The following is a 56,803-nucleotide window of genomic DNA, read 5'->3' as shown; positions in this document are numbered from 1 at the left end:
ATGTCCGGTTGGTTCCAGGCAGGGCTTGATGGGCGCGGACGGTGAGCGGAGGTCATATGCTCTCCGAGCGTGGCGGTGATTTGGGATTCTTTGCCGCCAGTGATGATGGAAAGGGAGACGTTTTCGCCTTTTTTGCGACTGCGTACGAGTGTGAGGAGCTGCTCTGCATTGACGAGTTGCTGATCAGCGAGCTTGAGCAGCACATCATGGGGCTTTAGGCCAGCGGTGGCAGCAGGGGAGCCAGGCATGACGTCTTCAACAAGAAGGCCAAAACCCTCTGCGAGTGAAAACTGGGTGCGAAGCTCCTCAGGCACGTCCCGAGTGAGTACTCCGAGATAGGCGACGGCTTTTTGCTCTGCTTGAGGCGCTGCCTGATGCTCTGGGGCATTCGGTTTGGAGTCGGGTATTGTTAGCTCGGCCTGGGAGGGAGTGAGTCCGAGGCCTGCGATGGCGAGTAGGAGGGTGAGTTTGGTTTTCATGGTGGAGAAATGGGCATGGGGTGGGCCTGAGCGCGGCTTTGGAGGCGCTTGGAATGTGGTGAACAGGTGAGACTCCAGTTCTGGCCTTTACTGGAAGTTCACGGGGACGGTGAAGGACTGCTCCTTGGGCGTTTCGATGATGATTTGAGCTCCATCACGCGGGTCGATGAAGATGCGGCGCTCTGTGCCGATGAGGCGCACTCGCTGCTGCGGTGGCTGGCCTTTGGCGAACTGGATGCCCTCATTCTCGAAGTCTGCCCATTCGCTGATCGTGGAGACGGGGACGGCGCTGTTTTGCGCGGTCGTTTCGCGCGGCGCGGTGTTTTGCTGCCCAGAAAGCGTGATCCAACTCATGACGGCGATGGCGGCGGCAGCTCCGAGGGCGGTGAAAATGGTGCGGGTGATCCAGCGCGGCGTTGTTTTCACAAAGGGCGATTTACCGAGCCAACTGGTATCCAGGCTGAGTTCCTCATCGATGCCTTGGAAGAGCTGGGCGGAGGGCGCGGCGGGCTTGATGCCACGCAGGATGGATTCGAGGTCGTTAGGGGTCATGACAGGGCCTCCTGGGGTGCAAAGGGTAGGATATTAAAGCCGGGAGAGTCCTCATGAGTGACGAGTTCATCACGCAGCGGGGAGAGCTTCTTGTGCAGGTTGTTCAAAGCGTAACGGTAGCGGCCTGCGACGGTGTTGATGGAGTCGCCAGTGAGTGCAGCGATGTCTTTGAAGGTGAGCCCGCCCCAAAGATGCAGGGTGATGACCTCACGCTGCTCTTTGGGGAGCCTGAAGGATGGCTTTTTCGACGAGGGCCGCAGTTTCTTTCTTTTCGGGCGGTGTGTCGAAGGAGGGCACATGCTCGCCCTCGATGGCGATCTCGGATTTCCCCTCCCGCACGACACGGCGATGATCACTGCGGAGCTGATCGAGAGCGATGGTGCGCACCGCTGCGTAGAGCAGGGGGATGTGCTGGGCGTCCCCCTCCGGGAAGCGTCGCCACCAGCGCACAAAGGCCTGCTGCACCACGTCCTCGGCATCTGCGATGGAGTGCACGAGCTGACGCGCATAGAGCACCAGTTGCGGTGCGAGGCGGTCAAAAGTCTGCTTCCAGTCGAAGGCGGGTTTCATAGTCAGTTCGACCTCCCTAACGGCCTGCCTGCTGCTTTTTGTATGCGAGCTCGATGATTAATTTTCGCCCGGCAGGTCATGCGCAGTGCAGGGGAGGGGCAGGCTGGAAAAAAGCGGTGCTTTTTTGAGCGGCCACATGGATCACACGAGCACCTCTTTCACCACACGGGCAGGATCGACGCCTGTGAGGCGGAAATCGAGGCCCTGAGACCGTACGGTGAGCTTTTGATGATCGAGTCCGAGCTGATGGAGGATGGTGGCATGGATGTCGTGGACATGGACAGGGTCAGCGATGGCTCCAAATCCGAATTCGTCCGTCTCGCCGTAGGTGGTGCCCGGTTTGAATCCCCCGCCTGCGAACCACATGGTGAAGGCATCAATGTGGTGATTGCGACCCGTGGATTCGCGGACCTCACCCATCGGGGTGCGGCCGAATTCACCTCCCCAGACGACGATCGTGTCATCGAGTAGGCCGCGCTGCTTCAGATCCTTGACCAGGGCGGCGCTGGCGCGGTCGATGTCGGCACATTTCATGGGCATGTGCTTCTCTAGGTTCTCAGTGGGGCCGCCGTGGTGGTCCCAATTCGTGTCATAGAGCTGCACAAAGCGGACTCCACGCTCCACCAGTCGGCGGGCCAGCAGGCAGTTCCGCGCAAAGGTGGTCTCCTTGGTATCTTTGATGCCATAGAGATCCAGCGTGGCCTTTGACTCGCCCTGGATGTCCATGAGCTCGGGGGCACTGGTTTGCATGCGGTAGGCCATTTCGTAGGCGTTGATGCGGGTGGAGATCTCTTGGTCACCCGTTTCGACGAGGCGTTTGAGATTGAGCTCGCGCACGGCATCCACCACCTGGCGCTGCTGCGCGGAGCTGATCTGCTTTGGTGTGGAGAGATTCACAATGGGATCACCCGTATTGCGCAGCGGCACTCCTTGATACGTCGTGGGCAGGACACCACTGCCCCAGAGCACAGCGCCGCCGCGTGGTCCCCGTGGGCCACTTTGCAGCACCACAAAGCCAGGTAGATCATCGCACTCGCTACCGAGGCCGTAGGTGATCCATGCGCCCATGCTGGGGCGGCCAAAGAGCCCGCTGCCGGTGTTCATGTAGAACTTTGCCGGCGCATGATTGAAGAGGTCGGTTTTGCAGGTGCGGATGAAAGCCAGCTCATCGACGATGGAGGCGGTGTGGGTCAGCAGATCATTCACCCAAACGCCGGAGTGGCCGTGCTGGCGCAGTGTGTACTTTGTGGCTAGCAATTCACTGCGGTGGCTGCTGTCCATGAACGCGAAGCGCTTGCCCTTGGTGAAGCTTTCTGGGATGGGCTGCCCATTCCGCTTTTGCAGCTCTGGCTTGTGCTCAAACATATCGAGCTGCGATGGGCCGCCTGCCATGAAGAGGTAGATTACGCTTTTCGCTTTTGCGGGAAAGTGCGTTTTTTTCGGTCCCTGAGCATTGTCTCGTGCAAGGAGCGATCCCAGCGCCATCGAGCCGACACCGACGCCGCAACGGCTAAAAAGTGCCTGCGTGTCGTGTCGCGTAAAAGGTTGGCTTGCATGGTCTTTGTTGGGGCGGGGGGGCTCACTCTTGATACGTGAGGAATAGAGCAGTTTTAAGCCGAGATTCGCATCTGGCAACGGATGCCGCCGTGTCTGTATCGAGAGACTTTCCCCTCAAAGATGAACAATGTGGGCACCGCCCGCAGTATTCATTTCTGTATGAAACCGATCTGCCTCGCCCTCACTCTCCTGTTTGCTACGATTGCCCCTGCGGCTGATCCCATCGCAATCGGTTCACGCCGAGAGCTCTTTGTCGATGGACTGCTCATCGCAAAACTCACCGGCAGCGCCGAGCAGCGCCTGCACCAGCCGCAGCCGAAGGAGGTCGCCATCACGCACGATATGCCGTGGGAGGGGAGTGGAAGCGGCTACCACAGCCTATTTAAAGACGGTGACAAATACCGCATGTACTACAAGTCCTGGCAGCTCACCGTCACCGCGCCTGGCAAGGTCAATACCGGCGAACACCCGCTCTTCACCTGCTATGCCGAAAGCGCGGACGGCATCCATTGGCGCAAGCCAGAACTCGGCCTACACGATTTCAAAGGCTCCAAAGCGAACAACATCGTCATCCCAAATGGCAAAATGGGCAAAGTAGATCCTGATGGTGGCCATCCAGCGATCTTCAAAGACGAAAACCCTCAAGCGGCACCTGATGCAAAATACAAAGCCATCCTGCGCTCAAACTCACCGAAAGGCCTCCTCGCACTCAAATCGCCCGACGGCTTGCGCTGGTCCCCGATGGCCGATGTGCCCGTGATCACGGATGGCGCCTTTGACTCGCAGAACCTCGCCTTTTGGGATGCGCAAAGTGGCCAATACCGTGCCTACTGGCGCTACTTCACGGAAGGTAGCACCGATGAAAAAAACTGGAAGCCCAGCGGCCTCCGCGCCATCCGCACGGCCACCTCGCGGAACTTCATCCATTGGGAGAATCAGCAAGATCTCCGTTACACCGACTCCCCTGGCGAAGCTCTCTACACCAATCAGGTGAAGCCCTATCACCGTGCCCCACATCTGCTTCTCGGCTTTCCCACCCGCTACATCGAGCGTGGTTGGTCAGAGAGCATGCGTGCTCTGCCAGAGCACGAGCACCGCCAATGGCGCTCCAAAGCCACCGATCGCTACGGCATGGCCATCACCGAGGGCCTCTTCATGGCGAGCCGCGACGGCGTCACCTTCAAGCGCTGGAACGAGGCCTTCCTCCCACCCGGCATCGAGCGCCCTGGCACCTGGAACTACGGTCATCAATACATAGCCTGGCATCTGGTAGAGACAAAGTCGGAAATGGAGGGCGCTCCGAACGAACTCAGCCTCTACGCCACCGAGAGCTACTGGACCGGCCAAAGCAGCCAACTCCGCCGCTACACACTGCGCCTCGACGGATTCGTCTCCATCCATACTCCGATGAGCGGTGGCGAGCTCCTCACCAAACCGCTCACTTTCACGGGGAAAGCACTCACGATGAATTTTGCCAGCTCCGCTGCCGGTGGTGTGAAAGTGGAAATCCAGGACTTGAATGGCAAACCCATCCCCGGTTTTGCATTGAGTGACTCCGAAGAGCACTTTGGCGACTCCATCGAGCGCCCCGTCATCTGGAAAACCGGCTCCGACGTCACTTCCCTCACCGGCAAGCCCATCAAACTGCGATTCGTCCTCAAGGACGCGGATCTGTACTCGATCAAGTTTCAGTAACCGAGTGCCCCTTTTCGATCAAAGTGGCTGCTCTTGGGGGATCCATGGCTAGATAACTTTTCCGGTTACGCCGCTGAGGCGGAAGCCGCGGCCCTGGAAGCTCTGGGTGAGGCGTAGGTGATCAAAGCTGAACATTAAACCTGGCTACTATTTCAGTTCCGTGTCGGGATGGCCGAGCTTACGCAATAGTTTATCGACGCTGTGAAAGGTATTGGGGATCTCGCCATAGTTCCTGACTTCTCCGTAGCGACCCGCCTCGGCAATGGCGACGGCAATGGCGACGGCAATGGCGACGGCAATGGCGACGGCAATGGCGACGGCAATGTTTTCGGCATGGACATCGAGGCCCAAATAGAGTACTTCTTTTGTCATATGATGTGGTGTGTAGGTTTAGCTATTACTACTGATTCGTCCGGCAGCGGCTCAACGCCGCTCCCCGAACATGCGGATAGGCTTCGCCAGAAGCAGCCCGCGATTTTGATGAACGCCCCCGCGTTCACCCTTTGGGCAATCCTGTCGGACAGTCTGTCTCACTCCGTTCGGCTCATGCGGCCAGCACACCACCCCTTTTCCAATCAAACGTGCTGCGCTACCGACCTGCTCACGCAAGTCGGGCCGCAGCCATAAAGTCTAACCCAATTAACAGCGCCCCATGCGATTCAGCTTAGTTTTTGCACTGTCGTGCTGCATCGTCAGTTGCCAGCCAACGGCTCCTCGATTTACGGGCCTGCCGGGCTTGTCCGATTTGCATCGTGCGGCTCCAGAGTTTGCGGCGCATTGCGCACCTGGTCCAACCTCATTTCAGCTTTTCGACTGTTCACGGAACGAGTTGTATGCCTTGCATACAGCACAAGCTCGGATTTCGAGGATCGGAGAAGGGGCCACTGATGTTACGAGCACTCCCAGAGTCATCCCTGAGTCAGAGGATGGAGCGTTGTTAGGTCGGCTGCTCGACTACCAGAGCTACTCAGAGCCCACGGCATGTTGGTTCGAGCCTGCACTTCTCATCACTTGCAAGACCACGAAGGGTATCTATCGCTTTTCAATTTGTTTTGCGTGCTCTGACATTTCCATCACACTTCCCAGCGGCAAGCGCCGCATGGTTCACATGCGTCCAGAGTTACGGAGGGCGTTGTTGAGACTCGCCCGAGGCATTTACCCGGACGACCCAGTTCTAGCGCCACTATACAGAAAGAGCCGAGTATAGCCATGAACCTTCCAAAGCAGACCACCCACCAACATAGGGCGAACAAAACGGATCTAGACCCAATGCCGCTAAGCAAAAGGGTCGATGATGAGATCGTCGCTGGCTTGGAGAGAAGAGGTCGAGAGCAGGCGTGGCCATTTGCTCACGGGCTGTCGCACCTTGCGCTGGCAACTACGTCTTCGTCGCGCTGGCAACGCGGCTTGGGCGATTTGCTCTCGCACTCGGCGCACCAGCACTCCTTGTGCCGCCTCGTCCATGAGGCCCTGCGCTGCCTCCAGCACCAGTAGCAGCGCTACGGTGTGCTCCAAACAGTGGCTCATGCTGATGCGCAGCGCTCCTGCCTGCCGGACTTCTTCATCCTCACTGCTCTGTGCGCAGGCTAGTCGCTCCTCAGCCACCAGTGAGCCTGGCGATGAGGAGCGCGGCGAGTTCTTGCTGTGCTGTCTCGGTGCGTTGTGCGCTGAGCAAATGCCCTCCGTGAAGCACGAGCTTGAGTTCTTTGTAAAAGACTTCCTGTTCCCAGCGCTTCGCATACAACGCCAACAACTCACGCGCACTGCCCTGCTGCACGCTCAGGCTCGTCCACAGCCGCACCTTCACCCACTCTCCAGCGGCGTTGCGCACTCGCCCCACGATCTCGCGCACTGGCAACTCGCTCTGGCGCATCGGCGGATGTTTGCGCGGGCGGCCCCGCGCTTTGTTCGCCTCGGGTGTCTGCTTCTCGTCAGCTTTGGACGGAGCTGTTGTTGACGAGTCTGCGCATGGGCTCTCACGCTCGCGCAGACTCACCACCACCTCCGCACTGCCATCGGCATGCACGCTTTGCACTCGCACGGAGAGCTTTTGCCGCACTCGGACCAAAAAGTGACTCTGCGTGCGCTGCGAATGTTTTTGCAGTTCTTTGAGCATCGGAGCCTGCCCGTAATAGCGGTCGGCGATGAGCAGGCTGCGAGCTTGGTAGCGCGGCGAGCAGCGGATCGGCCAGCGATTTCTCATTGAGCGCACCCAGTGACATCGATACGGCCAGCGGTGCATGGGTGCCGAGCTCGACCAGCGTGCTCATGGAGAGCTTGGCAAAGGCTGCCTGCGCACGACGACTGCGGCTTTTGGGCACTTGGGCGTTGATCTGCACGGTGTTAAGCAGGTTCCACTGCCCACCGTCGATGCCGACCAAGCGCAGCCCGGCGAAAAAACACGCTGGATGCCGCTGCTCACAGGCTAGCGGCACCAGGGAGTGGCGCATGCAGGCATCGAAAGCTTGGGTGGATATCTTCAAACGACGCTGGCTTAGCGCCGCGGAGCCTGATGCGCACAGCAAAATAACGACCGATGATCTGCTGTAGGCTGCCGCAAGCGTGCAGACTTTGGGCGACCATGCCGGCGATGAGTTGCCAACCGAGAAGTTTGCGTCGCGGCCCTTGGTGCGTTGGCTCTGCCCGCAGTTCCTCGGGCAACTGCTCGACGCCGAGTTTTTTGCGGATGCGTGCAGAGAGATGATGTTCGTATCGCGGTGGGCTGGATGGCTTTACCATCTACCGCTAGTTGACTCAGCTACTCAGTTGTACAGCACTCTTTTCGCCCCTCTTCGCTTTTTTGCTTAGCGGCATTGGGCCTAGGTGCTCGGCGCTAGCTCAGAGGCGATTTCTGCGGCGATCTGCATCAGGCGGGCTTTTTCGGTCTCAGTGAAGTCGTAGGCGATCATTTTGCCGATACCCAGTGTGCCGCAGAGTCGGCCGGTGAGGGGCTCTAGGCATGGCACGGCCAGTGAGCCTTGAACCTGGGTTTTTTTCGCGTCCGGCTTCGCTACTCCACTGGTATCGGTCTGTAGATTGCAGATTTCCACTGGCTCACGGCGCTGTGCGGCGGCTCCAGCCACTCCTTTACCCACAGGGATGGTCTGGATGACGCCCATGAGCATCTCTGGGATACCACGGTGGCTAACGAGCTTCAGCATGCCATCCACAGGGTCGATCCGGTGGAGTATACCGGTGACACAGTCGAAGCTGGAGAGGGTTTCGGTGAGGAATGTGTTCCAGTCGCGGTTGGTGACAGTGCTTGAGTTCATAGCGAAGTAAATAGGATCAAATATAGAACGATTCTGATCCTCCAGACTATCGTGCTTACTCCACCTCGGGCACGGGACGGTCCACGGAGTTTTTCCCCCAGCGATCCTCTAGTGTGTAGGCGAGATGAGGGGTGTAGAGCTGGGGCTCCAGGAGGAAGCTGTCGTGGCCCTTATCACTATGCACGGTGATGTGCATGTTCGAGACGCCGGCTTTTTCCAGATGCGATACCAGCTCTGCCTGCTCCTCTGGGTAGAAGCAGAAGTCGCTGTCGATGCTGAAGATGAGGTAGTGCTGGCCTGCGGCACGCGACCGCGCAAAGAGCGCATCGTAGCTCTCCACGCCGGCATCACGCAGTGGATCAAAGCGCAGCCACATATCCGCGATGCGTAGATAGGTGTTCGCGTCGAATCGCTTCACGAATTTTTTTCCCTGATGCAGCATGTAGCTCTCCACATTGTGCTGCACGCGATACCAGCTCAGGGTGTCTCCTCCCTGCTTGAGGTCCTGCCGCGCACGCCGCTCGATCGCGTCTAGGTGCACAAAGGTCTTGTGACTGATCATGCGGGCCAAAGCTAGGCCATACTCGGGCTCGGCCCCATTTTGATAAGCTCCGCCATGAAAATGCGGATCGTTCTCGATAGCCAGCACCTGCTCAAAGAGTGTCAGACGTGTGAGCACCGTCGTGCGACAGCCAGTGGCCACGGGAATGACGAGTTTCACCCGCTCAGGATGCAGCGTAGCCAGATTGATCGCCAATAAGCCGCCCACGCTCGCTCCGATCACCGCATGCAGCTTTTTGATCCCCAGAGAGTCCAGCAGCGCGAGCTGTGATGCCACCACATCGCTCGTGCGCACGGCTGGGAAGTCCCGACCGTAGGGCTTGCCCGTCACTGGATGGATCGAGGTGGGGCCACTGCTGCCGTAGCAGCCACCCAGGTAGTTCGCACAGATGATGAAGTAGCGCTTCGTATCCAGCGCCTTGTCAGGACCGATAAAAAGATCCCACCAGCCGTGGTGGCAGTCCTCGGTCCAGCGCTCGCCCACTCCCTCGACGCTGGTATTCACTCCAGCCGCGTGCTGGCTGCCGGAGAGGGCGTGAAAGAGCAGGATGGCGTTCGATTTGGAGGCGTTCAGCTTCCCGTAGGTCTCGTAGGCCACGGTCACACCTGGCAGCGCATCACCCGATGCGAGCATGAAGGGCTCCTCCGCGCTCCCGGTGTGAAAAAACTTGGTGCTGACATCATTGATCGCCGCTTTGGACATGAGGCGCGGAAGAAACAATCTCACAGCCAAAGCGCAAGCGGCGCTTCCTCAGGCATTTTCATTGCAGTTTTCGCAAATTTGCTGCTTTCCCATTTTCCTTACTGCCTCTAAGTTCCGCCCTTGTGACCCCCTCACGCATGTATCTTAGCCTTTGGTTCGGCCTACTTCTGAGCGCCCAGACGGGATGCTCCACTTCGGATAAAAAAGACACCTCGCTCGCTGCGGCGGATGTCTCTACTCCCATGTCCGTCGATCAAGTGCGCCGCGCAGTCCCTTTTGAAGACGTCACCGCACAAAAGCCCAAGGACGTGCCCAATCCCATCACGCGGCAGTTCAATACGCCCTCCGCGCTGCCCACCACCCCGCCCGCAGGCGTCCGCGTCTCCTACAACTCGGTCAAAACCGACCAAAAGATCCTCGCGATGACCTTTGATGATGGTCCGCACCCCTCCCTCACCCCAAAGCTGCTCGACATCCTCAAGGAGCGGAACATCAAGTGTACCTTCTTCCTCATCGGTCGGCAGGTAAAGATGTATCCAGACATCGTACGGCGCATCGTTGAAGAGGGGCATGAGCTCGGGAACCACACCTGGACGCATTGCAGCCTCACCAGCCGCTCCGATGCCCAGATACGCAGTGAGATGCAGCAGTCCGCCGACGCCGTCTATGAAGTCGCAGGCGTCCGCCCCCAGCTCATGCGCCCGCCCTACGGAGCCATCAATTCCCGCATCAAAGACATGATCTTCAGCGAATTCGGCTACGCCACCATCATGTGGTCGGTCGATCCCATGGACTGGCGCCGCCCCGGTGTCAGCGTCGTCACCAGCCGCCTCGTCAATGGCGCACATCCTGGTGCCATCATGCTCGCGCATGACATCCATCCGCCCACCATCCAGGCCATGCCAGCGATGTTTGATCAGCTCATCGCCAAAGGCTATCAGTTCGTCACCGTGAGCCAGCTCATGAATCTGGAAAAGGCATCCATGCCCGTCGGTGTCGTCGTGAAGCCAGAGGAGGCCACCAGCACCAAGTCCTCCAAAAAAGCTCGCATTCAGTAGCTCCCCGCTACTCAGAAAAGCGAAAGCTGCGCAGCATCCGAGTCTCCCACGAGCTGAAAGCTCGCCCTTGGACGCCGCCGGGCCACCTCGATCGTTGCAGTCGGTTTACGACGCTCCGCACAGACCACCCGCGCTTCTTTGGCACCCGCTGAGTCCAACACCGCACGGATGCGGCGAATCACCAGCGCTGGATCATTGCAATCATCGCTCAGATGCCCCAGCACCACGTTACTCAGCTCGGGATGCGCCACTTCTGTAAGTAGCTCCGCCGCTTGATCATTGCTCAGGTGCCCATGGCGACTGGAAATGCGCTGCTTCGTGGACCACGGGCGCTTCGTATCCGCATCGAGCAGTTGCGTATCGTAATTCGCCTCGATGAAAAGCGTGTCAGAGCCGCGCAGCCGATCCTTCACCAGATTCGTCACAAAACCCGCATCACTCAGCACCCCTAGCCGTGCATCCGCATCCGCCAGGATAAAGCCCACCGGGTCCACCGCATCATGCGGCACGGGGAAGCTCTCGATACGCACATCACGGTAATCGAAGGCACTACCAGTCTGCATCACACGCCACGCAGGCGTGGTGCGGAACTTGATACTGCCCAGCAGATGCTCCTGCGTCAGCGCCGTGCAGAAAAGCGGCAATGCACGGCCCCGACTCAGCACCTCCAGCCCACCCGTGTGATCCTGGTGCTCATGCGTCAGCAGGATGCCATCCAGATCATCCAGTGAGTAACCGCATGCCTCCAGCCGCAGCACGATCTGCTTCGCACTCAGCCCCGCATCCAGTAGCAGCGTGGTGCTGCCCGTGGAGATCACGGCGCAGTTACCCGAGCTGCCACTGCCTAAGACGGTGAGATGAAGCATGATGATGTTAAAAGAAACGAAGAAGTATGAGGCAGCTCGGCATCAGCAGCAGGTGCTTTTCAAAGAAGAAATGTCGCAAAGCATGGCAACCGCATGAAACAAGGCTTTAAATGTCGGAGGCCGACTTTTTGACAGGATTATTCAGGATTTAGGGCTTGGCTACTTATTGGCTACTTATTACCTTTGGCCCAATCGCGAGTGGCATAGCCGGTGAGCTCTTCGAGCAGCAGGCGGAATCTCTCCCAAGGGATGACGTCTCGCAGCTTGAGAATGCCAATGGTTTTGGCGGCAACATCCTGTTCGTGCTCAGTGGCGGAGAACAATCAGCCGCCTCGTTCTGTTTTGCCGTAACGCTTCATGGCCACCTCTTATGCCCCATGTTTGCGTTCGAAGTAAGCATGGCCCGGTGTAATGAGGTATCTAGAGGTACCCTTAATATAATTGGCGCTACTTCACGATCAGCGCCGCATTCACTTCGCTGTTTTCGCCGACGGTGAAGGTTTGGCGTTTGGTGCCGACTTGATGGACGATGATGAGGGCTTTGTTCCAGCCGGGGGTGGGATCGGCACCGAGCCAGTTGGGGTTGGCGTAGAAGCGTGCGCCAGGCTCTGCGAGCAGGGCTTTCACTCGGTCGGTGACATCGGCAAAGGCGGTGCCGGAGCCATAGACGGCGGAGATGAGGTTCACTGGAATGCGCTGGGGGGCTGGCGCTGGTTTGCCGTTGGGGAGGAGCTTGGTGAAGCTGGCGTCAGCGATGCCGAGGGAGAGCGATGGGGTGTTCCAGAGGTTTTCATACTTCGCTAGGTCGCAATAGCCTGTCATCTCGATGAGGTCGCCTTCGCGTAGCGTGGCGAGTTTTGGGAGAAAGTTCTCAGCCTTCCACTGGCTGACGAAAAGGCGGATGTAGTAGCCTTCATCGGCGGGGAGATTGCCCCAAACGACGAAGCGGCCCCAGAAGTCCACGCCACGCACCTTGAAGCGCATCTGTGCGGGTCGGCGGGTATCGACGAGCTTGGTTTTCAGGATGCCGTTGGCGACTTCTTTTGTGCATCGGCCCAGTTGCGTGCGTTTTCGGGGTCGAGATCTTTCGGGATGGCAGCGAGGAAGTCGCGGTAAGTGCGCAGGGGCTTCTGGGTATTGGCTGGGGCTGCCACAGGATCGGCAGCATGTAGAGGCCACACTGGGGCAAAGAGGAGAAAAAGGAGGGTGGTGGCGGTTTTCATGGGTTGTATCGCTGGGTGCACTTGTATGGCTCGGACTGTGGCCCGTGTTTGTAAAGGGTGTGTCAGTTGGTCAATGACTTCATTTTTCATGAGTTGTTTCTCATCACGCAGCCAAAGCGCAGTCGGTGCACTTCTCTGTGTCGAAAAAGGTGAAAGGAACTGTTTGTCTTGGCACTCTTCATGCCAAAGGAGAGGAGATGACACTCCTCCAGCAACTGCATACTGACAATCCCGTGGCCCACGACCTGCTGATCTTCAGCATCATCGTACTCGCTGGGATTGGGTTGGGGAATGTCCGAGTGGCAGGGGTCAAATTAGGTGTGGCGGGGGTGCTCTTCACCGGGCTGGCGGCTTCTCACTTTGGCATGCGGCCAGAGACGGAGGTGGCGCACTTTTTAAAAGACTTCGGTCTGGTGCTCTTCGTCTTTGCTCTGGGGATGCAGATGGGGCCGGGTTTCTTTGCCTCCTTGCGCCGCCAGGGCCGCATGCTCAACGGTTATGCCTTTTTGCTGGTAGGGCTGGGGGCTCTGGTGGCGCTGGTGGGTGGCTGGATATTCAAGATGCCGCTGCCTGCGGTGGCCGGCATATTCGCTGGTGCTACTACCAATACTCCCGCACTCGGGGCGGTGCAGCAGACGCTCGTCTCTACCCATGCGGATGTAGAGCTCGTGACTCTGCCTGCGCTCTCCTATGCTGCTACCTATCCGTTGGCCATCGTGGGCATCATCCTTTCACTCATTCTGCTGCGCATTTTCTTCAAGATCAACGTGGCTGCTGAGGCTGAGCAGTTCCGGCAGGAGCAGGGGCTCGGAGTGGAGCCTCTCCAGCGCATGAATCTCCTCGTCGAGAATCCGAATCTCGATGGTGTCTCCATCAGCAGTGTGCCCGGCCTCCATGAGACCAATGTCGTCATTTCACGCTATCGCGCCGCTGCTAGTGCCGAAGTGATCGCGGCCACACCAGAGACAAAACTCCACGTCGGTGATGCGATTATGGCCGTCGGCACAGAGCATAATCTGGAGCAGTTTTGTCGCGTCATCGGCCGAGTGAGCTCCGAGAATCTCATGAAAGCTCCTGGCAGTGTTACCTACCGCCGTGTTGTCCTCACGAATAAACGCATGCTCGGCAAAACCGTGCATGAACTCGGTCTTGAGCATTTACATAACGTCACCGTCACGCGGGTGAGTCGTGGAGACCTCATTTTCACTGCTCTGCCAGACCTACGACTCCAGTTTGGAGATATGCTCCAGCTCGTCGGTGATGAGGAGTCGCTCAACACGGCGACCAAGGCGGTAGGGAATGCCGTACAAATGCTCCAGGAAACTAAATTTGCCGCCATCTTCGCCGGTATCCTGTTGGGGGTGCTGCTGGGACTCTATCCCTTCCGCATTGAGGGGCTGCCGGCTCCGGTGCGATTGGGACTGGCTGGTGGGCCACTGGTCATGGCGATCCTGCTCAGTCATTTGGGACGACTTGGTCCCATGGTCATGCACATGCCGCTGAATGCGAACCGCGCCTTGCGTGAACTGGGGATCATTCTGTTTTTGGCGAATGTCGGACTGCTCTCTGGCGAAAAATTTGTCAGCACCGTTTTTTCTGCCCAGGGACTCCAGTGGGTGCTCCTCGGTATCTGCGTGACGGTGCTGCCGCTGCTCATCGTCGGCTTCATCGCTCGTAAGTGGCATGGCCTGAATTTCATGACTCTCTGCGGTCTTCTCTCTGGAGGCATGACCGATCCGCCCGCACTGGCCTTTGCCACCAGCATGGCACGTAGTGACTCGCCCGCTATCGCCTATGCTGCCGTCTATCCGCTCACGATGCTGCTGCGAATCATCGCGGCACAGATTATCGCACAATTTGGTAGTTGAGGAGCTGCGCAGTATCATCGTGCGTTGCTTTGGCATCCTCACACTCGACCCTTTTCTCCCATGACTCTTCTTTCGGGCATCATTCCGCCGCTCGTCACACCATTGCGTGACCGCGATACACTGGACATCGCTGGATTGGAGCGGCTCATCGAGCATCTCATCAGCGGCGGCGTCAGCGGCCTCTTCATCCTCGGCACCACGGGCGAGGGGCCGAGTCTGAGCTATCGCCTCCGCCGCGAATTGATCGAAAAAACCTGCCAGTTGGCGAAAAGCCGCGTCCCCGTGCTCGTGGGCATCACGGACACCGCTTTCACCGAGAGTGTGCACCTCGCCCGCTTCTCCGCTGAGGCTGGGGCCACCCATGTCGTGCTGGCGCCGCCGTATTATTTCCCCGCAGCTCCGCCAGAGATGCTGGAATATGTGCAGTCGCTCGTAACGGAGATGCCGTTGCCGCTGTTTCTCTACAACATGCCTGGTTTGACGAAGGTCAGCTTCGAGCTCGATCTCGTGCGTCGTGCTCTGGACATGCCTGGGATCTGTGGGGTCAAAGACAGCTCCTGCGACATGATTTACTTCCACCGTCTGCTCGAAATCGCCAAGCAGCGCCCTGATTGGAGTGTGCTCGTCGGTCCAGAGGAGCTCACCGCAGAGGCCGTGCTGCTCGGTGGCCATGGCGGCATCAATGGCGGGGCCAATTTGCACCCGAAACTCTACGTCCAGATGTATCAAGCTGCCGCTGCGCAGGATCTCCAGCGCACCCGCGAGCTGCATGCTCAGGTGATGCAGCTCGCTGGAGCCATCTACACCGTCGGCAAGCATAAAAGCGCGATCATCAAAGGCATTAAATGTGCCCTCAGTCTGCTCGGTATCTGTGATGACCACATGGCAGAGCCCTTTCAGCGATTTCGCCCCGCCGAGCGTGAGCTCATCCGTGAGCGCCTGACTGCCCTCGGACTACTGAGCTGAGGGTGTGTGCGTCTGTTGGTGAAAAACAAAAACGACCCGCCTGCATGAGCGATGCGAGGCGGGCCGTGTGGAGAGGGCAGGGGGCGCTTACTTGATTTCTGCGGTCCAGAAGGTGTTCCAGTCGTCGAGATTGTTCAGATCGACCGCGCCGGGGATGACGCTGCCGTCGTCGTTCACGCCGCAGGCATCGAGGATGCCTTTGCGTACATCGTCACCATGGATGTAACCACGGATCGCGGCGTTGTGCTTGTAGATGTCTGCTTTGGTGAGTTTCACACCGGGATAGGAGCGCACCCAGGACTCGAGCTGTGTGTAGCTGGGCTTGGTGGCGATGAATTCGAGGAATTTGCCCTCTTCGATGCCGAGCGCACCGAGGGTCATGGCGTCATAGCCTTTGCCGCAGCCGGGATAGTCTGGGTGCAGCTTGCCAGCGGCAGCGAGGGAGGCTTTTTGCCATAGGCGTGGCAGGTGCAGTACGCCGAGAGGGCCGGCGACGCCGGAACTGATGAGGGGAACGATCTGGCTCATGATTTCAGAGGATAGGTTGGAGTTCAGGTTTAAGATAACGGGTGTCCGCAGAGTGCAGGCAGCATTGGGAGTGTGACTGTTGGTGCTGCGTGCGGCAAGAAGGAATTACTGAGTTGGTTGCACAGACCGAGCACGCATCCTAATGACTGCGCATGGAAGAGTCTTATCAGCAGCGTTTCGGTGGTATCGCACGGCTTTATGGCGTGGCAGCACTGCCGCGTCTGTCTGCTGCCCATGTCGCCGTGGTGGGAGTGGGGGGCGTGGGGTCCTGGGTGGTGGAGGCGCTGGCTCGCAGTGGCGTGGGCCGTCTGACGCTGATCGACATGGATGACGTGTGCATCACGAACACCAATCGCCAGCTCCCAGCGCTGGCGCATACTGTGGGTAGGCCAAAGGTGGCCGTGCTGGCAGAGCGTGTGGCAGAGATCCATCCGCAATGCCGCGTGGAGCAGGTGATCGAGTTCCTCACGCCTGCGAATGCGCAGCGATTGCTGGCAGGTGATTTTGATTTTGTGGTGGATGCAGTGGATCGCACGTCGATCAAGGCGCAAATCATCGCCACATGCCGTGCACGCGGATTACCCGTGATCACCAGTGGCTCTGCTGGTGGGCGGCGTGATGCCACAGCGATCAAGGTGGCAGATCTCGGCCTAGCAGGTGGAGATGCCCTACTCAAAGGCACCCGGCAATGCCTGCGCAGTGATCACGGCTTCCCCAAGAGCCCAGAGGGTCGCTCGATGGAGTTCGGAGTGCCATGTGTTTTTTCCACGGAGAAAGCGCAGTATCCGCAGGCGGATGGAACGTGTAAACTCACGCCAGAGCCCGGTGCTGAGGCTGGACTACGGCTGGACTGCGCAGCAGGCTTCGGTGCGGCCACGTTCGTGACGGGCACATTTGGCTTTGTACTGGCGGGTGAGGTGGTGCGGCGACTGTGCGGCCTGTGAGGGCTGCTTTTGAGCAACGAGCAGTTTAACAGCCATGCGGCTCCTTGGGAAATGGCGATCAAACTATCCCTGGGCAAGCTGCACCTCCAAGTGGACTATGATCTTATCTTCCCAGATGTGCTGGATGCGAATGGCTTCACTCTTCTCACGCCAACGCTGGAGCACTACAAACAGCTCATCACCCTGCCACGATACCACGGGGATCCATTTGACCGGCTCATGATCTCGCAGGCTCGCTCAGAAGGTCTCTCGATGATGACCTGCGACGAGAAGTTCGCCGAATACAGCATGCCTACAGTGTGGTAGAAGGTGATTTGGTGGGGCGCACGCGTCTCGCGTGCTGCTCCTGTATCCTGACGCTGACGCGATGGTTGAAGCGACTTGAAACTTGGAACGAAGCGCAAGGATCGAGGGCGAGTAGGCTTTGGGGCAGCGGAGCGGTTGGATAGGTCATGCTTTACGTTTGCCATTCTAGTGGATAGTTTGAGCGCGATGGGGCATTGACTCCAGCGGCAGACAAACACCTTTTTACCTATGCACTTGTCCTCATTTATGAAGCATCTGTTTATCTTCGCTGTCTTGGTCGGTCTGTTTTCAGCCTCCACCCAGGCCGAGCCAGTGGCGGACCTCAAAAGCGAACTGAAAGCCAGACGCAAGGTGGTGAATGACTGGTTCAAGGCGGAGCTCATCAAGCTCGCACAACGAGCGAGGACCGATGATGAGCGCAGAAAAGTCATGACGGCTTGCGACTGGGAATGTGACGCGGGACAAGCTGGTGTGACCACGCTCACCTTGAAGGAAGGCGGTAACGGAATTCATCATTATGTGGGAGAGGCCTTTGCCTGGTCCAGCGAGGGGTGGGAGGTGAAGATGGTGCTTTCGAAAGGCGCGATTGCGACGCTCAAGATTAACCCCAACACACTCAAATACACGGGCAAAGATTTCGACGGAAAGAATACCATCAAAGGAAGCCCGAAACTGGAGCCCTGACGTCTGAATTTGGTTTCGGGCTGGTTTAGAACCATTTTGTCCATTTTTGGCATCATCCATGAGGTGGGGCATGCAGATGATTAGATAACCGGCTATCGAGCCAGCAACAACAAATGCAACTTAGAACCTGGCTACTTATTCAATCCACATGATGATACAGAACCAGTATGGACTCCTGGAAATTAATTTTGCGAAATAAAAAACTAACAGGCTTAATTTTATTCGTCTGCCTGTTGTTTACATTTGCATGGCTCGTACAGGCATTGATTCGAGCGAAAAATGCACAAACTCCAAATGCATGGATTCAGCAGGCAAATAATATGAGGCAAGTTGGCATTATCCTGTGTTCTTATCTTGAAAATCATAAAGGAGAAATGCCTCATTCCATTGCTGAGTTAAAAGAGTGGTCAGTAAATCAATCAGATTTCAAAGACTCGATTTATTCGCCAATTTGGCAATTCGCTGATCCATCAACCCAGAAAGTATTTCAGTGGCAACTTGCATTAAAAAAGAATCTCTACCCCTTGTATGCTCCTGTGACATGTCAAAATGATGAACGTTATAAATCAAAAAGACTAGTTTTGATAAAATGCGAGAAGGGACAAGTTAGCTATGGTTTTGTCGATGAGATAATATTTCAGAATGAGGTTCGCTAAGGAAGCTGAAACAGCATAAAAGCATTTGTTATCCTCACATATCTCAATAAGTAGAATAAGTAGCCAGATTTACGGTTGCCTTTGCTGTTGCGAATGACCCTTGTGGCCCTGCTTATAGACCGCCTCCGCCGCCGGTAGGTATCCGTCAAACGTAGCGCATGGGGCTGACGTAGCCCAGTGTCAGCCAAGCGAGGGCATGCAGCCTTCAGCCTTTGTAGCGATCAAGTGTGTCGTAGCCGCGAGGCTCAGCTTGATGAGTTGGAGCGCAGCGGCATGAAGGGCCAGCCTTTCGCACGAATGGCTGGGATCGACTGCCAGACCATTGCTTCGTGGATTCAAAAGTGCCGCCTTGCGAGCGGCGACGATGCTAAGCTGGCTCAAAAATCAGCTTCCAAGTCTGGCACAGCGCCCCGCAAGGCTGCGCTTCAGGTCGCCGAGATGGCGGAGCCATACTTTGCGAGATTTGGTCTAGCCGCGCTTATGCCGGTCCCAGCCACGGTCATCATGGCGATGGCGGTCACGGCGGCCTCTGCCGTGATCCTCTTCATCGTCGTAATCAGGCTGCTTCCTGGCGGGGGCAGCTCCTTTGTGCCCACCGCCGCCACCGCCACCGAAATCACGGCGTGGGGGCCGCTCCTCCCGTGGGCGTGCTTCGACGATGCGGATTTGGCGGCCTTCGAGCTCGGAGCCATTGAGCCCATGCATGGCGGCGAGCGCCTCGGTTTCCACGGGCATATCTACGAAGGCAAAGCCGCGCGGGCGGCCTGTCTCGCGATCCATCATCACGCGGGCGCTGGATACGGTGCCGTAGGCCGCAAAGGCAGCCATCAAATCGTCATCAGTGGTCGAATAGGGCAAGTTGCTGACATAGAGATTCATAAGAAAACAGGAGGCAACAGGCTGAAGGCTAGAATAAACCCGAAAAAGTGTCAATCCGTGCCTTTGGGGGCGATTCCAAGTGGCCGAGGTTGGTCGAAAAGGAGGGTGTAGAATCTGCTTGCAGCAGTGCGGTTGAATTCGCTATGCATCGCGCCGTCTGAGATATCCTCACCTGCATCCATATCATGAAAAAACTCCTTCTTGCCCTCACCTTCATCCTGACCGCTGGCCTCACGCATGCTGCTGAGGCGCTCAATACCGTGTGCCCCGTGTCTGGTAAGCCCGTAAACGCGGCGATCACGAGCCAATACAGCAAAACCGTCGCCGTCTGCTGCAATAAGTGCAAAGCACAGTTCAATGCCACACCGAAGGCATATCTGTCGAACATCCTCGCTGCCGTCACCGGCCAGTGCCCTCTGAGCAAAAAGAAATCGGATAGCGCCATCACGGTCTCCTATGCCCGCCAAGTCGCCTTTGCGGATGCTGCGAGCAAGGCAGAGTTCGATAAGGCTCCGGACAAGTGGATCAAAGAAGTCCGCCAATAAGTCTAGCGCGGCACAAAGAGCCTCTTTTCCCCCATGCGGAGCCGTTTAACAGCGGCTCCGCTTTTTTATCGAGTGCAAGAATGCTCCTCAGTGGCCTGTTCCATCCCTCTACGCATGAAAACGCTCACTGTACTGACTCTCGCGCTCGCCACCGCCGCCACTGCGGCAGATTTGAAATTCAAAAAACACACACTCACGGAGGAATTCGTCGCGGAGGGGGCTCACTTCGCTGATTTCGATCACGATGGCGACAACGACATCTGCTCTGGGCGCTTCATCTGGAAAGGCCCCGATTTCAAGGAACGCGTCGCTTTTGCGCCGAAGTTTGAAAAAGAGCCCTACGACCCTGCAAAGGGTTACAGCGACTTTTTCCTCACCTACACCCATGATTTCAATGGGGACGGCTGGAGTGACATCCTAGCCTACTCTTGGCCAGGAAAGGAAACCTGGGTCTTTGAGAATCCACAGAACAAAAAGGAAGAATGGCCGCGTCACACCATTTTTGACATCACGGACAATGAGTCCCCGGACTTCCGTGACATGAATGGGGACGGTAAACCGGAGTTGGTGTGCCACACGGGCGGCCAGCTCGGCTATGCGGAGATTGATTGGGGCAATCCGCTGGGCTCCAAAGCTCGCTTTCGCCCCATCACGCCGAAATCGCCTGAAAATGACAAAAAATACTTCAAGTACACCCATGGCTATGGCGCGGGTGATGTGAATGGAGATGGTCGTGCAGACATCCTCGATAAAGAAGGCTGGCGCGAGCAACCTGCTGATAACAAAGCGGACAGTGAGTGGAAATTCCACCCGCAGGCCTTCCAAAAGGCAGGTGGCAGCCGCGGTGGCTCCTTCTTGCTCGTTTACGATGTGAACGGGGATAAAATCAACGACGTCATTACTGGCTACGACGCCCATGGTTTCGGCTTCGGCTGGTTCGAGCAGAAAGCAGATGGCAGCTTCATCCAGCATGATCTCATGGGTGCCACTGAGGCGGAAAGCGCGGTCGGCGTGAAATTCAGCCAGCTTCATGCCATGCAGCTCGCAGATATGAATGGGGACGGCGTCATGGATGTGGTCACTGGCAAGCGCCGCTGGGCTCACGGCCCGCTCAAAGATGATGAACCGAATGCTCCGCCCGTGCTTTACTGGTTCGAGATCAAACGTGGCAGCAACGGTGGCGCAGAGTTCATCCCGCATCAAATCGACGACAGGAGCGGGGTGGGCACCCAAGTCACGCCAGGTGATGTCAATAAGGATGGCAAGCTCGACGTCGTCGTGGGTAATAAAACAGGCGTCTTTGTTTTCCTCCAAGAATAGGAGTAGGCATTGCTGCTTCAGCCTTTATTCTTGGGCGTGTTTCGTTTCCTCTGCCGCACTCTGCTTTTACTTCTGGCCAGCTTTATACTGGCCGTCGGTATTTATGCGAATACGCAGCGCTTTAGCGTCCGGTGGCGTGGATTTGTGATGCAGGAGCTGGAGAAACATGGTGTATTCATCGACTTTGCTCGGTTGGTCATTAATCCGACGGGCGGGTTGGTGGCGGAGGATGTGCGATTGTTTAATGATGGCTCTCGTCGGGCGCAGATCGCGGCAGTGAGCCATCTGAATCTCGATGTGAATCTCACCCGCCTCATCAATGGCGAAGTGCGGGTGGAGTCGCTCGTGTTAAGTCATGCAAATGTGTCTCTTCCCGTGGACCCAGACCGTCCAGATCTGACGGTTGTTTCATTGGAGGATCTGAATGCGCAGGCGGTGCTCGATGGCAATCAGATCGACATCCGGCACGCACGCGGCCTGCTCTCTGGCCTGCGACTGGACATCCATGGAGTGCTGATCCTGCCGACGAAAACAAAGGACGATGAAGACAAAGCTACTGCACTGGAGCGGCTGAAATTCATCCGCCAGTATCGTGCGCAGGTGCAGAATGTGCTGGACTGGCTGGCACGCTTTCAGTCGCCGGAGCCGCCACAGATCACTGTGGAGGTGAGTGGTGATTTTAATAAGCCGCAGGACATCCAGGCGGAGGTTTCCTTCCAGGCTGAGGAGCTGCGCTTTGAAAACTACGTCTGGAGTGAGATTCATGCCGTGGCAGGCTATGACAGCGGCATGATCGATGTGCGCCGGCTGCGCTTGGCAGATCGTTTGGGGCAGATCGAGGCGACAGCGACTTGGCGCATGGGCGCGGACCGTGCTCGTTTCCGCATGACTTCCAGCGCAGATATTCCTGCGCTGGCCCGCACCTTTTTCGATGTGGAGGCTCTGAATGAGGCGGTTTTTTATGAGCCGCCGGATCTTTCGATCGAGGGCTATTGGTTCCCCGGCATCAACAAGGGCAAGGAAGCCGCCGAACGTGTCTTTCCGGCTGAAATCACCGGGAAAGTCGAGTGCAAACGCTTCGGCAGTCGGGGGGCGATTTTTGAGGGCCTCACAGCCAGCATCGGCGTGAATCCAGATGGCTTCTATATCCGCGATGCTGAGCTGCGGCATAAAACCGGCACCGTGGACATCCAGTTGATGCGCCACCGCGAGCAGGGGGTGCGCTACGATGCCACCCTGCGGATGGACCCGAATGTGCTGGTGCCTTTTGTCATCCGTGAAAAGACGCGTGATCTGATCCGCCGCTTTGAATTCGATGAGAAATCCCACATCGACGTACAAGTCGCCGGCGAGGGGCCTTCATTCGTGCTTCAAGATGGCGTAAACTCTGGCCACGGGGTGCTGCGGAATTTCCGCTACAATGGGGTGTATCTGGAGGAGATGGAGGCGGATCTGGCCTTCCAGGGTTTCTTCCAAAACTTTCGCAATGTGAGCATTCGCCACCCAAAAGGGCCTGCTACGGCCGAGGACGTTTTCCTCAATGATGAGCAGAAGTGGGTGCGTCTGACCAAGGTGCATGCCGCAAGTGACACGCCAGATTTGTTGCGGTGTTTTGCGGCGAAAACAGCGGAGCATATCGAGAAATACCGCCTCACCGTCGGAACGAATGTCACCGTGGATGGCACCATCGGCATCCGTGAGCCGAAGTACAATGACTACCAAGTCACCTTCCACTCGGAGAGCGGCGAGGGGCACTACACCTTCCTGGGTGATGATCACACCATACTCTCGCCGGATGGTGTGGTGCGTGTGAAGGAGCGCATCTTGTCCTTTGATGTGAAAGGGAGCCTTTTCCAGCGCCCCTTTCGTGCGGTGGGGCAGACGGACCTCACGCCAGAGGTCACGGCGTGGAATGTCGATGTCGAGGCCGGAGCCTATCCCTATGAAGTGCTGGCCACCAAGGTGCCTGTCACGAATGCGCGGGCGAGAGTGAGCAGTCAGGGCCAGGATGTGCTCTTTGATGTGCAGGGAGGGGCTTTTGGCCGCCCATTCCGTGCCACGGGCCGCACGGATGCACGGGCGGATGTGAATGACTGGAGTGTGAATGTGGATGCGGGGCTTTTCCCGTATGAGGTGCTCTCCAAGACGCTCGACTTCACCGGCGTGCATGCTGAGGTGGATAAAAAAGGCAGCCATATCGCATACGATGTGAAGTCCACTGTGCTCGGTGGCGGCATGACGCTGAAAGGCACGCTCGATGAGTCTCGCACGCCAAATCCGTATGCAGGTGAGTTGCGGCTCGATGCGATGAATTTCTCCCAGTTTGCCAAAACTTACTCACGCAATGACGATACGAGCCAGGGAGACCTGAGTGGTCATTTTAAATTCACTGGCCGCATGGATGACTGGCCTGCGCTGAAAGGCGGGGGCTCGCTCATCATCGTGAATGGCAATCTCATGTCGGTGCCGATCCTGGGGCCGCTCACACCGCTGATCGGCGCTATTTTGCCAAAGCCCATCGCGGGCTACAACATCGCCAAAGAGGCGGATTGCACCTTTGAGATCGCGGATGGCTTCTTCCGCACGCGGGATCTGGAGGCGCTGACGACGAGCTTCCGTGTGACGAGCCGCGGTGATGTGAATTTCATCCGCGATGAGATCGACTTCGATGCGGAGGTGCGTGTGCGGGGCCTGCTGGGCATCCCGCTGATGCTGGTGAGCGAGCTTTTCGCCTTCCACGGCACGGGCACCGTAGCGGACTCTAAATGGACGCCGAAGCTGCTAGGCAGTGGTGCCAAAACAGCTCCAGTGGGTGCTCCCGCAGCCGCACCACCAGCCACAGGCGAGCCGCCGAAGAAACGCGGCTTCTTCCAGCGCTTTACGCCGCGCAAGCAGCAGACGCCGTAGTTTGCGCTGTCAGCGCGGACTCGCAGTCTCTAGACCAAACGGGAGAAAAGTGCTCAGTTCTCAGTGCAGAGTAGGTTCGCGAACTGAGCACTAAGCACTTTGGCGAGAGGCATACAAAAACACTCCGAACTCCCCTCCTTCTCAGCGTGTGCAAAAACACAACTCTACGCCTTCGTCACACGCTTCCAGAAGAAATCCAGCTCGCGGGCGAGCACACTCATGACTTGGGCGGGTGGGGCATGCAGGGAGCCGTTTTCGGATTCTTTGATGATGCGCTGCATGGCGTAGAGGGAGGCTACGTTGTTGGAATCGAGGTGGATGGCATCGACGATGGTGTCCACGGTTTCTGGGAAGGCATCACTGAGCTTCAGGATGGTCCAGCTTTGTTGCTCGCGGTCGGTTTTGAAGGTGACGAGCTTCACTTTCGGGGCTGGCTCGCCGAGTGAGGCTGCGGTGGCCTGGGACTCGGCCACTTTACCGGCGGTGAAGGTGGAGAGTGTGCGCCAGTAGGCACCATCGGCGAAGTTCGCGAGGCCGAAGACGATCTCGACTCCGTGGAGCGACCAGCTCATGGCATGACGCCCTGTGAGCCCCGGTAGCTCGTGCTCACTGAAGCGGACGAGGGGGAAGCGCCGACCTGCGAGGCGGATGAGCTCTCCGAGCTTGGTGAAATCGAGGGCGAGTGATTCTGCCTCTGCGCTCATTTGCAGACGCAGTGCCTCAAAGCGACCGAGCAGTGCATCACGCTCCGGTGTGACGACGGGTGTGGCTATGGCTGGGGGCTGTGGTGAGCTGGGTGGCGCTGGAGCAGGTGTCGGAGCGGCCATTTCTGTCGCTTGTCCATTTTCACCCGTGACTAGGGGCTGTCGCAGTTTGCCCAGCATCTCACGCAGTTTTTCAAAAGCACCTGCGCTACGCTCAGAGAGCTCCGTAGCGGCCAAAAGGGCTGGGGAGGGCGCTGCGGGGCTGTTTTCAGCCTCGGAGGACGATGGGACGTTCGTGGGTGCGAGATGCTGGATGACCGGCTGCGGGTCTTTTGGAGCCGCGGAGGCGCTAGGTGGCGTGGGCAGTGGTTTTTCGAGCTCCTGCGGCAGTGCAGCGATGGGCTCTGCGAGGCCCTCAGCCATCGTTTTGGCACGGAGGAGTGTTTCTGGGTCAAAGATCTGCCTGCGGTCATTTGCAGGCATGGGCTCGCTGATGGCCGGGAGGGCTTCATCGGCTTCCTCCTCGTCAATGTGGCTACTGGTGGCTTCGGAGAGTTCTGGAGTGGGGGATTCGTCGATGATGCCACGTGTGAAGGGCTCATCGGGTGATGGCGTGGTGTTTTGGAAAACCTCCCATTGCCGTGCGAGATGCCGCAGGAAGCCGCGTGCCGATACAGAGCCGAGCGGGCGGCCCAGGAAGTAGCGGGGCACATCGACGAAGCTCTCAAACTCACGCCGTTGCTCGGCGGTGACATCGGCGATGTCCAATCGCATGCGCAGTAGCTCGGAGGCATCTGCTTGGCCGAGGCCACGCAGGAGCATCTGGGAGCTGGTGAGGCGGTCCTCCATCGCGCTGGGCAGATGGTGGCCGAAGGTGGCCTGCCACACGTCTTGATTGAGGCTCATGACGACGTGCACGCCATCCATCTCCGCCATATCGAGTAGGAGCGAGGCGATTTTCAGTCCGGCATCTGGATTGCGATAATAGGCATCGAGATGGTCCACCATGAGCACCACCGGCCGCCAGAGGCCGAGTAGGCGAAGGAAGGCCACTGGTCCGTCACGACTCTCATCCGCAGCGAGGATGCGCAGTGGCACGCTGCTGGCTGCGCCGCCTTCTTGAGCGTGCTGGAGCATGGCTAGCATCCACTGATCTAGTGTGGCGCTGTCTGCGGCGACGCTCTGGCCCGCGAGATCCGTGAGCGGCTTGCGCAAAGAGGGGCCGTGACGACGAATCCAGTCACCGATGAGCTTTGCACTGCCTTGAGCGTCGAAAATCTCCACAGGGTTGCCAGCGAGTACGCGTTGGGCTTGATCTGGATTGGCACAGGGGAGCTGGCCGCTGGCGATGAGTCTGCGAAGGAGTGAGGCGCAGACTCCGGCGCAGGCCTCACGCAGGCGTGTCCAACCTGCGCGGCCAGTCTCTGCACGGACCATGGACTCCAGGCCGCGTTTTGCGACGGAGGAAAGGGTGATCGTATCCTCCATCCGGAAGGCCAGCGGCACGAGCACGATCTGGCCACCCGCAGCGCTGGCGAGGCGACCGAGGAGATGCGTTTTGCCATAGCCTGCACGTGGTGCGGTGAGGAGCAGCAGCGGCTGGCCACCACCACCGCCGAGTCGCTCGTCGATGGAGGAGGTGAGCTGACGTAGGATGTCAGCATTCATGCCGGGGACGCTGTGATTCTCCTCCACGGCGTAGGGGCCGGGGCAGACGTCTTCGGCGAAGGGATTACTCAGCGGCTCACGTCCAGGGGCTGGCGATGTGGTGGTGGCCACGTTCGCGGGAGAGGATGGGAGGAGGGAGGAGTCCACGGAGAGTGCGATTGTTTTCAGCCTAGATGATGATCATGGCATTTATGTCCATCGCGGATGGCTCGTGAAAGTAAGTTTTCTGTCTCGCCGGATGTTTTGCGGGAGCGAATTCACCAGATTATAAATGGTAACGAGTCTTTCTCACCTCCGCTGCGGTGCATACGGATACCACACTCCCTGATGCCAATAGCCCTGCGGCTGCGCCTGTTGCTGAGGATACGGATAGGTGGGTGCATAGCCCTGCTGCGGGTAACCAGGTGCATAGCCCTGCGTTTGCTGCGGTGGGTAATAGGCCTGCTGAGGCTGCTGCTGCTGCGGATAATACGGATAGGGATGCTGAGCTTGCGGCTGCTGCTGTTGCTGCTGCGGCTGGGCGGGCTGGCTCTTTGAGTCACCGCGGCTGCCGAAGGCACCGATGCCGGCCTTGGCCACGCCGCCCGTGGCCTTGACGGTGGCGGTGGCGAGTCCACCCGCTGCGGCGATGGGGGTGGTGATGAGCGAGCAAGACGATAGAAAACAAAGGACTGCGGAAAGTAGAAGAAAGCGCGGAGTGGGCATGGATGCGGCCATCTTACCACTCCGTGCAGTCTTTGCATGATGCCTTTTCAGTCATTTTGGCTCCCTGAGGGGCACCACCTTGCGGTCGAGGTCATGCACAGCGTGGATGCGCCGTACCGTGCCGCTGCGGGCCCGCATCAGGATGGAGTGGGTCTCCACACGGTGGCCCACGAGGCGGCATCCAGGCACTAGCGGGCTGTCACTGATGCCGGTGGCACAAAAGAGTGCACTGTCGCCAATAATGAGATCGTCGATGCGATACACCCGCTCTAGTGCAGCCTCACCCACCGCCGCGATGATTTCCGCACGGTGCTCTGGTGTATGTGGCCACATGCGTAGCTGCATATCGCCGCCGAGGCACTTCAGAGCCGCTGCGGCTAGGATGCCCTCTGGTGAGCCGCCAATGCCGACATACAGGTCCACTACGGCATCGGGCATCGACGGAGCTACGGCTGCGGCGATGTCGCCGTCCGAGATCATGCGCAACGCGGCACCGCTCTCTCGCACTTGGCGGATGATGTCCGCATGGCGCGGACGATCCATCGTGGTCACGACGAGGTCACGCTCACGCTTTTCCAGTGCATCAGCGACAAAGGAGATGACCTCGCGCAGTGGCATGTCGAGGAAGCAGCGGTCCCCATTTTTCTCCAGCGCACGCTTCACCGCCGGGCCGTAGGCGATTTTGTGCGAGTAGAATGCCGGTAGGTTTTTCATCAGGCTGGGGGCTCCCTCTGGCACCTGTGCAGCGGCGATGACAGAAACGCTGTTGGGCAGGCCTTTGGCGATGTTGCTGGTGCCGTCGATCGGATCGAGGGCGATGTCAAAACGCGGGCTACCCTCCCGCCAGGTGCCCAGGTGCTCACCGATGAAGATGCCCGGCGCATTGTCTTTGATCCCCTCTCCGATCACGACCTCACCGCGGATGTCCAGGATGTCGAAGACGCCATAAATCGCCGCGCAGGCAGCACCGTCGGCTAGCTCCTTCTCACCGCGTCCGAGCCAGTGAATGGCCTGCAAGGCGGCATTTTCCGTGGCACGCACGAATTCGAATTCCAACACGCGTTCGAGATCAAAAGTGGAGAGGAGAGGCGGTAGTGAGCTCATGGGGATGCAGGAAGGGAATGGTGTAGCAACTGTCGGTGTGTCTGAAGGATTACTTTTGGCAGCGTGGGCAAAAAAACGTCGATCTTTGTCCGAGTACGATCTTGCGGATCATTGCGCCACAACTGCGGCAGGGCTCTCCAGTGCGGTCATAGACTCGGAGGGTCTGCTGGAAGTAGCCGGGCTCGCCTTTTTCATTGAGGAAGTCACGCAAGGTGGTGCCTCCCATCTCGATGCTGGCGGCTAGGACTTCTCGGATGGCGGTGACGAGCTTTTCCAGACGTGGAAGGCTCACTTTGCCCGCTGCTTTGCGCGGATCGATGCCTGCCATGTGGAGTGCCTCGCTGGCGTAGATGTTGCCCACACCGACGACGACATGCGCATCCATGATGACGAGCTTGATCGCGGCAGTTTTGCCCGCGCAGGCCAGTTTCAGCGACTTGGCGGTGAACTCGGCACCCAGGGGCTCCGGGCCTAGGTCACGCAGCAGCTTGTGCTCGGTGGGATCACCCTCCAACAGCAATGCGGCTCCAAAACGGCGTGGATCATGCAGGCGGAGCTGTTTCCCGGTCTCCAGCGTGAGGGCTAGGTGATCATGCTTTCTCCAAGGTGCGTCCTGTGGCACGATGCGTAGGCTGCCAGACATGCCCAGGTGCAGCAGCAGCGTGCCGCGTGCTGTTTCAAAGAGCATGTACTTCGCTCGCCGGGTGCAGAGCGTGATTCGTGTGCCCTCCAGCTTATGGATCGCATCTGGCACGGGCCAGCGCAGACGTGCATCACGCACAATGACCTCGGTGATGCGCTTGTGGAGTACATGCGGACTCACGCCGCGCAGAGTGGTCTCGACTTCAGGGAGCTCGGGCATGGTGATTTGTGGATGGTTTTGGCCTCAAAAGCAAACCGGACGCCCGTTTCCAGGCGTCCGGCTTGAGGTACGGAAAACAATGCGATGCGGCTTACTTCAGCGCTTTGATGTAGAGGTCTTTGTAATAGACCACGCTCTTTGGATCATGTGCCTGGAGCGCCACGGTGCCTTCGCTGAATTTGCGGCCGGGCATGTTCTTGAGTGCGGTGGCGGGGTCCCAGCCTTCGGGCTCAGTCCAGTCGGTGGTCACTTTGCCATTGATGGAGATGGTGATGTGCTTGCCCTCTACTTTGATATGGTAGTCGAACCATTCGCCGTCTGCGACAGGTGCGGTGTTGAGCACGTCTTTGACGGCGTAGAGGCCGCCGGTCTTTTTCGGGTCCTTATGCGCGGTGCTATTCACCTGGCACTCGTAGCCTTTATCGGGCCAGCCTTTGTCCTGATAGGTGGTGTGGATATAGATGCCGCTGTTGCTGGCTTCCATGTGCTTCACCTTCGCTTTGAACTCAAAGCTGGTGAACTTCGCCGCGCCATCTGCGCCCACATAGAAAAGGTGCGCACGGCCATTGCCGATCTTGATCGTGCCGTCTTCGATGGTGAAGCTGCCGGGTGTTTCTTCGTTCGATTTCCAGCCGGTCAGATCCTTGCCGTTGAACATGGAAGTCCAGCCATCGTTATCCGCAGCCTGCGCTGCGCCGAGTGTGAGTGCCGCCAGAGCGGCCAGAGTGAGTTGTTTGAGCATAGAGGTGGCCCGTTTAGCTCCTCCGCCTCCTCCTGTCCATCACCGGGATGCGATTTTGCACACTCCGCCGCATTAGGGACTCTCGGCGGATTTCCCCATGTATAAACTTCTCTCTCCACGACGTAGCAATCGGCTCCACATGCGTCTCCTTGCCCTTCTTTTCACTGCCACGGCTCTCCATGCGCAACTTGCGCCTTATGATGTTTTTCCACCGGCGGACCCGCCTTATTACCGGGTGCGCTATGAGGCATCGAAAAAGCCTGGCGAGCTCATTTTTCCTGTGAACTACACGCTTTGGCTGCCGCCGGGTGTGCAGGAGCTGCGCGGTGTGATCGTGCATCAGCATGGTTGTGGTGAGGGATCGTGCAAATCCGGTCTCACAGGTGCTTTTGACCTGCATTGGCAGGCTTTGGCTAAAAAACACGCCTGCGCTCTGATGGCTCCAGCTTATGAAATGCGCGAAAAAGAGGACTGCCAAATGTGGTGTGATCCGCGCAATGGCAGCGGTGTGGCGTTTCAGCGTGCCTTAGCAGACATCGGTGCTCAAAGCGGCCACCCAGAGCTAGCCACCGTGCCATGGGCACTCTGGGGCCATAGCGGCGGCGGTCACTGGGCTGGTGGCATGGTGCTGACGCATCCAGAGCGTGTCGCGGCAGCTTGGCTGCGCAGCGGTGTGCCACTGCTCACGGCGGATGCGAAACGTGGAACCATCAAGCCGCACGCGGTGCCAGATGCTGCGCTGAATGTGCCCATCATGTGCAATCCCGGCACCAAAGAAGGCATGACGGTCAAAGAAGGCCGCTTCGCCGGAGTGTGGCCTGCCAATGAGGCCTTCTTCACCGCTGTGCGTGCTCGCGGTGGTCTCATCGGCGTCGCGGTCGATCCACTCACGGCGCATGAATGCGGCAATCAGCGCTACTTGGCCATCCCATGGCTCGATGCCTGCCTGAGTGCTCGTTTGCCTGCAAAAAGCGCTGCGCCACTGCAATCCATGCCGCAGGCTGGCACCTGGCTAGCGCCTCTGCTCGGCACCGAGGCTGCACCTGCGGCGCAATTTTCGAGCGATGCCAAAAAAGCCATCTGGCTGCCAAACGAAGCCATCGCCAAAGCGTGGATGCATTATGTCAAAGACACCGCGATCCCTGATGCCACGCCGCCTCCAGCGCCGACGAATCTGCGTGTGAATGGCGCTGAGCTGTCCTGGAGCGCTGAGGCTGATCTGGAAAGCGGCATCGCCAGCTTCATCATCGAGCGCGATGGTAAAGAAATCGCCACAGTAACAGCGCCTGTGAAGAATCCCTTTGGACGCCCCATTTTCCAAGGCCTACAGTACAGCGATACGCCGAATAATCCGCTCATCCCCACACGCTTCACCGATCCCAAGCCCGAGCCCGGCAAACAGCATCAATACCGCGTCATCACCGTCAACACCTCCGGTCTGCGCTCCTCCTCCCAGCCATGAGACTTGCTTCCACGTTCCTTTTTCTAACAGCCCTGCCTGCTGCCGCAGCGGACAAAGTACAGTTCAACCGCGATGTGCGGCCCATCCTCTCTGACAAGTGCTTTCACTGCCACGGGGCGGATGCCAGCCACCGCGAGGCGGAGCTGCGACTGGATTTGCGCGAGGAGGCGCTGAAGCCCGCTGAGTCTGGTGATGCCGCCATCGTGCCGGGTAATGTGGAAAAAAGTCAACTCATCGCCCGCGTCGAACTGCCGAACTCACACGACGATGTCATGCCGCCGGAGAAAAGCGGCAAACCGCTCAGCAGCGCTGAAAAGGCCATCCTGAAGCAATGGATCGCCGAAGGAGCCGAGTATCAGGGCCACTGGGCCTTCATCGCGCCGGTGCGAGTGGAGCCACCGCAGATCAATGGACTGACGCATCCGGTGGACCGCTTCATCGCCACCCGTTTAGCCAAAGAGGGGCTGAAAATGTCACCGCAGGCTGATCCCGCCACGCAGATGCGTCGTGTGGCTCTGGACCTCACGGGACTGCCACCCACGCCCGAGGATCTGGCCTTGCTCTCCGATTGGTCAGAACAAAAATACGAGGCCTATGTGGACCGCTTGCTGAAATCTCCGCACTACGGCGAGCGCATGGCCATGCAGTGGCTGGATTATGCACGCTACGCGGATTCCAACGGCTTTCAGACCGATAGCAGCCGCCAGATGTGGCCCTGGCGTGATTGGGTGATCAAGGCCTTCAATGACAACAAACCCTTTGACCAATTCACCATCGAGCAAATCGCGGGTGACCTCATTCCCAATGCTCGGCGTGATCAAATCGTGGCCACTGGCTTCAATCGAAATCACCGCATCAATGGAGAAGGCGGCATCATCGCGGAGGAATGGCGCATCGAGAACATCGTGGACCGCGTCGAGACTACCAGCGCCACCTGGATGGGCCTCACCATGGGCTGCTGCCGCTGCCATGATCACAAATACGATCCACTCAGCATGAAGGATTTTTATTCCTTCTTCGCCTTCTTCAACAATGTCCCTGAAAGCGGCACCATTCAGGGCGCATCGAACCGCAGCGGCGGCAATAGCCAGCCCGTGGCCACCGTGCCCACTGCCGAGCAGGAGCAAAAACTCGCCCAGCTCGATGCCGAGATCAAAGCCGCCAAAAGCAAGGTCGCCGAGCTCGCTAAGCAGCTGCCTCAGCTCGTCGCAGCCTGGGAACCGAAGGCGCAAGAAACCCTGCGCAGCATGAAAGCAAGCTGGCTACCGCTAACCCCTGCGAAGGTCGAATCCAAAGTCGGCACCGCTTTGATCAAGCAAGCAGACGGCAGCTACCTAGCCACTGGCACCAATCCGAACAAAGATGTGTACATCTTCGATGCACCGCTGCCAGAGGGTGGTGCCTCCGCCTTTCTGCTCGAGTGCTTCACTGATCCCTCCTTGCCCGGCGGCGGTCCCGGTCGCTTCAACAATAGCAACTTCGCTCTCAGTGGCTTCGATGTTTTTGTAAAGAGGGGCAATGGCAAACCTGAGCAGCTCCAGCTCGCCCGTGCCGAGGCCGATCACTCTCAAAAAGGCTACGAAATCACCAGCCTCATCCGCAGTGACAAAAAGAAACCTCGCGGCACCACCTGGGCGGTCGATGGCCCCACGCGCAAAGAAAATCGCCGCGCCATGTTCGTGCTCGAAGAGCCCATTTCACCGGGCAAAGACACGCTGCTCATGCTGCGCCTGCGCATGGAAGGCATCGGTGGTCATAACATTGGCCGCTTCCGTCTTTCCTCTTCCCATTTGCCACCAAAAACCGTCAAACTCAGCGGCGATGCCATTTCGCCCGGCCTGAAGCTCGCCTTTGAAACACCCGCTGCCAAACGCAGCCCGCAGCAGAAAAAAGACATCGAGTCCTTCTTCCGCGCCAATGTCGAAAACCCACTCAAACAGGCCGATGCCGCGCTGGCCCGTGCTCAGCGTGCCTATGATGATCTCGATCGCTCTTTGCCAAACGTCATGGTCATGCAGGAAGGCCCCGTGCGTGACACCTTCGTGCTCAAACGCGGCGAATACGACAAACCGGGCGACAAAGTGACCATGGCCACGCCCGCCGTGCTGCCGCCCATTCCGAAAGGCGCACCCGCGAACCGGCTCGGCCTCGCCAAGTGGCTCGTCGATCCCACAAACCCGCTCACTGCTCGCGTTTGGGTCAATCGCACTTGGGAAAAATTCTTCGGCTACGGCATTTGCAAAACCGCCGAAAACCTCGGCTCACAGGCTGAGTATCCCGTTCATCCCGAGCTGCTCGATTGGCTCGCCACCGAATTCATCCGCAGCGGTTGGGACATGAAGGCCATGCAGAAGCAGCTCGTCATGAGCGCCGCGTATCGCCAGAGCAGCAAAGTCACACCAGAACTCATCGAGAAAGATCCCGAGAACCGCCTGCTCGCCCGTGGGCCGCGTTTTCGCCTCAGTGGAGAAATCGTGCGGGATCAGGCCCTCGCCATCGCAGGACTGCTCGTGCCAGAGATCGGCGGTCCCAGCGTGAAGCCCTACATGCCCGATGGCGTGTGGGATGACACCAGTAAATACGGCGATCTGCGCGGCTATAAGGCCGATACCGGCACCGGCCTCTACCGCCGCAGTTTTTACACCATCTGGAAGCGCACCGCCGCGCCACCCACCATGCTGCTCTTTGATGCACCCTCGCGTGAAATCTGCACCGTCAAACGCAGCCGCACCAATACCCCACTCCAGGCCCTGGCCCTGCTCAACGAAGTCACCTTTGTCGAAGCTGCCAAAGCCTTGGGAGAAAAGATGATCAAACAAGGCGGCAACACCCCTGAGCAGCGCATCGCCTGGGCCTTCAACCGCGCCGTTTCCCGCCCACCCAAAGCCGATGAAATCGCCCTGCTGCGCACCGGTTTGCAAAACCGCCTCACCAGCTTTCAGGCCACGCCCGACTCCGCCAAGCAATTCCTCTCCATCGGCAACTACCAGCCCGATCCCGCCATCCCCAGCGCCGAACTCGCCGCCTACGGCATCACCGCCAGCATCATCCTCAACCTCAATGAGGTCGTGACGAAGCCGTAAAGGCCCTTTGAAAACTGAACATTGATTTTTAATACCCCAGAAGACGACGCCATGTCCTCACGCTCCCCTCATTCATTATTCAAGATTCAGGACGCCCTCAACCGCCGCGTCTTCCTCCGCAACTCCGCTGCGGCAGTCGGCTCCATCGCGCTCGCGCATCTCCATGGCGCTACTTCATTTCCCAACTACGCACCAAAAGCCAAGCGCATCATTTATTTGTTCCAAAGCGGCGCTCCATCGCAGATGGACCTGTTTGATCCGAAGCCGGGAATGGCCAAACATCGCGGCGAAAACCTGCCAGAGTCGATTCGCCAAGGCCAGAGGCTCACGACCATGACTTCGGGGCAAAAATCGTTTCCGGTGGCACCTTCGATGTTCAAGTTCGCCAAGCATGGCAAGAGCGGCATGGAGCTCAGTGAGCTCATCCCAAACATCAGCAGCATCTCGGACGAGATTTGCCTCGTCCGCTCCATGTTCACCGAGGCCATCAATCATGATCCTGCCATCACTTTTTGCCAAACCGGCTCGCAGCTCGCTGGTAGGCCCAGCATCGGTTCCTGGCTCAGTTACGGCCTCGGTAGCCTGAATCGCGATCTACCAGCCTATGTGGTCATGACTTCATTTGGCACGGGCCGCCGCGATGACCAGCCGCTTTATGACCGCCTCTGGGGCAGTGGTTTCCTCCCCACCCAGCATCAGGGCGTGCGCTTCCGCAATTCCGGCGATCCCGTGCTCTATCTCTCCAATCCTGCCGGGGTCGATCGCCCCATGCGCCGCCAGATGCTCGATGAACTCGCCGCATTGAACGAAAAAGAGCATCAAGCCTTTGGCGACCCCGAAACGGTCACTCGCATCGCGCAATACGAAATGGCCTTCCGCATGCAGACCAGCGTGCCTGACCTCGTCGATACCAAAAACGAGCCGCAGCACATTCTCGACATGTATGGCCCAGACGTTACCAAGCCAGGCACCTACGCCGCGAATTGCTTGCTCGCCCGCCGACTCGCTGAGCGCGATGTGCGCTGCATCCAGCTCTTTCACATGGGCTGGGATCATCATGGCGGTCTCCCAAACGCCATCCGTGGCCAATGTCGCGATACCGATCAAGCCACCGCCGCACTCATCAAAGATCTCAAGCAGCGTGGCCTGCTCGATGACACCCTCATCGTCTGGGGCGGCGAATTTGGCCGCACCATCTACTCCCAAGGCACCCTCACCGAGACCAACTACGGCCGCGATCACCATCCGCGCTGCTACAGCCTCTTCCTCGCTGGAGCTGGAGTCAAAAAAGGCTACATCCACGGCGAAACTGACGACTACAGCTACAACATCGTCCGCGACGGCGTGCACGTCCATGATCTCAATGCCACCCTCATGCACCTCCTCGGCATCAATCACGAGCGCCTTAATTTCAAATACCAAGGCCTCGACATGCGCCTCACCGGCATCGCCGGCAACGTGGTGAAAGCGCTCATCGCATGAGAAGCATGGAACATTGAAATTTGAGGGCAGGACATCGTCCCTGTCACTCAATGTTCATTGATATGCTTGCTGATCATGATCCCGACGCTATGGCGGGTTCACCATGTCTGATTCTGTTCGCACCCTTGAACCCCTCGCTCTCTGGAACTGCTTTGCGGATCTCAATGCCATCCCGCGTCCCTCGAAGCGTGAGGAGCGAGTAGTGGCCTTTGTACGGGCATTTGCGGAGCATCACGGCCTAGAATCCTTCGTCGATGCAGCGGGCAATGTGATCATTCGGAAACCAGCGACACCTGATCGACTGGGCAGGCCAGCGGTTATTTTGCAAGCGCATCTCGATATGGTTCACAAGGCTGCGGATGGATTGCACTTCGATTTTGAAGCCCAAGGAATTCAAATGTGGGTGGATGGGGATTGGGTGCGTGCTCGTGGGACTACGCTGGGGGCTGATAATGGAATCGGTGTGGCTGCGATCTTAGCCACCCTAGCCTCTAAAGATCTTAGTCATCCTCCGATTGAGGCTCTTTTCACGTTGGATGAGGAGCAGGGAATGGGAGGAGCACTTGGCCTACAGCCTGGATTGCTTTCTGGGAAGACATTACTCAACCTGGACTCTGAAGAGGATGACACCTTCACGATCGGCTGTGCTGGTGGTGTCGATACGCTGGTGAGCCTAGACTATACCGAGACCTCCTATGATCAGAAGAAGCCACATGTAGTCGTCCAGATCAGTGGCTTACGTGGTGGGCACTCGGGGCTGCAAATCCATGAGGGCCGAGGGAATGCGATCAAGCTCATGGCTCGCATCCTTGCTGCCTGCGGAGAAAAAGTCGTCGCATTGGTCTCCATGCGTGGAGGCAGCGCTCGAAATGCGATCCCGGCACAATGCAGTGCGCATCTAGTGCTGCTTGATCCAGGTCGGTTCGAGGAGGTCTTCCAAATCGAAGTAGCGGGTATCTATGAGGAGTTTCGCCATATCGAGCCACACCTGAGCATTACAGCTTTAAACCGTGATTCGGCTTCTGAATCGATCTCTGCTATGGCCAGCTTGGAGCAGAGAAAGTTCGTTCTATCACTTCAAGCAGTCGTGAATGGTGTTTATCGCATGAGCCCAGTGGTTTCGGGCTTGGTCGAGGCATCCTCCAATCTATCGCTGGTGGCTTTAGCGGATGGACATGCGGAATGGAGCGGTCTTCAGCGTAGTTCCGTTGATTCGAGCAAGCTGGATGTCTCGCGGGCATTTTCAGCGCCTTTTGAATTGATCGGAGCTGCCGTCAGAAACGATGCAGGTTACCCAGGCTGGAGTCCGAGCGCAGAATCCCCTATTTTGGAGAAAATGCGTGGCATTTACCGCGATTTGTTCGGTCAGGCTGTCAAGGTGAGCGCCTGTCATGCGGGGCTCGAATGCGGTGTCATCGCGATGGCTTATCCTGGTATGGATATGATCTCCTTTGGTCCCAATATCCATGAAGCCCACTCCGAGAAGGAATGTTGCAGCATACGATCGGTGCAGAAATTTTGGAAGCTGCTTACAGCCTCCCTGGCGGCTCTATAAGCTGCCTTCTCCAGGGAGGGGATGCACTCCGGGTATCCTTACATCGCGAAAATTTTGTCCATCGCCGTGGTGAGCTTTAAGAGTCCGTTCGGATTGATGCCGCCGCGCTGTTCACTGATCGCCCAGCCTGTGTAGCCGATGTCGTCGAGTGCTTTCATGATGGCTGGCCAATTGTTGGTGCCTTCAGTAAGGTCCACGTCGAAGCCCTTGTAGGTGCCCTCTTCCTTCATCTTTTTCGTATCGTATTCCTTCACATGGATACGGTTGATGCGTTTGCCGAGCACTTTTACCCATTGTTCCGCCCAGCCGTAGCGGCCTACGTTTCCAATGTCAAAGTGCCAGCCGACGACCTTTGAGGGCTCGCCGATCTCATCCAGAAAACGCACTGCCTCCAGAGGGGAAAGGATGAAGTTGTTCCAAACATTTTCGATGGAGATTGCCACGCCAAGTTCTTTGGCGAGAGGCACAGCTTTTTTGATCTGCGTGATGGAGCGCTCCCAGGCCACTTCGTAGGGCACCTCTTCGTTGCAGACGCCTGGAACGACGAGGATGGAGTCCGTGCCGTAGGCTTTCGCATCACGTAGCGTTTGAAGGACGCCTTGTAGGCCCTCTTCACGCACTTTTTCATCGGGATGCGTCAGGGTCTGCTTCCAATGTGTGTGGCAGCACACACTCGCGGCTTTGAGGCCGGTTTTGCCGAGTGCGTCCAGCACTTCTTGCTGATTCATTCCGCCCTGGGCCTCGACGCCTTCGTATCCGGCATCTTTGGCGGCTTGGAGGCGCTCCAGCAGCGTCCCTTTCACGCCGAGCGTGCCAAGCATGATGGCTTTTTTGAGCAGGCGTGGCTTAGCGGCCGTTTGTGCATGGCTGGTCAGGGCAAAGCTGGAGAATGCCGTGCAAACGGCGGAATGGAGAAAGTGGCGGCGGTTAGTCATGGGAATAGGAGTGTGTCGGTGATGATGTGTTTACGCATTGTTACTCGGGTATCTTTTCTCACTTCGCGGCGGGGAGCTTCCACTTTGCAGCATAGAGGTCGCTTTTGTCAGCATTCTTTACTGTTTGCGAACCAAAGGTGACGGGTGCAGCGCAAGCACCGGCGATGATGATTTCATCGGGTGCTCGGAAGGTGATGGGGTAGGCGTTGTCATTGAGCTTGCCGCCCGCTTGCTGCACCCATGTGAGTGAGCCCTTTGCATCGAATGCAGCGAGAAAGATGTCACCGCTGCCGCGAGTGATGAGTGCATGACCCGCGAGGGAAGTATCTTGATTGAAATCACCGCATACAAAGGCTGTGCCGTGATCATCCGTGGTCACACCCAGGCAGTAGTCGGTGCCCGGTCCATGCAGATGCTGCGCCCACTGTACCTGACCTCTGGTATCGAAATGCACGAGGATGCCATCGCTGTCTTTTTCGCCGCTGCTTTGAAAAGTCTGTCCAGCCACCGTGACGCTGCCCTTGAACATGCCTACGCCCCACACACGGCCCTCTGAGTCGCACGCGATCTCATGATACAGAGCACTCGGTGTGCCAGGGATCACGTTCGCCCACATGCCCTCGCCTTCTGGCGTGAGCTTCAGGACAAGAGCGGCAGTTGTTTTGGATTCGATGGCCACTTTGCCGAAACTTCCTGCGCCAGTGGAGTTGCCACCGATGTAGATGTGGTCGCTGCCATCCACGTCGATGCCATGACCGCTGCCTCCAGCGCCTCCAGAAGTCGTGCGATGCCAGATCTCGCGGCCATTTGCGTCATACTTCGTGCAAAAAATCTGCCGCCCGATGGCACCTGTGATGACGACATGCCCCTTTGAGTCAATGGCGATGCCATGGCCGTAATCATAGCCATCGCCACCCTTCACCCGCACCCACAGGACCTTGCCATCTGCTGCGAACTTCGCGGTAAAGACATCATAGCTCCCTGCATTCGGCAGCTTTGCACCGTTCACGATCGCGTCTGTGCTTTCAAAGTGTCCTGTCACATAGGCGTTCCCAGCCGAGTCCGTGATCACACCATAGGCGCGGTCCGTTTTGCTGCCGCCGATAGCACTCACCCATAGAGCCTTACCTGCTGGATCGAGTTTCACCAGACACATATCCATGCCTCCTGCGGTGCGATGAATCTGATCGCCAAAAGAGGCATCGCCAATGCACTCCGAGGCCAGAAAAACATTCCCAGCGCCATCGGTCGTCACGGCACGCGTCTTGTCACTGGAACTACCTCCTCCACTGAAGACCCATTGGCAGTTTGGTGGCTCTACGGCTCGGAGACTGAAGGGGAGTGCCAGAACGAGTGCTGCCAGGTAATTGAGTTTCATGGAGTAGAACTACGCTGGGACTCCATGATCTTTGCATCAGGCGATGATCTCATGGATCAAATGCCCATGCACATCTGTGAGCCTGCGCTGGATGCCATTGTGATAATAGCTGAGCTTTTCGTGATCGAGTCCGAGTAGATGCAGCGCGGTAGCGTGGAGATCGTAGCAGTAAGCAGGATTTTCGGCGGCTTTGAAGCCAAGCTCATCCGTGGAGCCGTAGGCCGTGCCTCCGCGGATGCCTCCACCGGCCATCCAGGCGGTGAAGGCTCCTGGATTGTGGTCCCGCCCTTTGCCCGCACCTTGCGCGGCGGGCTGGCGACCAAACTCCGTGGTGCAGATGACGAGCGTGCTCTCCAGCAGCCCGCGTGATTTCAGATCGGTGAGCAATGCCGCCGCTCCACCATCGAGAATGCTGCCCCAGTAACCGTGGTCACGCACCAGGTCCTCGTGGCTATCCCAGTTCGGTCGGATTTTCTTCGCGGTGGTGTTTTCTGCGCCGCAAAAGATCTGCACGAACCGTGTGCCGCGCTCGACGAGCCGCCGTGCGAGCAAGCACTGTCGTCCAAAAGGCCCGATGTCCTCGTGATCGAGCTGGTAGAGCTTTTTCGTCGCCTCGGACTCACCGCGCACATCGGTGGCATCTGGTGCGCTGAGCTGCAAACGAGCCGCGAGCTCATACGCGGCGATTCGGGCCTCCAACTCGCTGTTTTCACGTCTTTCGGCAGCGTGCGTGCGATTCAGCATCTGGAGGAATTCGCGGCTTTTTTGCTCAGAGCCTTCGAGGTAGCCCTTTGGCGGGAAAAGGTCTGCGATGGGTGGTTTCTCAGCATCTGTGGTGAGGACCGTGCCTTGGTGAATCGCGGGCAAAAAGCCTGCGCCCCAGTTCAAAACCCCGCCGGGTGGCAAGCCGCGTGGATCAGGCAGCACGACAAAGGCCGGCAGGTCATCGCTGAGGCTGCCTAGACCAAAGGTGACCCACGCGCCCATCGTCGGAAAGCCTGGCAAAATGTAGCCGCTATTCGCCATGAACATCGCGGGACCATGCAGAGCCGTTTTGCTCTGCATCGAGTGAATGAAGGCCATGTCATCGACCTTTGTGGCGAGTTTCGGGAACAGATCGCTCATCCAGCGCCCGCACTGTCCATGCTGGCGGAACTTCCACCAGCTAGCCTGGCAGTTGCCGGGCTTTGAGGCAAAAAACGTCAGTTTGCCATCGGGATCAAAGGGTTTGCCCTGTCTCTTCTCCAGCTCCGGTTTGTAGTCCCAGGTATCGACATGCGAGAGGCCGCCAGGGCAGAAGATCTGGATCACCGCCCTCGCTTTTGCCGCATGATGTCCGCCCTTTGGTGAGAGCGGATTCGCCACTGCTGCACTGGCATCGCGGTGCAGCAGGGCGGCCAAAGCGGCCCCGCTGAAGCTGTGAAGAAAATTGCGGCGGGAGGATGTCATATCAATTGGTCAGACCAATCCTATAACGGCCTTACTCACGACTTTTGCAGCAGGATTACTTCTTCAGCCCGGAGAGCATCGCTTTCATCTTGGCCACGTTTTCGGCATGCACCGGGTCTTTGGAGAGGTCTTTGGTTTCTTGAGGATCGTTTTGCAGATCAAACAGCGTCGCACCCTGGCGGCCTTCGTCCCATTCGGTGTAGCGGAATTGCTCCGTCCGAACACTCACACCGAGGAAGCCGCCAGTCTTGCCTTTACCCTTTCCTTTTTTCCCTTTTTTGAGGTTTTTGGGGTCAAAGCTCGGTGCGTTGCTGCCTACAGGTGCTCCACGCAGTGTTTGTGTATAGGCGGGCTTGTCCCACGCAGCCTGCGGATCATCGAGCAGGGGCTTTAGACTCTTGCCATCACTCTGCGGTGCAGGTAGGCCGCACACTTCTGCGAGCGTGGCGTGAAGGTCGATGAGCTCGACGGGACGCGGGCAGCTTTTGCCGTTGTTTACATTTCCTGGCACACTGATGATGAGCGGGACATGCGTGGAGTTCTCCCACAGGCTCTGCTTTTGCCACAGGCCATGATCGCCGAGGTGGTAGCCGTGGTCGCTGTGAAACACGATCACTGTCTTTTCACGCAGTCCCAGACGCTCGACAGCGGCCACGACTTGGCCGACCTGATCATCCATGAAGGTGGTGGAGGCAAAGTAGGCCTGGAGGATCTCCTTTCGCATCGGGTCGGTGAGCTGGTCCTGCTCCTTTTTATAGCTGGCATACGCCGCCGCTGGCATGCCTGGCGCATCCTTCATCGGTCCGGTGGCCAGTTTGATTTTGTCGATGGGATAGCTCTCGAAATACTTCGCCGGGGCGACATACGGCGTGTGCGGGCGATAAAATCCCACGGCGAGGTAAAACGGGCCGTCTTTCTTTGCTTCGAGCAGCTTGATGGCCTCCGCCGCGCCGATGGCGTCGGTTTGCGGTTCCTCGGAGGGATCGTTGAACCAGCTCAGCGTGCCGCCGAACTGACCCGGTGTGAGTGTGTGGATCTGATCTTCCACTTTCTTGTCATGACCGATCGGATTCACGACCTGCTGCCACGATGGCTCGTCATCGAGACCGCTGGTGCCGATCTGCGTCGGCACGCCGTAGTGATACAGCTTGCCGACACGCGCCGAGAACGCACCCGCCTTCGAAAACGTCTGCGGGATGCTCAGCACATCCGGCAGCGCTTTGCGAAAGTGTGTGCTGTTTTCATACACCTTTGTGCTGCCTGGGCGCATCCCGGTCATGAAGGAAGCGCGGCTCGGATTGCACAGCGGATACTGGCAGTAGGCCTTTTCAAAGCGCACGCCATTCGCCGCGAGCTTGTCGATGTGCGGTGATTTCACCTGCGCATGCCCGTAACAGCCGAGGGACGTGTTCAAATCATCGGAGACAATGTGCAGCACATTGAACTTCGGCGGCGCAGCGAGGGCTGTGGCAGCAACGAGGGCAAAACTAGCGGCGAGGAGCGATTTCATGGTGGCTCGTGGTAACGCAGCGCTGGCGGCGAACTCGCGGGATTTTTGCCGGAAGATGAAATGAGCCATTGCTTGCCATCGCACAGAATTCTGTGCTAACCTCAGCCTATGAACATGATCCTTGCGAAAGACATCGTCAGCCTCACCGACTTTGCCCGGCAGACCCGCAAGCACACCGACGAGCTCAAAAAGACCCGCCGCCCGCGAGTGCTGACCCACAACGGCAAGGCGACGGCGGTTGTCCTATCCGTGGATGCCTATCAGAAGCTCGCCGATGATGCGCACGAGCGGCAGATGGACCTGAGACTGCAGGCTGCGGTCGAGGCTTACGCTCAAGGCGAACGAGGTGTGCCGCTCGACGAAGCTTTTCAGCAGCTTCGCAAGCGACTGACAATCCGATCATCTGCCCGATGAAACATCGCGTGGTCCTGTCTCGCGAAGGCAGGACGTGCATCGAGGAGCAGATTGACTGGTTCAAGTCCGACGAGACACACGGCGGCGAGGCGCTTGCTGAGAAGTGGCTCCAAAAGTTGCATGAGGCGCTGGCGGTCTTGGGTGACAAACCTGCCAGGCATGCGTTTGCGCCAGAGAATGGTCGATGGCAGCTTGGCTTCGAACTTCGGCAGATGCCATTTCGACCCTGGAAATCCGGTGTGGGATGGAGGGTGATCTACAGCGTGGACGAGTCTCAGAAATTGGTGACGGTTATTCAAATCCGCCACGAAAGACGGCGCTGGCTCTTCGAAGCGGATTCAGACGACTGACCTCACTCCGGCCGCCCATTCTCCGCAGGCTTTTTTCCTTCGATCAGCGCCTTGGCTTGGCGCACGAAGCGGCGACCGAGGAGTTCGTAGCCGGGTTTGGTGTAGTGGAGGTCGTTGGTCATCGCGCCTTTGATCTCCTTGTCGTTGAGATCATCGCAATCGACCCAGGCACCGTGTGGATCGGCCTTCGCGACCTCGACCTGACTATCGCGGACGACTTTCCAGGCGGGTGGGTTGATGCGGTCGTGGTCGCTGATGCGCCCGATGACGACGTTGAGGTTCGGTTGCTTCAAATCGCGGCGCAGGTTGGCGATGAGTTGCTTCAAGGCATCGGCGTAGGGCGCTTGCAGGCCAGTTTTCGAGTCATTCTCACCCTGCATCCAGCAGAAGGTGACGGACTTGGCGTTCGGGTGCGCTTTCAGCATTGTGGCGAACTGCTCCAGGATGCGCGGATAGAAGATGGTGCCCTTGCTCTTGTCCTTCTCGCGTGCCTTCGTCACATCGACACCGTGCTTCGTGGCGATGTCGTTCCATTCATCCACCCAGTAACGAATGGGCATGCCGCCGACAGCCACCTTGATGTAGGCGACGTCCGCATCGGGAAAAGCGATCTTTGCCTCCGGCTCAAAACCGAGTTTTGGGTCCATGCCCGCCATATTTGACTGCCCGGTGAGGATAAAGAGATGCGCAGGCTTGTCCGCTGCGGAAGCGGAGAGCAAAGGGCTAAGAGCGAAGAGGAGGATGGCCAGGTGCTTCATGAGCATGAGTGTGTTAATCGACATAGATGAACTCGTTCGCATTCAGGAGCATGCGGCAGAGGGAGAAGAGGTCGATGGACTTCGCTGCGGCGAGTTCGGCGGGTGTTGCGCCGCGCTGAAAGCAAAGCTGGAAGGCTCGTTCGGGTGTGTTGGCTCGTTCAGCGAGGTAGCGGGCTTGCTGGAGCATGAACTCGTTGTTGGAGAGAGTCAGCGCTTGCAGGGCGGTCGTCGTCTGCGCTCTCGCTGGGGTGAAGTTCGCGGGATCTGGGCAGTCGAGCGTGGTCATGAACTGATGCGGCGTGGTGCGCACGACGAAGCGGTAGATGCTGCGACGCCAAAGCTCGGGTTTGTCGGGCGTGATGTAGTCGTAGATGGGGGCGTAGGCTTCGGTGTAGTTGAAGTCGCGGTAGCCGGGGCCATCACGAGCGAGGTTCAGCTTGCCGGAGACGGCGAGCACGGTGTCACGTAGTGTTTCGGCATCGAGACGACGCGGGTTTTGCTTCCACAGCAGCCTGTTTGATCCGTCGGATTGGACTGATCCGACCGATCTTTGCCGGTAAGTGCGGCTCATCAGGATGAGCTTATGGATGTGCTTCAAGCTCCAGGCGTGAGTGATGAGCTCGCGGGCGAGGAAGTCGAGCAGCTCGGGGTGGCTCGGTGGATTGCCGCCGATGCCGAAGTCGCTCGGCGTGTTTACGAGCCCCTGACCGAAGTGATGATGCCAGAGGCGATTGACGATGACGCGGGCGGTGAGTGGATTGTCGGGATGCGTGATCCAGTTCGCTAAAGCGAGTCGGCGCTGGGCTTCGGGTGTATTTTGATCGCCAAAGGCGGCTGAAGCATGCTTCACCCATGAAAAAGCGCCGGGAGTGACCTCCTGAGCCTCGTCCTCGGGATTGCCACGACGCTGCACATGGATGACAGCCGGTTTTTCATCTGAAACGATGGCATAGACCTTGTCGGGCTCAGAGAGGGCTTTGAGATCGGTTTCGAGCTTTGCGGCGGTGGAGCGGAGTTTTTTCAAATGAGCCGCATCAGCCTCGGTGAGGCGTGTTTCGACGATTTCGCTCACGAGCTTGGGATCGCCGATGAAAAGGAGATCATTGCCGATGCCGTCACCACCATCCGTGGCGATCAGGGTGAGTGTTTTGGCCTTTGCGGGGAGTTCAAGATCGAGCGCGGCGGTTTCGTCTTTGCGGAGTTTGAGTTTTTGGAACTTCAGCTCGGTATCGACAAAGACCGTGAAGTCGGCTTTTGAGGCTGCCGCATCCTTGGAGGCTCCGAAACCGACGATGCCGGTGAATCGCATGGCTTTCAGGCCGCTTTGCTCCCGCAGTTTCGCGAGGTCGAAGGTGATGCCGCTGTTCGCGTGCATGGCGAGCATGCTGTGCCCTTTTGCCGCGTAATCAGTGCTGCCGATCTGGGTGGTGCGTTGGGCACTGAGAGGACGATTGGCGATGGTGTCCCAAAAATGGCCGCTAGTGGCGGGAATGCCGGTGACTTCTTGTTTGTAGGCGATGGGGACTTTCGGGCCGTTGGGGACAAAGACCCAAAGGACCGATGGGACGGCTGGGGACTTTTGAAGGCGATTGGTCTGGATGTCGCGGTGGTAGCCGAGCTTTTGCTGGGTGATCGAGCCGTTACGCAAATCGATGCCAGAGGCTTCGGGGATGAGTTTGGCGAGGTGGAGGCCCTCACCAGCGAGCTTGGCGATCTGCGTGCGTGTTTCGGCCAGTTCTTTGCTGAGACGAGCTTTTTCGGTGGCGATGCGTTGCGACTCGGCGGGATCGATTTCGCGGTCGCCGCGCTTCACACCGGCAAAAACGGCCCACAGGCGGTAATACTCCTCCTGGGTGATGGGATCGAGCTTGTGATCGTGGCAGCGGGCGCAGTTGATGGTGATGCCCATGGTGGCGGTGAGCGTCTGTGTGACCATGTCGTCGAGATCGAGGGCACGGGCGGCATGACGCAGCATGTCCGATTTCGTTTCCTGCTGCCCGACGAAGTCCCAAGGGCCAGCGGAGAGGAATCCGAGTGCTGCGATGCTAGGTTTTGGCATCCGATCCCCGGCGATCTGCTCTTTGATGAACTGATCGTAGGGTTTGTCTGCATTGAAGGAGTCGATGACGTAGTCGCGGTAGCGCCAGGCATTGGGCCTGAGCTGGTCACGCTCAAAGCCGTGGGTGTCGGCATAGTGTACGATGTCCAGCCAATGGCGGGCCTGACGCTCGCCGAAGTGTGGGGAGGCTAAAAGCGCATCGACAAGGTCTTCGTAAGACTGATCGGGCTGACCGGATACATCAGGTGGGAGGCCCAGGAGATCAAAGTGAAGGCGGCGCTTCAAGGTGCGGGCGTCGGCTTCAGGAGAGGGCGTGAGGTTGTGTTCGCGGAGTTTCGCTGCGATGAAGGCGTCGATGGAAAGTAGATCGGGCTTTAGCCCGAGAGATTCGGCTAAAGCCGAAGCCACTTTGAGGGGCTGCACGGACCAGTGCTGGAGACGCTTGTCGGTGAGCGCGGCCTTGTCGGTGGCGTTTTCGGGCCACTTGGCGCCGGAGTTGATCCAACTCTTTAACAGAGCGATCTCTTCGGCTTTCAGGCCATCGCCTTTCGGCGGCATCTTTTCGTCTTCGTCCGTGCTGGTGATGCGCTTGAAGAGCGGCGAGGCCTCCGCCTTGCCTGCGAGGATGGCGGGGCCGTCATGGCCGCCTTTGAAGGCATGCACTTTGGCATCGAGACGGAGCTCACCTTTCTGCTTCTCCTCACCGTGGCACTCGATGCAGTGTTTTTGCAAAAGTGGACGGATCTCGCGGTCGAAATCGACGGCGAAAAGGGCCGAAGGGAGCGTGAGAGCAAAGAGGACGATGCGCATGGCGAGAGGCATCAGTATTTCGGGAAGATGTCAGGGCTCGGGAAGCGCTCTTCGAGGTCGCCTTGGAGGTATTCTTCGCGCGGGACCTGGACTTGGGGCCAGTTCGTGGTGCGGACGCGGACGACGCGGCCAGGGCGGATGCCTTCGATGATGAGGTCGGTCTCAAACTTGATCTGGATGCCGCTACTGCCGAGCGGAGCGCTTCCTGGAGCCTTGGTGGCATCGAGGATGGTTCCGCGTGAGGCCATGTGTGCGGGTCCGTAGGCTCCGTGGGTGTGTTTCAAGGTGTTCTCGACGGCATTCATCATGGCAGGAGTGTCCTTTTTGAAATCGGCGTAGAGAGAGTCGTCCATGCCGCCAAACAAGGTCGCGGTGATGGTGGCACGGCCGAACTTGCCATACTCGACGCCATCGATCCAGGCGGCCATCCAGCGGCTGCGAATGAAGGCTTTGTGCGTTTCGGTCTGGTTCTTCGCGGCGCGTTGCATGGACGTGTCGTCGAGCCAGATATCGGAAATGTGAAAGCGGGTGAAGATGCCATCGGCAGTGGGTTTCCAGGTGATGCCGAGGAGAACGGACTGGCCGCCGAGCGATTTTTTTCCCTCAGCGGGCCATGCGCCTTCGGCGATGAGTTCCTCGATGCTGAGCTGTTCGCGACCTCGCCAGAGGCGTGTGGCGGCGTCGAAGGTCATCTTTTCCTCGGTCGCTTTGGCATCGCCGCCTTGTTTTGGCTCGCGCGTGGCGATGAGGATGCCTTCGTGGTTTTTGATTTCCAGTTCCCTCAGTTTCCAGACGAGTCCCTCGCGCTGGCAGTGGCTGGGCTCGTCTTCGAGCAGCATCACATGGTTCTCAGCGGGTGCGATGCCGGTGCCGCGATTGTGGTTCGCGTCCTTGCTCTTGTTATCCACTGGCAGGACCGGGACTGCGGAGGTTTTTGGGTCCGGTGGGAGAAAAGCGCGGACGTGCAGCACGGTGCCGAGCGGGATGTCCCGCAAATCCGCCGGTGCGCCGTGATAACGCACGGTGGCATAAGGCAGCAGGGCGAAGGGATGCGGGTCATTGCGGAAAAACATGCCCGATCCCTGCACGCGGATGCTGCCGCGACGGTTCGCATGATCCACGAAAACGAGTTCGCCACGATACGAATGCGCTTTTTCCAAAGGCGGGAACTTGCCAGCTTCCGGGCGGAAGGGTTCGGCTGCGCCGGTTCCTGGTTCTTTGTTCTTGGTGCTTGGTTCCGCGCTCGTGGCGTTTGCGAGGATGACGAATGAGCACGCGAGGGCGAAAGATTTAGGAACGATGAACAAGGAACGAAGAACAAAGAACGATTTCATGAGATGATCAGTAATTCGGAAAGATGGCAGGGGTGGGGAAGCGCTCGTCGATGCTGGAGGCTCCGTTGCCCAGATACTCCTCGCGCGGCAGGTGGACATCCGGCCAGCTTGCAGGGCGGACTTTGACGATGCGCGTGGGGCGCATGCCTTCGGTGATGAGATCCGTTTCAAATCGGATCTGGATGCCGCTGCTGCCCACAGGGGCTTCGCCGGGCAACTTCGTGACGTCGAGGAGTTTGCCGCGTGCGGCCATCTGGGTAGGGCCGGCGGTGCCACCTTCGGTGTGCTTCAAGGTGTTTTCGGCGCCGTTCATCAATGCCGCGATGCCCGCTTTGAAATCAGCGTAGAGCGCGGGGGCCATGCCGCCAAACAAGGTCGCCGTCACGGTGGCGCGGCCGAACTTGCCATACTCGACCGCATCGACCCACGCGGGCATCCAGCGGCTGCGGATGAAGGTTTTGTGCAGCTCGGTCTGACGCTGCGTGGCGTTTTGCATCGCTTCGTCGTCGAGCCAGATGTCGGAAACATGAAAGCGAGCGAACACGCCGCCGGGCGTGGGCCTCCAGGTGATGCTGAGCTGCACCGGCAGACCGCCGAGAGCCTTTTTGCCTTCGGTGGGCCATGCACCCTCGGCGATGAGGTGCTCGATGCGCAGGCATTCGCGACCGCGCCAGACACGTGTGGCGGCATCAAAGGTCAGCGTTTCATCGTCGGGGGTCTTTTGGGCGTTTTGTTTGCCTTCCCGACTCGCGAGGATCGTTCCGGCACGATCTTTGATTTCCAGTTCCTTGAGCTTCCAGACGAATCCTTCGCGCTGGCAGTGGCTGGGCTCGTCTTCGAGCAGCAAGACGTGATTCTCAGCAGGCGCGACGCCCAGCGCTCCGGCCTTTGTCTTCTCCCGGTTATTCACGGGCAAGACGGGCACGGCGGATGTTTTCGGATCCGGTGGGAGAAACGCACGGACATGCAGGATCGTGCCCAGTGGAATGTCGCGTAAATCGGCGGGTGCACCGTGATAACGCACGATGGCATACGGCAGCAGGGCAAACGGATGCGGCGCGGTGAAGCGAAAGATGCCCCGGGATGTCACGCGGATGCTGCCACGACGATTCGCGTAATCCACAAAGACGAGCTCGCCGCGATAAGAGTGTGCTTTTTCCAAAGGCGGGAACTTTCCGGCCTCGGGGCGAAATACTTCTGTTCTTGGTGCTTCGTTGGCAGCGTGAGCGGTGACGACGAGCGAGCCGACCAAAACCAAGAACCAAGAACGAGGAACCCAGAACATCACAGAGTGATTACCTTGTTGCTATCGCCGAACTGATCCGTCTCCACGCCCATGCGTTGGGCCATGAGGAGGAGGAGGTTGCTCATGTGGGCGTCGGAGTTCACCGGGCGGCTGCAGAGTTGGTAGTGGGCGGAGGTGAGGGCGCCGTCGGGGCCGAGGGCGTAACCTGCGAAGTCTTTCGCGGCCTTGTTGAAATCGAGATGGCTGCCGTGCTTCAAGCCGAGGTCCGTGCCGCCGGCGAACACGAGCGGGAGGTTGGCGTTGCCGTGGCTGTGGCCATACGACATGCCGCTGCCGAAAAGGGCCATGGTGGAGCCGATGAGCGGCTTGCCGTTGAGGTCCTTCGTTTCCGTGAGGCGGGTGAGGAAGTGGCCGAACTGCTCGATGGCGAAGGTGTCGTAGTTCGTGAGCTTTTCCATGTAACCCGGATCGCCGCCGTGGTGGCTGAGCTGATGGCGCGATTCGGTGATGCCAATTTCAGGAATGGCGAAGGCATCGCCCTCGCCACCGAGGCTGAAGGTGGCCACGCGGGTCACATCCGTCTGGAAGGCGAGCACCATGAGGTCATAGACGGTGCGGAAGTAATCGCCGGCCATCGTTTGCGCGATGTCACGGTTGGTGCGCTTGCGATCGGCATCGGAAATGGTCGGAAGCGGCGTGTCGAGCCAGGCATCGGCGCGTGTTGTGCGGATCTCAGCCTCGCGGACGGAGGTGAGATACTGCTCCATGCGGCCCTTGTCTTCCTTGCCCATCTTTTGCTCGAGTTGGCGCACTTCGGCGAGGTTGGCGTCGAGCACGCTGCCCTTGCGGCGCAAGGCACGGCGTTGAGCCTCTTTTCCGCCCTTGGGTTCTTCGAAGAGCGAGGCAAAAATCTCGCTGCAACGACGCAGCGCAGGCAATTGCACGCCATCCGCCGTCCAGGCGAGCGAGTTCTGCGTGAGCGCGATCTCCATCGAGGCGACTCGCGTCTGCTGGGCCGTGATTTCGGCCATCTTCTGGTCCACGGAGATCGTGTTACGATCCGAGGGGCCCAGCTTGCCGCCGGTGAGGAAGATGTTGATGCAATTGTGGTGATGACTGAGGCTGCCCGGGTGATGCAGACCGCTGATCGGCGTGATGACCTCGCGATGCTTCTCCAGCGGCTTCAACGAGCGCGAAAACTTGTAATCCCGGCCCGCGGTCGTGATCTGGTAGTTCAGCGAGTGCACCCCATTCGCGAGGTAGATGAAGGCACTGCGCTTCGGACTCGTGGCGATGGCTTTTTCGGCCGCCCGCAGCGGCACCATGCACTCCAGCATGGGCAGTGAGATGAAACTGCCGAGCGCCTTGAGCGCGTGGCGGCGATTGAGGAGCCAGGATTGGGTTTGGATGTTCATGGAAAGCGATGGTTATTGATTTTGATTTCCAGCAGATTCAGGGAGGCCAGCAGATTTCTTTTTTGGTTCAGGGAACCCTTCAAAGCTAATCTGTTTGCCTCCCCGAATCTGTTGAATGTTTCTTTTTGGGGTGTTGGACGAAGGAGAAGTCGGCGGTGGTTTTTCCGAAATGGAAGACAATGCCCCATTCGAGATTGAGCCAACGAAGATGGGTTTGGAGAGTGGAACGCTCAGTGGCTGTGATCCCATCGGTGAGTGCGGTAACGAATACCGCGCAAGTTTCATCGATAACGAGGCAGGGCATCGTGATGTGCGGGTGAGCCAAGACGGTAACGGTCGGGTCGAGGTGGATTTTGATTCCCGCAGATTGAATCGCGGCGCTGACAAGGCCCTTCCAAGTCGTCTGTCGATAGCCTAGACCAGTTTCGTTCAGGCATGTGCCTACGGCTTGGAGAATGGTTTCGGCCAGATTTGGTTTGGAGACGAATTCTGGAGGCTTAGCATCTGGGAACCTCGCCGAGCGAGAGCGATAGAGCAGACGTTCCCAGACTAGACTTTGCTTGCCAAAATCCACCAGCAGACTCGTGCGAAGTCGCCAAAACTTGCAGTAGCAGAATACCTGAACCAGATGCTCGGGGGCATATGAGCCACGCAGACACTTTAGCTCGGGGATGAAGTGATTTTCGACGACAAAATCAGGTTCAAAGGAGTCTGCAACAATCCCGCGATAAACCAAGTCCCGCCTAGGCTTAGAAAGATGTGAAATGCCAGCCGCTGTGAGAGCCGCGACAAGCTCCTGGTGATAAATTTCCTCGTCGAGCCCAGGCCCAACCGATGAATGGACCTTCATCGCATGACCGATAAAGGCATGCGTGATCGGGTCATCAGCAGATTGGGATTTGGATTTCACGGTTGGATTAAGACGGTTTTTTCGGAAGTGATTTCCAGTAAATTCAGGGATGCTCACAGATTTCTTTGTTTGGCTCTGAGAGCCCTTCAGAAATAATCTGTTGGCCTCCCTGAATCTGCTGGAAAATCTCATTCATCATCGCTTCCTCATCAGTTCCGACATCGCCACAGCGCGGACGATGTCTTTAATTTTGTAATTGCTCTTTTTTGCCTCAGCTTGGATGGCGTTGAGGTCGTCTCGGTCATCAAAGGAAAGCGCACGGCGGAGGCCGTAGGTGCAGAGGTGTTCGATGAAGGCGCGGGCAAGTTCGTCGCGGTCTTCGAGCAGCCGCTGCTTGAACTCGGTTGAATCCTTGAAGGGACGTCCATCGGGCATTTCACCGGCGGCATTGATGACGGGGTCATTGCCGACACCGGCTGCGATCTTCTCATGCGTGCGCCATTGGCCGATGGCGTCGTAGTTGTCCCAGGCGAGGCCGAGGGGATCGAGCTTTGCGTGGCAGGCGGCGCAGTTGGCGTCGTTGCGGTGAGCTTCGATTTTTTGGCGGAGTGTCGCTTTGGGGCTCTGCGGCGTTGGGGGCTCGATGGCAGGGACGTTGGCAGGAGGCGGTGGAGGTGTTTTGCCGAGAACGACCTCGCTGAGCCACACGCCGCGATGCACGGGACGATGACGCGTGCCATCGGAGGTGAGGCCGAGCACCGCGCCCATCGTCAGCAGGCCGCCGCGACGGTCCTCGGGCTTCAACGACACACGCTCAAAAGCGCCGGTCTTGGATTCCGGCAGTCCGTAGAATTCGCAGAGCCGCGCATTGGCCACGGTCCAATCGGAATGGATGAAACCATCAATGGGCAGGTTTTTGGCGAACATCTCGCGGAAGAACTCCACCGGCTCGGCACGCATGCTGTCCTCCAGCCACGCGTCGTAGGTCGGATAGAGCTTCTTATCCGGTGGGAACATCCCCACACGGTGCAGTTGCAGCCACTGACGCGAGAAATCGTCGATAAAGCGGCTCGCTTTGCCATCCGCGAGCATGCGGTCCACTTCCTTCTTCAATCCATCGCCCTTGAGCGAGCCGGCTTTGGCCGCTGTGAAGAGCGCATCGTCGGGCATCGAGCTCCACAGGAAATACGAAAGCCGCGAGGCGAGTTCCGGGTCGGTGAGACGCTCGCGGGCCACTGGATCGCCCTCGACGAGGTAAATGAAGTGCCGCGAGGTCAGCACACCCTGCAAGGCCACTCGATAGGCATCCACCAGCTTTTCGCCCGCGTCGCGTTCCTCGCGATAGGACTTCAAATACTGCTCGATCTCCTCGCTTTTCACCGGACGACGCCACGCACGCTCCGCAAAGCGCTGCAAATGCGTCGCGACCACCTCGGGCGTCGCGTCATCGGGCGGCACCACATCCTTGCGACGCGCTTTTTCCGCCTCGGATACCAGCGGCCCTTCCCACTCGACCCAATCGAGGATCACCGTGGAAAAAAGACCGTTCCCCTTGTCATCGAACATCTGCGGCGCGTTCGGATTCAGCAGAGAGGTCTCGCTGCTGTGCGTAAACATGTAACCAGAGCCGCTCAGCGCACCGCGGAAGGCCGCACCCTGCCGGCGGTCCACCACTTCCGTCGCCACGACGCAGAAGTCGAGTGTGGCAGGCATTTCGAGAAACACCTCGAACTCATAAACCTGCGGTTTGTCCTCCGGTGCCGTGATGTCGAACTCGATGAGACCGTCCACCGTTTCCTCGCCCGTCCTTTTGCCGATGCTCAAGTGTGCAGTCTGACCGTCGATGGGACGAATGCCGCTGGCCTGGATGCGGAGCTTGTAGAGACCGCTGTGCTCCGGCCCCGTTTTCCCGAACCAGTTCGGCGAGAGTGCGTTTTGGACAGTGCCGGGGAAAAGCAGCCAGCGCAGCGACCTCTTGATGCCAAAGCGATCCAGCACGGCCTGCTGCTCCTTGCCTCCGCGGTAATGAATCTCCGCCGCTGTTTTGCGCAGTTTACGTGCCTCGCTCGTCGCTGTCGGAAACGCCCGGTCCAGCACCAGTTCCGCCGCGCGATAATAGCGATCCACATGCGAAGGCGAGAGCGACAGCTCCGACCCGATGCGCTCAAAGCCATGCCAGCGTGTGTCCTCATTCAGCTCGCCTGGCTTCGCCGGATCGTAGCGCACACCGAGCAGGTCATAGACGGTGTTTTGATACTCCTGCCGGCTCAGCCGGTAATGCGCCACCGGCGGCCGCGCTGCCATCCGGGCCGCCTTGCCCTCTTTGATGCGTGCATCGAGACTCGTCACAAAAGCAGCGATCTCCGCCTGCGACGGCTTCTTTTCCTTCTTCGGCGGCATTTCCCCCGAGTTCACCTGCTCGATCACTTCCGCCCAATGATGCGTGTCCGCGCCGAGCTTGAAATCTCGCGAAAGCTGATCGATGCGGAGATCTCCCTTCTCTTTCTCTGGTCCGTGACAGCGGATGCAGTGTGTCTCCAGAAAAGCCTCATAAGGCTCTGCGGCCTGGGATGGAGCGGCGGGATCAAGGCCAACGGCAAGAAGGATGTAGGCTGGGAAAACGGAGCGAAAAGATAACATGGGTTTTGTCAGTGCTGAAAACGCGAGGAGGAGCCTGGATAGTTCATCCGAGGATCATTGTTCTTTAGTTAAGCAAGGGCGCTTTGGATGACATGACCGTGGACGTCGGTGAGGCGTCGTTCGAGGCCGTTGTGGTAGTAGCTGAGCCGCTCGTGATCAAGCCCGAGGAGGTGCAGGATGGTGGCGTGGAATTCATAGACGCTAGTGACATCGACGGCGGCCTTCCAGCCGAACTCATCAGTCCCGCCGTGGTGTTGTGCGCCGGTTTTGACGCCAGCACCCGCGAGGATGCAGGTGAAGCCACTGGGATTGTGATCACGGCCTGAGGCTCCCTTTTGAAAGGTAGGCATGCGGCCAAATTCGGTGCAAAAAACGAAAAGCGTGTCCGCGAGCAGGCCGCGCTGTTTCAGATCCATGAAGAGCGCGGCGGTGGGTTGGTCGAGGATCTCGGCGTGGCCGGGATACTGCGTGGCGATGGTTTTGTGGCCGTCCCAGTTGCCCACGCCTTCGCCCATCGCGTATGCGCCGTTGAAGATCTGCACGAAGCGCACGCCCTGCTCGCACAGGCGACGCGCCAGGATGCAGTTGCGAGCGTAACCGGCCTTCACGGCATTCGTGGGATCGTCAGCGCCATACATCTTCAAGACGTGGGCTGGCTCGCTGCTGAGATCGGTGAGTGAGGGAACGGTCATCTGCATCTTCGCAGCGAGCTCGTAGCTGGCGATGCGTGCAGCGAGCTCGCTGTCGCCGGGGAATTTTTCGAGATGTCGCTCATTGAGGCGCTTCAAGAAATCTGCGGTAGCTTTGTCGGTGCTGGCGGAGATGCCACTGGGGCGTGCGAGGAAGCGGATGGGGTTTTCGGCATTGAAGGCGGTGCCTTGATACGCGGCGGGGAGGAAGGCGGCGCCCCAGTTGTTGCCTGCCGCCTGCGGATTGCCACGCGGATCGGGAATGGCGATGTAGGACGGCAGGTTTTCGTTTTCGGTGCCAAGCGCGTAGTTCACCCAGGCCCCAGCGGAGGGAAAGCCTTCCAAAGTCTGGCCGGTGGACATGAAGGTCTCGCCGGGACCGTGCGTGTTCGTCTTCGACGTCATGCCGTGGCAGAAAAAGAAGTCATCCGCGCACTCGCCGAGCTTGGGCAGCAAGTCGGAGGTCATTTTGCCGGACTGGCCGCGTGGTTTGAAATCGCGCAGCGGCTTGATGAGGTTTCCCTGCTCGCCCTGGAAGGTGACGACGTTGCCACCGGGCATCGGCTGGTCGTGGTATTTAAAGAGAGCGGGTTTGTAGTCGAAGGTATCGACATGGCTCAATGCACCGCTGCAAAAGACCATGACGACGCGTTTGGCTTTGGGCGCAAAGTGGGGCTTTCGAGCGGCGAAGGGTCGCGCAGCGTCGATGATAGGTCGGATAGGACCTGATGCGGCCAATAGCTGATCTCGCGAGAGCAAATCGAGCAACGCGATGCTGCTGAGACCGTGAACGGTCTGCTGGAGGAAGGTGCGGCGGTTGAGGAGGGAATTCATGATCTATTCCAGGAAGAGAAACTCGTTCGAGTTCAGAAGAGCGCGGCAGAAGGCTTGGAGGCCTTCTTCTTTGACGAAGGACTCGGCGGCGGTGAGTTCGTCTTTTGTGGGTTGGCGTTGATAGACGAGTTGGTAGGCGGTGGTGACGTTTTGGGCTTTGGCGGCGAGTTTGGTGGCTTGGTCGAGGACGAACTGGCTGTTGTAGAGATTGAGCGCTTGGAGCGGCGTGGTGCTGCGGGGGCGGCTGGGGCAGACTTGGCCGCCATCGGGGGCGTCGAAGGCGGCGAAGATGGCGTCGGGCTCCATGCGGAGTTTGAGGGCGTAGATCATGCGGCGGTAGTCCTCGCGCTCGAAGTCGCCCGTTTCGGCGATCCAGTTGCGGGCGTAGTTGGCATTGGGCTCGTAGAGCATGAAGCCAGGGCCGCCGGGCGTGAGATCGAGGCTGCCGGTGACGGCGAGGATGCTGTCACGGATGATTTCGGAGTCGAGACGACGAGGGGAGAAGCGCCAGAGGAGGGTGTTGGTCGCATCATTCCTGATTCCTGATTCCTGATTCCTGAGTTGTTCAGCAGCGGCGCGTGGAAGTGAATCAGGATTCAGGATTCTAGAATCAGGAATGGAAGTAT

The 56,803-nt window shown here is 58.4% G+C and carries 52 protein-coding genes and 1 pseudogene (2 of these 53 running past the window's edge); 18 read left to right on the top strand and 35 right to left on the bottom strand.

Annotated elements, in window-relative coordinates; genetic code table 11:
- From IPK32_13925 to IPK32_13905, 5 genes are all read right to left on the bottom strand, one after another.
- Positions 1-479, bottom strand: the 5' portion of a protein-coding gene (locus IPK32_13925; protein ID MBK8093047.1) for a PDZ domain-containing protein. It extends 355 nt beyond the left edge of the window; the window shows 479 of its 834 coding nt (coding positions 1-479); its start codon is at positions 477-479; the stop codon falls past the left edge of the window.
- Positions 480-566: 87 nt separating this feature from the next.
- Positions 567-1,031, bottom strand: coding sequence for a hypothetical protein (locus IPK32_13920; GenBank protein MBK8093046.1), 465 nt, complete (start codon positions 1,029-1,031; stop codon positions 567-569).
- Positions 1,028-1,330, bottom strand: a complete 303-nt coding sequence (locus IPK32_13915) for a hypothetical protein (GenBank protein MBK8093045.1) — start codon at positions 1,328-1,330, stop codon at positions 1,028-1,030. The genes IPK32_13920 and IPK32_13915 overlap by 4 nt, the downstream gene beginning before the upstream one ends.
- A complete protein-coding gene (locus IPK32_13910) occupies positions 1,239-1,601 on the bottom strand; it encodes a hypothetical protein (GenBank protein ID MBK8093044.1) in 363 nt (120 codons plus the stop codon). The genes IPK32_13915 and IPK32_13910 overlap by 92 nt, the downstream gene beginning before the upstream one ends.
- A 141-nt stretch (positions 1,602-1,742) precedes the next feature.
- Positions 1,743-3,086, bottom strand: coding sequence for a DUF1501 domain-containing protein (locus IPK32_13905; protein ID MBK8093043.1), 1,344 nt, complete (start codon positions 3,084-3,086; stop codon positions 1,743-1,745).
- A 231-nt stretch (positions 3,087-3,317) separates the two neighbouring features.
- Between IPK32_13905 and IPK32_13900 the strand changes: the two genes are divergently transcribed.
- The gene (locus IPK32_13900; protein ID MBK8093042.1) at positions 3,318-4,853 is read left to right on the top strand and encodes a hypothetical protein; all 1,536 of its coding nucleotides are present in this window, start codon (positions 3,318-3,320) and stop codon (positions 4,851-4,853) included.
- Positions 4,854-5,000: 147 nt separating this feature from the next.
- Here IPK32_13900 and IPK32_13895 read toward each other — a convergent pair whose 3' ends face one another.
- The 3 genes from IPK32_13895 to IPK32_13885 form a co-directional block, all read right to left on the bottom strand.
- Entirely contained in the window at positions 5,001-5,225 is a 225-nt protein-coding gene (locus IPK32_13895; GenBank protein ID MBK8093041.1) for a hypothetical protein, read from the bottom strand.
- Between the two features lie 903 nt (positions 5,226-6,128).
- The gene (locus IPK32_13890) at positions 6,129-6,458 is read right to left on the bottom strand and encodes a hypothetical protein (protein MBK8093040.1); all 330 of its coding nucleotides are present in this window, start codon (positions 6,456-6,458) and stop codon (positions 6,129-6,131) included.
- Positions 6,451-7,056, bottom strand: coding sequence for a transposase (locus IPK32_13885; GenBank protein ID MBK8093039.1), 606 nt, complete (start codon positions 7,054-7,056; stop codon positions 6,451-6,453). The genes IPK32_13890 and IPK32_13885 overlap by 8 nt, the downstream gene beginning before the upstream one ends.
- Positions 7,057-7,093: 37 nt before the next feature.
- Between IPK32_13885 and IPK32_13880 the strand changes: the two genes are divergently transcribed.
- A complete protein-coding gene (locus tag IPK32_13880; protein ID MBK8093038.1) occupies positions 7,094-7,282 on the top strand; it encodes a hypothetical protein in 189 nt (62 codons plus the stop codon).
- Here the strand turns inward: IPK32_13880 and IPK32_13875 are convergent.
- The 3 genes from IPK32_13875 to IPK32_13865 all read right to left on the bottom strand — a co-directional run bounded on the left by IPK32_13875 (position 7,272) and on the right by IPK32_13865 (position 9,389).
- The gene (locus IPK32_13875; GenBank protein MBK8093037.1) at positions 7,272-7,592 is read right to left on the bottom strand and encodes a hypothetical protein; all 321 of its coding nucleotides are present in this window, start codon (positions 7,590-7,592) and stop codon (positions 7,272-7,274) included. The two genes, IPK32_13880 and IPK32_13875, sit on opposite strands and share 11 nt — an antisense overlap.
- 80 nt (positions 7,593-7,672) lie before the next feature.
- On the bottom strand, positions 7,673-8,125 hold the full coding sequence (locus IPK32_13870) for a GAF domain-containing protein (protein MBK8093036.1): 453 nt from the start codon (positions 8,123-8,125) through the stop codon (positions 7,673-7,675).
- 55 nt (positions 8,126-8,180) lie between these two features.
- Entirely contained in the window at positions 8,181-9,389 is a 1,209-nt protein-coding gene (locus tag IPK32_13865; protein MBK8093035.1) for a homoserine O-acetyltransferase, read from the bottom strand.
- Positions 9,390-9,526: 137 nt separating this feature from the next.
- Here IPK32_13865 and IPK32_13860 point away from each other — a divergent pair, with 137 nt between their 5' ends.
- Positions 9,527-10,447: a polysaccharide deacetylase family protein gene (locus IPK32_13860; protein MBK8093034.1), complete on the top strand. Its 921-nt coding sequence runs from the start codon at positions 9,527-9,529 to the stop codon at positions 10,445-10,447.
- Positions 10,448-10,458: 11 nt separating this feature from the next.
- Here the strand turns inward: IPK32_13860 and IPK32_13855 are convergent, their stop codons facing one another.
- The 4 genes from IPK32_13855 to IPK32_13840 form a co-directional block, all read right to left on the bottom strand.
- Entirely contained in the window at positions 10,459-11,313 is an 855-nt protein-coding gene (locus IPK32_13855) for an MBL fold metallo-hydrolase (protein MBK8093033.1), read from the bottom strand.
- Between the two features lie 170 nt (positions 11,314-11,483).
- Positions 11,484-11,636: a hypothetical protein gene (locus tag IPK32_13850; GenBank protein MBK8093032.1), complete on the bottom strand. Its 153-nt coding sequence runs from the start codon at positions 11,634-11,636 to the stop codon at positions 11,484-11,486.
- A gap of 124 nt (positions 11,637-11,760) precedes the next feature.
- Entirely contained in the window at positions 11,761-12,297 is a 537-nt protein-coding gene (locus tag IPK32_13845) for a hypothetical protein (protein ID MBK8093031.1), read from the bottom strand.
- A 35-nt stretch (positions 12,298-12,332) separates the two neighbouring features.
- Positions 12,333-12,536 (bottom strand): hypothetical protein, encoded by a 204-nt coding sequence (locus tag IPK32_13840; GenBank protein MBK8093030.1) that lies wholly within the window; start codon positions 12,534-12,536, stop codon positions 12,333-12,335.
- A 197-nt stretch (positions 12,537-12,733) separates the two neighbouring features.
- Here IPK32_13840 and IPK32_13835 point away from each other — a divergent pair, with 197 nt between their 5' ends.
- Positions 12,734-14,404, top strand: a complete 1,671-nt coding sequence (locus IPK32_13835) for a putative transporter (protein MBK8093029.1) — start codon at positions 12,734-12,736, stop codon at positions 14,402-14,404.
- A gap of 60 nt (positions 14,405-14,464) precedes the next feature.
- A complete protein-coding gene (locus IPK32_13830; GenBank protein MBK8093028.1) occupies positions 14,465-15,370 on the top strand; it encodes a dihydrodipicolinate synthase family protein in 906 nt (301 codons plus the stop codon).
- A gap of 87 nt (positions 15,371-15,457) precedes the next feature.
- Here IPK32_13830 and IPK32_13825 read toward each other — a convergent pair whose 3' ends face one another.
- The gene (locus IPK32_13825) at positions 15,458-15,898 is read right to left on the bottom strand and encodes a DUF5069 domain-containing protein (protein MBK8093027.1); all 441 of its coding nucleotides are present in this window, start codon (positions 15,896-15,898) and stop codon (positions 15,458-15,460) included.
- A gap of 152 nt (positions 15,899-16,050) precedes the next feature.
- Here IPK32_13825 and IPK32_13820 point away from each other — a divergent pair, with 152 nt between their 5' ends.
- The 4 genes from IPK32_13820 (at position 16,051) to IPK32_13805 (ending at position 18,488) form a co-directional block, all read left to right on the top strand.
- Positions 16,051-16,842: a tRNA threonylcarbamoyladenosine dehydratase gene (locus IPK32_13820; GenBank protein MBK8093026.1), complete on the top strand. Its 792-nt coding sequence runs from the start codon at positions 16,051-16,053 to the stop codon at positions 16,840-16,842.
- Positions 16,843-16,893: 51 nt separating this feature from the next.
- On the top strand, positions 16,894-17,148 hold the full coding sequence (locus IPK32_13815; protein MBK8093025.1) for a type II toxin-antitoxin system VapC family toxin: 255 nt from the start codon (positions 16,894-16,896) through the stop codon (positions 17,146-17,148).
- 246 nt (positions 17,149-17,394) lie between these two features.
- On the top strand, positions 17,395-17,832 hold the full coding sequence (locus IPK32_13810; GenBank protein MBK8093024.1) for a hypothetical protein: 438 nt from the start codon (positions 17,395-17,397) through the stop codon (positions 17,830-17,832).
- 167 nt (positions 17,833-17,999) lie between these two features.
- Complete coding sequence (locus IPK32_13805) at positions 18,000-18,488, top strand: hypothetical protein (GenBank protein ID MBK8093023.1); 489 nt, start codon at positions 18,000-18,002, stop codon at positions 18,486-18,488.
- A gap of 468 nt (positions 18,489-18,956) precedes the next feature.
- Here the strand turns inward: IPK32_13805 and IPK32_13800 are convergent, their stop codons facing one another.
- The gene (locus tag IPK32_13800) at positions 18,957-19,367 is read right to left on the bottom strand and encodes an RNA-binding protein (GenBank protein MBK8093022.1); all 411 of its coding nucleotides are present in this window, start codon (positions 19,365-19,367) and stop codon (positions 18,957-18,959) included.
- A 185-nt stretch (positions 19,368-19,552) separates the two neighbouring features.
- Between IPK32_13800 and IPK32_13795 the strand changes: the two genes are divergently transcribed.
- The 3 genes from IPK32_13795 (at position 19,553) to IPK32_13785 (ending at position 24,139) form a co-directional block, all read left to right on the top strand.
- Complete coding sequence (locus IPK32_13795) at positions 19,553-19,912, top strand: hypothetical protein (GenBank protein MBK8093021.1); 360 nt, start codon at positions 19,553-19,555, stop codon at positions 19,910-19,912.
- A gap of 114 nt (positions 19,913-20,026) precedes the next feature.
- Complete coding sequence (locus IPK32_13790) at positions 20,027-21,232, top strand: VCBS repeat-containing protein (protein ID MBK8093020.1); 1,206 nt, start codon at positions 20,027-20,029, stop codon at positions 21,230-21,232.
- Positions 21,233-21,268: 36 nt separating this feature from the next.
- A complete protein-coding gene (locus IPK32_13785; GenBank protein ID MBK8093019.1) occupies positions 21,269-24,139 on the top strand; it encodes a hypothetical protein in 2,871 nt (956 codons plus the stop codon).
- A 164-nt stretch (positions 24,140-24,303) separates the two neighbouring features.
- On the opposite strand, the gene IPK32_13780 is transcribed toward IPK32_13785, so the two are convergent.
- The 5 genes from IPK32_13780 to IPK32_13760 all read right to left on the bottom strand — a co-directional run bounded on the left by IPK32_13780 (position 24,304) and on the right by IPK32_13760 (position 29,924).
- Positions 24,304-26,658 (bottom strand): hypothetical protein, encoded by a 2,355-nt coding sequence (locus IPK32_13780; protein MBK8093018.1) that lies wholly within the window; start codon positions 26,656-26,658, stop codon positions 24,304-24,306.
- 141 nt (positions 26,659-26,799) lie between these two features.
- Positions 26,800-27,216: a hypothetical protein gene (locus IPK32_13775; protein ID MBK8093017.1), complete on the bottom strand. Its 417-nt coding sequence runs from the start codon at positions 27,214-27,216 to the stop codon at positions 26,800-26,802.
- Between the two features lie 51 nt (positions 27,217-27,267).
- The gene (gene glpX / locus IPK32_13770; GenBank protein MBK8093016.1) at positions 27,268-28,320 is read right to left on the bottom strand and encodes a class II fructose-bisphosphatase; all 1,053 of its coding nucleotides are present in this window, start codon (positions 28,318-28,320) and stop codon (positions 27,268-27,270) included.
- Between the two features lie 49 nt (positions 28,321-28,369).
- Positions 28,370-29,182, bottom strand: a complete 813-nt coding sequence (gene mutM / locus IPK32_13765) for a bifunctional DNA-formamidopyrimidine glycosylase/DNA-(apurinic or apyrimidinic site) lyase (protein ID MBK8093015.1) — start codon at positions 29,180-29,182, stop codon at positions 28,370-28,372.
- Between the two features lie 91 nt (positions 29,183-29,273).
- Positions 29,274-29,924: a DUF1080 domain-containing protein gene (locus IPK32_13760; GenBank protein ID MBK8093014.1), complete on the bottom strand. Its 651-nt coding sequence runs from the start codon at positions 29,922-29,924 to the stop codon at positions 29,274-29,276.
- A gap of 139 nt (positions 29,925-30,063) precedes the next feature.
- Here IPK32_13760 and IPK32_13755 point away from each other — a divergent pair, with 139 nt between their 5' ends.
- The 4 genes from IPK32_13755 to IPK32_13740 all read left to right on the top strand — a co-directional run bounded on the left by IPK32_13755 (position 30,064) and on the right by IPK32_13740 (position 37,506).
- Complete coding sequence (locus IPK32_13755; protein MBK8093013.1) at positions 30,064-31,386, top strand: hypothetical protein; 1,323 nt, start codon at positions 30,064-30,066, stop codon at positions 31,384-31,386.
- Positions 31,383-34,469 (top strand): PSD1 domain-containing protein, encoded by a 3,087-nt coding sequence (locus tag IPK32_13750; protein MBK8093012.1) that lies wholly within the window; start codon positions 31,383-31,385, stop codon positions 34,467-34,469. Before IPK32_13755 ends, IPK32_13750 begins: the two co-directional genes overlap by 4 nt.
- Before the next feature lie 51 nt (positions 34,470-34,520).
- Complete coding sequence (locus IPK32_13745; GenBank protein MBK8093011.1) at positions 34,521-35,951, top strand: DUF1501 domain-containing protein; 1,431 nt, start codon at positions 34,521-34,523, stop codon at positions 35,949-35,951.
- A 103-nt stretch (positions 35,952-36,054) separates the two neighbouring features.
- The gene (locus IPK32_13740) at positions 36,055-37,506 is read left to right on the top strand and encodes an aminoacyl-histidine dipeptidase (protein ID MBK8093010.1); all 1,452 of its coding nucleotides are present in this window, start codon (positions 36,055-36,057) and stop codon (positions 37,504-37,506) included.
- A 38-nt stretch (positions 37,507-37,544) separates the two neighbouring features.
- On the opposite strand, the gene IPK32_13735 is transcribed toward IPK32_13740, so the two are convergent.
- Genes IPK32_13735 through IPK32_13720 form a run of 4 tightly spaced genes read right to left on the bottom strand, consistent with a single transcriptional unit; the run spans position 37,545 to position 42,778 of the window.
- Complete coding sequence (locus tag IPK32_13735) at positions 37,545-38,441, bottom strand: sugar phosphate isomerase/epimerase (GenBank protein ID MBK8093009.1); 897 nt, start codon at positions 38,439-38,441, stop codon at positions 37,545-37,547.
- 58 nt (positions 38,442-38,499) lie between these two features.
- Positions 38,500-39,819, bottom strand: a complete 1,320-nt coding sequence (locus IPK32_13730) for a hypothetical protein (protein MBK8093008.1) — start codon at positions 39,817-39,819, stop codon at positions 38,500-38,502.
- A gap of 36 nt (positions 39,820-39,855) precedes the next feature.
- Positions 39,856-41,268, bottom strand: coding sequence for a DUF1501 domain-containing protein (locus tag IPK32_13725; protein ID MBK8093007.1), 1,413 nt, complete (start codon positions 41,266-41,268; stop codon positions 39,856-39,858).
- A 55-nt stretch (positions 41,269-41,323) separates the two neighbouring features.
- A complete protein-coding gene (locus IPK32_13720) occupies positions 41,324-42,778 on the bottom strand; it encodes a sulfatase (protein ID MBK8093006.1) in 1,455 nt (484 codons plus the stop codon).
- A gap of 108 nt (positions 42,779-42,886) precedes the next feature.
- Between IPK32_13720 and IPK32_13715 the strand changes: the two genes are divergently transcribed.
- Both IPK32_13715 and IPK32_13710 read left to right on the top strand, forming a co-directional pair.
- Positions 42,887-43,192, top strand: a complete 306-nt coding sequence (locus IPK32_13715) for a type II toxin-antitoxin system Phd/YefM family antitoxin (protein MBK8093005.1) — start codon at positions 42,887-42,889, stop codon at positions 43,190-43,192.
- A complete protein-coding gene (locus tag IPK32_13710) occupies positions 43,189-43,542 on the top strand; it encodes a type II toxin-antitoxin system RelE/ParE family toxin (protein MBK8093004.1) in 354 nt (117 codons plus the stop codon). The genes IPK32_13715 and IPK32_13710 overlap by 4 nt, the downstream gene beginning before the upstream one ends.
- Before the next feature lie 2 nt (positions 43,543-43,544).
- On the opposite strand, the gene IPK32_13705 is transcribed toward IPK32_13710, so the two are convergent.
- The 9 genes and pseudogenes from IPK32_13705 to IPK32_13665 all read right to left on the bottom strand — a co-directional run.
- Positions 43,545-44,300: an acetyl xylan esterase gene (locus IPK32_13705; GenBank protein MBK8093003.1), complete on the bottom strand. Its 756-nt coding sequence runs from the start codon at positions 44,298-44,300 to the stop codon at positions 43,545-43,547.
- A gap of 13 nt (positions 44,301-44,313) precedes the next feature.
- Positions 44,314-47,169 (bottom strand): DUF1553 domain-containing protein, encoded by a 2,856-nt coding sequence (locus tag IPK32_13700; protein ID MBK8093002.1) that lies wholly within the window; start codon positions 47,167-47,169, stop codon positions 44,314-44,316.
- A gap of 11 nt (positions 47,170-47,180) precedes the next feature.
- Positions 47,181-48,365 (bottom strand): annotated as a pseudogene (locus IPK32_13695) (hypothetical protein).
- Positions 48,366-48,510: 145 nt separating this feature from the next.
- A complete protein-coding gene (locus IPK32_13690; protein ID MBK8093001.1) occupies positions 48,511-49,788 on the bottom strand; it encodes a hypothetical protein in 1,278 nt (425 codons plus the stop codon).
- Positions 49,788-51,164, bottom strand: coding sequence for a DUF1552 domain-containing protein (locus tag IPK32_13685; GenBank protein ID MBK8093000.1), 1,377 nt, complete (start codon positions 51,162-51,164; stop codon positions 49,788-49,790). Before IPK32_13685 ends, IPK32_13690 begins: the two co-directional genes overlap by 1 nt.
- An 85-nt stretch (positions 51,165-51,249) precedes the next feature.
- On the bottom strand, positions 51,250-52,074 hold the full coding sequence (locus IPK32_13680; protein MBK8092999.1) for a GxxExxY protein: 825 nt from the start codon (positions 52,072-52,074) through the stop codon (positions 51,250-51,252).
- Between the two features lie 135 nt (positions 52,075-52,209).
- Positions 52,210-54,654 (bottom strand): DUF1592 domain-containing protein, encoded by a 2,445-nt coding sequence (locus IPK32_13675; protein MBK8092998.1) that lies wholly within the window; start codon positions 54,652-54,654, stop codon positions 52,210-52,212.
- Positions 54,655-54,722: 68 nt separating this feature from the next.
- Complete coding sequence (locus IPK32_13670) at positions 54,723-56,177, bottom strand: DUF1501 domain-containing protein (GenBank protein ID MBK8092997.1); 1,455 nt, start codon at positions 56,175-56,177, stop codon at positions 54,723-54,725.
- 3 nt (positions 56,178-56,180) lie between these two features.
- On the bottom strand, positions 56,181-56,803 hold the 3' portion of the coding sequence (locus tag IPK32_13665; GenBank protein ID MBK8092996.1) for a DUF1553 domain-containing protein. The gene runs 2,653 nt beyond the window's last position; only the last 623 of its 3,276 coding nucleotides appear in the window; the start codon falls outside the window, past its right edge; its stop codon occupies positions 56,181-56,183.

This window comes from Verrucomicrobiaceae bacterium (genome assembly GCA_016713035.1).
Taxonomy (GTDB): Bacteria; Verrucomicrobiota; Verrucomicrobiia; order Verrucomicrobiales; family Verrucomicrobiaceae; genus Prosthecobacter.
Note: the sequence above shows the minus strand (reverse complement) of the source record. Positions and strands in the feature narration are given on the sequence as shown.

What these genes read in the sequence shown, in the direction of transcription:
- IPK32_13920 (MBK8093046.1), bottom strand. Translation starts at nt 1,031, where the DNA reads ATGACCCCTAACGACCTCGAATCCATCCTGCGTGGCATCAAGCCCGCC.
- IPK32_13915 (MBK8093045.1), bottom strand. Translation starts at nt 1,330, where the DNA reads ATGTGCCCTCCTTCGACACACCGCCCGAAAAGAAAGAAACTGCGGCCC.
- IPK32_13910 (MBK8093044.1), bottom strand. Translation starts at nt 1,601, where the DNA reads ATGAAACCCGCCTTCGACTGGAAGCAGACTTTTGACCGCCTCGCACCG.
- IPK32_13905 (MBK8093043.1), bottom strand. Translation starts at nt 3,086, where the DNA reads ATGGCGCTGGGATCGCTCCTTGCACGAGACAATGCTCAGGGACCGAAA.
- IPK32_13900 (MBK8093042.1), top strand. Translation starts at nt 3,318, where the DNA reads ATGAAACCGATCTGCCTCGCCCTCACTCTCCTGTTTGCTACGATTGCC.
- IPK32_13895 (MBK8093041.1), bottom strand. Translation starts at nt 5,225, where the DNA reads ATGACAAAAGAAGTACTCTATTTGGGCCTCGATGTCCATGCCGAAAAC.
- IPK32_13885 (MBK8093039.1), bottom strand. Translation starts at nt 7,056, where the DNA reads ATGAGAAATCGCTGGCCGATCCGCTGCTCGCCGCGCTACCAAGCTCGC.
- IPK32_13880 (MBK8093038.1), top strand. Translation starts at nt 7,094, where the DNA reads ATGGGTGCCGAGCTCGACCAGCGTGCTCATGGAGAGCTTGGCAAAGGC.
- IPK32_13875 (MBK8093037.1), bottom strand. Translation starts at nt 7,592, where the DNA reads ATGGTAAAGCCATCCAGCCCACCGCGATACGAACATCATCTCTCTGCA.
- IPK32_13870 (MBK8093036.1), bottom strand. Translation starts at nt 8,125, where the DNA reads ATGAACTCAAGCACTGTCACCAACCGCGACTGGAACACATTCCTCACC.
- IPK32_13865 (MBK8093035.1), bottom strand. Translation starts at nt 9,389, where the DNA reads ATGTCCAAAGCGGCGATCAATGATGTCAGCACCAAGTTTTTTCACACC.
- IPK32_13860 (MBK8093034.1), top strand. Translation starts at nt 9,527, where the DNA reads ATGTATCTTAGCCTTTGGTTCGGCCTACTTCTGAGCGCCCAGACGGGA.
- IPK32_13855 (MBK8093033.1), bottom strand. Translation starts at nt 11,313, where the DNA reads ATGCTTCATCTCACCGTCTTAGGCAGTGGCAGCTCGGGTAACTGCGCC.
- IPK32_13845 (MBK8093031.1), bottom strand. Translation starts at nt 12,297, where the DNA reads ATGCGCTTCAAGGTGCGTGGCGTGGACTTCTGGGGCCGCTTCGTCGTT.
- IPK32_13840 (MBK8093030.1), bottom strand. Translation starts at nt 12,536, where the DNA reads ATGAAAACCGCCACCACCCTCCTTTTTCTCCTCTTTGCCCCAGTGTGG.
- IPK32_13835 (MBK8093029.1), top strand. Translation starts at nt 12,734, where the DNA reads ATGACACTCCTCCAGCAACTGCATACTGACAATCCCGTGGCCCACGAC.
- IPK32_13830 (MBK8093028.1), top strand. Translation starts at nt 14,465, where the DNA reads ATGACTCTTCTTTCGGGCATCATTCCGCCGCTCGTCACACCATTGCGT.
- IPK32_13825 (MBK8093027.1), bottom strand. Translation starts at nt 15,898, where the DNA reads ATGAGCCAGATCGTTCCCCTCATCAGTTCCGGCGTCGCCGGCCCTCTC.
- IPK32_13820 (MBK8093026.1), top strand. Translation starts at nt 16,051, where the DNA reads ATGGAAGAGTCTTATCAGCAGCGTTTCGGTGGTATCGCACGGCTTTAT.
- IPK32_13815 (MBK8093025.1), top strand. Translation starts at nt 16,894, where the DNA reads ATGGCGATCAAACTATCCCTGGGCAAGCTGCACCTCCAAGTGGACTAT.
- IPK32_13810 (MBK8093024.1), top strand. Translation starts at nt 17,395, where the DNA reads ATGAAGCATCTGTTTATCTTCGCTGTCTTGGTCGGTCTGTTTTCAGCC.
- IPK32_13805 (MBK8093023.1), top strand. Translation starts at nt 18,000, where the DNA reads ATGGACTCCTGGAAATTAATTTTGCGAAATAAAAAACTAACAGGCTTA.
- IPK32_13800 (MBK8093022.1), bottom strand. Translation starts at nt 19,367, where the DNA reads ATGAATCTCTATGTCAGCAACTTGCCCTATTCGACCACTGATGACGAT.
- IPK32_13795 (MBK8093021.1), top strand. Translation starts at nt 19,553, where the DNA reads ATGAAAAAACTCCTTCTTGCCCTCACCTTCATCCTGACCGCTGGCCTC.
- IPK32_13790 (MBK8093020.1), top strand. Translation starts at nt 20,027, where the DNA reads ATGAAAACGCTCACTGTACTGACTCTCGCGCTCGCCACCGCCGCCACT.
- IPK32_13775 (MBK8093017.1), bottom strand. Translation starts at nt 27,216, where the DNA reads ATGCCCACTCCGCGCTTTCTTCTACTTTCCGCAGTCCTTTGTTTTCTA.
- glpX (MBK8093016.1), bottom strand. Translation starts at nt 28,320, where the DNA reads ATGAGCTCACTACCGCCTCTCCTCTCCACTTTTGATCTCGAACGCGTG.
- mutM (MBK8093015.1), bottom strand. Translation starts at nt 29,182, where the DNA reads ATGCCCGAGCTCCCTGAAGTCGAGACCACTCTGCGCGGCGTGAGTCCG.
- IPK32_13760 (MBK8093014.1), bottom strand. Translation starts at nt 29,924, where the DNA reads ATGCTCAAACAACTCACTCTGGCCGCTCTGGCGGCACTCACACTCGGC.
- IPK32_13755 (MBK8093013.1), top strand. Translation starts at nt 30,064, where the DNA reads ATGCGTCTCCTTGCCCTTCTTTTCACTGCCACGGCTCTCCATGCGCAA.
- IPK32_13750 (MBK8093012.1), top strand. Translation starts at nt 31,383, where the DNA reads ATGAGACTTGCTTCCACGTTCCTTTTTCTAACAGCCCTGCCTGCTGCC.
- IPK32_13745 (MBK8093011.1), top strand. Translation starts at nt 34,521, where the DNA reads ATGTCCTCACGCTCCCCTCATTCATTATTCAAGATTCAGGACGCCCTC.
- IPK32_13740 (MBK8093010.1), top strand. Translation starts at nt 36,055, where the DNA reads ATGTCTGATTCTGTTCGCACCCTTGAACCCCTCGCTCTCTGGAACTGC.
- IPK32_13735 (MBK8093009.1), bottom strand. Translation starts at nt 38,441, where the DNA reads ATGACTAACCGCCGCCACTTTCTCCATTCCGCCGTTTGCACGGCATTC.
- IPK32_13730 (MBK8093008.1), bottom strand. Translation starts at nt 39,819, where the DNA reads ATGAAACTCAATTACCTGGCAGCACTCGTTCTGGCACTCCCCTTCAGT.
- IPK32_13725 (MBK8093007.1), bottom strand. Translation starts at nt 41,268, where the DNA reads ATGACATCCTCCCGCCGCAATTTTCTTCACAGCTTCAGCGGGGCCGCT.
- IPK32_13720 (MBK8093006.1), bottom strand. Translation starts at nt 42,778, where the DNA reads ATGAAATCGCTCCTCGCCGCTAGTTTTGCCCTCGTTGCTGCCACAGCC.
- IPK32_13715 (MBK8093005.1), top strand. Translation starts at nt 42,887, where the DNA reads ATGAACATGATCCTTGCGAAAGACATCGTCAGCCTCACCGACTTTGCC.
- IPK32_13710 (MBK8093004.1), top strand. Translation starts at nt 43,189, where the DNA reads ATGAAACATCGCGTGGTCCTGTCTCGCGAAGGCAGGACGTGCATCGAG.
- IPK32_13705 (MBK8093003.1), bottom strand. Translation starts at nt 44,300, where the DNA reads ATGAAGCACCTGGCCATCCTCCTCTTCGCTCTTAGCCCTTTGCTCTCC.
- IPK32_13700 (MBK8093002.1), bottom strand. Translation starts at nt 47,169, where the DNA reads ATGCGCATCGTCCTCTTTGCTCTCACGCTCCCTTCGGCCCTTTTCGCC.
- IPK32_13690 (MBK8093001.1), bottom strand. Translation starts at nt 49,788, where the DNA reads ATGTTCTGGGTTCCTCGTTCTTGGTTCTTGGTTTTGGTCGGCTCGCTC.
- IPK32_13685 (MBK8093000.1), bottom strand. Translation starts at nt 51,164, where the DNA reads ATGAACATCCAAACCCAATCCTGGCTCCTCAATCGCCGCCACGCGCTC.
- IPK32_13675 (MBK8092998.1), bottom strand. Translation starts at nt 54,654, where the DNA reads ATGTTATCTTTTCGCTCCGTTTTCCCAGCCTACATCCTTCTTGCCGTT.
- IPK32_13670 (MBK8092997.1), bottom strand. Translation starts at nt 56,177, where the DNA reads ATGAATTCCCTCCTCAACCGCCGCACCTTCCTCCAGCAGACCGTTCAC.